The organism is Microbispora sp. H10836 (assembly GCF_012999525.1).
Classification (GTDB): domain Bacteria; phylum Actinomycetota; class Actinomycetes; order Streptosporangiales; family Streptosporangiaceae; genus Microbispora.
Genome location: NZ_JABBWU010000020.1, coordinates 1 through 57671, shown reverse-complemented (window position 1 = coordinate 57671; position 57671 = coordinate 1). Strand labels below are relative to the sequence as shown.

The window sequence follows — 57671 nt, the reverse complement described above, 5'->3', positions numbered from 1 at the left end:
TGCCGGTGGCGCCGCATCCCTTGTCGTACACCTCGGCGCGGTCGGCGCCGGTACCGGATTTGATCACGAGGTGGTCCGGCGTCGCCGTGACGGTGGCGGACATGACCCCCGGCAGCGTGGCGGTGACGGACCGGGGCGCCGCCTCGGCCCCGTCCAGCCACACCCAGGTCCCCAGGTTGACGTAGCTCTTGACGTCCGGACTCAGTTTGATCTTCGGCTCCGGCACGGTAAGCGCGGCCCGGGCGATCTGCATGAGCTGTTCCAGCGTGATGCCCCCGGCGGGGGTGGTGCCCTCGGGCACCCAGACGAGCGGCTCCAGCCCGGCGGCGCACGCCGGCCCGTCCGGGTTGCCGGCGTCGTAGGCGACGCCCCACCACTTACCCTTCTCTCCGATCTTGTCGCCGAACTTGTCCAGGTTCACGTCGTAGTCCAGCCCCGCCTCCACCGCCTGCTTCTTCTGCTGGGCCTGGAGGTTGCGCATGTCGTCGGCCGACGAGTTCGGCTCGTACCAGCAGGGGCGGGGCATCCGGTAGCCGTCGCTCTTGCCGCCGAGCCCGTTGCCGGACAGGCCGATCTTGGAGTTGGTCAGCCTGACCCCGGCGGTGTTGCCGTACTGGAACGCCTCGCCGTGCGGCTTCCCGTCCGGGTCGTCGGCGGCGGCCGGGGGCACGCACACCGCGAGCATGCCGCAGGCCAGCAGGGACGTCACCGCGATCGTCGTTCTGCTGCTCATCGCTGGCACTCCTTCGCGAGCTCGTCCGGGTAGTCCGCGTGGCGGTAGAGCCGGATCCGCCAGACGCCGTCGTCGCCGCGCCCCAGGCCGGCGGTCTGCAGGTAGACCGCGCGCGGGCGTTTCAGCCAGGCGGGCTGACGGGCCAGCGCGGTGCCCTCCTGGTCGGTCAGCCGCACGCCGGTCAGGTCGACGCAGCCGTAGGCCTCCGCTCCGCGTCCCATCAGCGCGGGCACCCGCAGGGCGTAGAGCTTGGCGACGCCCCGGGCGGACTGCCTGTCGTCGAGGAATTCGCGCACCCAGGTGACGGCGTCCTGGTAGGCGGACGACTCGGCATCGATGCCCTTCACGTACGAGCGGTCGCCGCCGGAGGTGCCGACGGCCCGCCACTGAGCCGTGAAGTCACGGGCGAACGCCTTGATCACGGCCGATCGCACCGGGTCGGGCTCGTCCGGCCACTCGATCTCGACGGTCAGCCCTGGCGCCGCCGTGATCGCCTCTGCCCCCGGCGGGCGGGCGGGCGTCCCGGGCGCCGTCGCCGCGGCCGGCTCGGCGCCGCCACCGGGGGTGAAGCCGCGGTCCGCGTCCGGCGGGGCGCACGCCGACAGAAGCAGCACGCAGGCCGGCACAAGCAGCACGGGGGCTGAGAGGAGCAGCGCGCGGGCCGGGGCGAGCAGCGCGGCCGCCGCCCTTACGAGTCCTGGACGCATCAACGCGGTCCTCCGCAGTACGCGATCCCCCGCCGCTGCCGCCCCCGTCGCTGCCACCCTAGAAAGGGCCGTCGGCGACGAGCCAGCGCTATGCGCCGATCGGCATGATTCGGAGGGTGACGTCCCGGGCATTGGGGCTCCGATCAGGCGAGACGTGAGGTTCTGAGGTCCGGGGAGACGGTGCGGCGCCAGTCGGGCAACAGCTCGTCGATGAGCGCCTCCGTCTCCGGCGCCATCCCGCCGCCGTACGGGTGCGAGGCGGCGCGGCGCAGCAGGCCGTCGACGACCGCCCGCAGCCGGACGGGCTCCCCCGTGGCGTGCGCTGCCCGGAGCAGGTCGCGCCACAGCCCCTCGTCGTCGGCCGCGAGCAGCAGCCCGGCCCGGGCCGCCGCCACCGCGCCGTGCGGGTCGTGGCGGGCCAGCCTGATCTCGCACAGCGCGTGGGCGGCGTCCGCCACCCAGGCCGTCACGTCGTACTCCAGGGGGTCGGCCGCCAGCCAGGCGTACCGGTCCGGCGGCCTGCCGTTCAGCAGCGGGCCGCGCACCAGCTTCAGCGCACGCTCCAGCAGGCCGGCCTCCACGTCACCGGCGCCGAGCGTGGCCGTGCCGGATCCGGCGCCGAGCGTGGCCGTGCCGGATCCGGCGCCGCCGGGTGCGGCGGTCTCGGCCCACTCGCCGGCCTGCCGTACGAGGTCCTGGAAGAGCCGCCAGTCCGTACGGATCTCCGGCCCGAGCCGCAACCGCCCGGACCGGTCGAGGAAGAGGTGAGGGCGGCCCTCGGAGTCGCGCCCGAGCCACTCGGCGACCCGCGCGATCGTGGCGTCGCGCACCGCGAGCTGCACGCCGCGCGGCCACAGCACGCCGGCCAGTACGGCCGGGTGGACCCCGTCCGGGTGGGTGGCCAGGTAGACGACGAGTTCGTGGGCGAGGGCCGCCCGGCCCTCTTCGAGCCGGTTCACCGGACTGATCTCGATCGGGCCGAGGACGCGGACCTCGATGGAGGGCGGCTCCTCGCTCAACCGCTCGGTGAGCGGGGTGAGCGGCTCGCCCTCCTGCTGCCGGGTCGTGTCGAACAGGCCGACCACGGCGTCGTAGTGCCGCCGCGGCAGCAGGTGGGCCTCGATGTCCAGGCTCAGCGCGTCCACCCGGGCCCGGCCGTCGTCGGTGACCTCCCACGTCCAGGTGGCGTGCGGCACCTCGCCCGCGATCACGAAGCCGCAGGCCGTACGCCTGCCCTTGCCGAGCAGCGCCAGGCGACGCGCCTCGTCCTCGTCGGGGCGGATGGCCGACAGGAGGTAGTGCGGGGTGTGCGCGGGGTCGGCCACCCGGCTGTGGACGCGGCCGGTCAGCACGTCGCCGTCGTACCGGGCACGCTCCTCGAACTCCGGCAGCACCGCGGCCAGGCTGCCCGCCGTCCTGATCCGCTCGGGCGCGAGCAGGGTCAGCTCCTCGCCGAAGCCGACGAGCGTGATGCGCATCTGGTCGGACCACCGGTTGGTCGCCAGTTCGACCGCGAGCGCCGACAGAGCGGCGACGGTGTGCGCCCCGGTGATCGCGATCACCCCGTGCGCGGCCTCCAGGTCGACCAGCACCCGGCCGCCCTGCCCGGTGCCGAGCGAGACCAGCCCGGGATAGGGCGCGGGCACCCCGGCCAGCGTGTGCTCGTCGATGCGGCGTCCCTCGTGGGCCGGAAGACGCCAGACCTGCCCGTCGTCGCAGGACTCCCACGGCTCGGGCGCGTCCTGCTCCGCCGGGTGGATCCACAGGTCGAGACCGCGGTTGGACAGGTGGACGGCGTAGATCGTCGGAGGGCGCCGGCCGGCGTCGGCCAGCAGGCGGCCGAGCAGGCGCAGGCCGATGTCGAGCATCCGGCTGCCGGGGGCGTCGGCACCCAGACGGATCGCGACCTCGGCCTCGGCGGCGTCCCCTCGTGGCCGGGCGATGCGCCGTCCGAAGGCCCGGCGCCACAGCTGCTCCCGCCGCCTGCGGCCGAGCAGGGCCAGCAGCCCCGCCGCCGCCAGCGACGACGCCGCCAGGTAGTCGGCGAGGACCGGCCCGCCCTGCCGCTCTCCGGGCTCCTCGCCGGCGGTCAGGTGACCGCCCGTGTCCGACGACGGCGCGGACGGCGCTACGGAGGGCCGCGTGGACGGCTGTGTGGACGGCTGCCCGGCGGCGTGGCCACCGGCCGCCCTGGCCTGGGCGGTGGCGGGCTCAGCGGACGGCTGCCCGGCGGCATGCCCACCCGAGGTCGTGGCCTCCGCCGTGGGCCGCCCGTGCGCCGGCGGCTGCGCCGTGGGAGGTGCCTCCCGCGCCGTCTCGGCCACCCCGGCGGGCTGGGCGGTGGTCGTGCCGACCGGACGCGGCGTCGGCGCCGACCGAGCGGTGGCGGGTGTGTCCGTCGCGTCGCCGGCCCGGCCGGCGCGCTCTGACGGGGTGTCCTGCGGCATCGCGGGCGGCGGCAGCACGATCCCCGGTTTGCTCGGCTCGGGCGTCGCCCTGCCCCGCTCGTGGCCCGCGTCCCCCGGCCGGGCGGTGGGGTCGCCCTGCCCCTGGTCGGGCCGTGTGGTGTCCGCGTCACCGCCCGCCTGGCCGTCCGCCGTGGCGTCCGTCGTGCTCCCGGTGTGCGAACCGGCGGTGGGACGCGAGTCCGGCGTCGTGCGCCGGTCCTCGGCCGCGCCCTGGTCGGCGTGGGCGCCGCCGCCGGTGGCCCCTCCCCCGGCGTACCGGGTGTCGCCGTCGAGCTCGGCCGGCGCGTGGCGGTGCTCCTTCAGGATCTCCGGCCGGTCGTCGTCGACCGGCACGATGTGGACGTTCCTGGCGTCGTCCGGCATGTCGAGCACCCAGCCGGGACGAATGAGGTCGGCCATGTGCAGCCGGCTGCCGTCGGGCTGCTCCTTGTGCTGGTTGAGGCGGTAGATCTCCGGATAGCGGCGCCCGTCGCCCAGGCACTTCTCCGCGATCTCCCACAGGCTCTCGTGGTGGCGTCCGTGCGGAGGCTGGACCACGTAGACCTTCTTGACCTCTCTCGCGTGCAGGGCCGGACGCTCCGCCTCGGCCTGCGGCACCGGCGCCGACAACGCCGCGACCTGCGGCCGGATCGGGGCCGGGGCGCCCGCGCGGGCGATGGGCACCGCCACGGCGGCCGCGGTGAACAGCAGCAGCACGGCGGAGACCAGGCGGTTCGCGAGCGCCTGGGTGCCCCCCGACAGCGGCACCCGGGCCGGCATGCCGACCCGCCGCAGCCCCGCGTAGACCTCGACGACCACGCACAGGAACAGCTGCAGCCAGGCCAGCCACACCAGGAGGATCAGGATCGCGATGATCGTATCGGGGCCGACCTGACTGGTGAACAGGTCCGCGTTCAGCAGGTCGCCGCTGATGGGCGGACCGGCCAGCCGGAGCAGCGCGTACGGCACGCCGCCCACCAGACCCACCAGCGCGACCAGGGCCCCGAGGCCGGCGAGGACGTCCCCGGCCGTACGCCGGGTGCGCAGCCGTACGGGCCGGTCGTCGTGCCAGTGCTCGGGCGCCCGCTGCGGCCCCAGCACGGACGGCAGGCCCTCCGGGCGCGGGCGGGGGCCCCGCCCGGGCGTGCCACCCGCCGGGGCCTCGGTGCCGGGACCCCGCTGCGCTTCGCGCTCGAACCCCCGCCGCGCCTCGCGTCCAGAAGGCCGTTGCGTTTCGCGCTCGAACCCTCGCCGCACGTCGCGCCCCTGACTCCGCTGTACCTCGCGCTCGGGCCCCCGCTGTACCTCGCGTTCGGGCCCCCGCTGGGTCTCGCGGAGGAACTCCTCCCGCCGCCCGCCCGGCGGCCGCGTCCCTGTCATGCCTCTCCCGGATCAGGGGCGGCCGTGGCCTCCGCCTCCATGTCCGAGCCGGCGAAACCCAGCGCGGCAAGGAAGAAGGCGTTCCAGTGGACCGACACCGCCACGGTGACGTCCGCCTGGCCGCCGCCCACGGTGCACTCGGTCATGCGTACGCCGTCGGCCTGCTGGTTGGCCGTGATCTCCTCGGCCGGGCCGCACACCGCGCTCTCGTCGGCGAGCAGCCGCACCTGACCGGTGGCCCGCAGGGTCTCGACGTCGATCTGGTCGGCGGCGGCGCGGGCGGCCTGCTCGGCGATGTCCGCGGCCTTCAGCCGGGCGTTCATGGCGGCCCCGCCGTCGACCAGCAGCCCGGCCAGCAGGAACACCACCCCCGAGAAGAGGACCACGAACACCGACATGGAGCCCCGCTCTCCCGGCCCCCCGCCTGCGGCGGCGCGCGTCGTACGCCTGCCCGCCACAGGCCCCACGGGGGTGCGCGGCGACGGCGCCGCGCCTCGGGCCCGACGCGGAGCGGTCCCGCGGTCGCGCGGACGCCGACCACACCGCGGGAAGACGGAAGCCGGAGAGCCGGGGCACGGACGCGGCGGGGTCACTGCACCCTCCGATACCGTTCGAGCGGCACGACCGAGGCGCCCGACATCTGCTTGGTGGCGCCGAAGCCGAGGAAGTCGAGGTTGAGCTCGCAGGTCACGGTCGCCCGCACGAAGCCGTCCATCTTCCACTCACTGCCGGACATGCTGACCTGCGGCGAGCAGTCGCCGGAGAGCGCGGCCTCGGCGGCCTCCTTCGCGGCCGACTCGGCCTCCGCCTCGGTGCGCTGCACGGAGGCCGCCCGGGCGGCGTCCCGCGCGGCACCGTTGACCTCGCCCTGGGCCTCCACGATCCGGCCCGCGCCGACGAGGAACAACAGGAAGAGCAGGAAGAGCGGGGCCAGCATGACCGTCTCGGCCGTCATCGACCCGCGTTCCCCCACGTTCGTTCCCCAGCCGACGCGCCCCCGGCCAACGGGGCCCCTGCCGCCGAACGGTCCGGACATGCCGAACCCGCCGGGCACACCGAACCCGCCGGGCGCACCGTGCGGCCCGAGCACGCCGGGCTCGCCGGGCTCGCCGGGCGGGGCGGGTTCGGGCGAGGTCCGGGTCATTCGCAGCCGTCCGAGCCGTCGTCGGGGCGGAAGCACTCGATGGGCCCGCCGAAGCGCGAGGTGATCGTGAAGGTCATCTCGGGCAGCAGCGGCACCACCTGGACGGCGCTGCCGGTGATCTCCACCCCGCGCTGGTCGCCCTGCTCCCAGGCCTTGGCCTGGGCGTTCTTCAGCAACTGCGGCCCGATGGCCTGCACGATCTGCCGCGCCTTGCCCTCGGCCGCCTCCTGCCAGCCGTCGGAGCCGCCCGCACGGGCGATGCGCGCGCCCTCCCGCGCGGCGGCGTCGGCGACCTGGCGGCCGTGGAACCAGAGCGTGACCTGGACGATCAGCAGCACGACGGCGAGCACGACCGGCATGAGCATGGCGAGCTCGATCACCGTGGCGCCCCGCTCGCTCCTCTGGCGTCCCGAAGCCCGCCCGCTTCGCTCGCCGCGCTCACTCGCACCGGCCCGCGTCATTCCCGCGACCCGCCCACTCGCCCCGGCCCACGTAATTCCCGCGACCCGCTCACTCGCCCCGGCCCGCTCACTCGCCCCGGCCCGCTCACTCGCCTCGGCCCGCCGCGGCCGGGACCCGTACGGCACCCGGGCCGCGTCCGCGGTCGCCCCGGCCCGCGCGCCGTGCACGACGGCCGCGGCGCCCACGGTGCCCACGACGGCCAGCACGCCCTCCGCACACCGCGCGGGGGTCGCGGCGCGCGCGTTCGTCACTCCCGGCATGGTCGCCATACCCGGGTCGCCACGCCCATGCCGGTCACTCGCCGCCACCGCCGCCGCCACCACCACCGCCGCCGCCACCACCGCCGAAGCTGTTCTGGAGGTCGGACTGCTTCTGTTCGACCAACTGCTTGATCAGCGTGGCCAGGCCGAGCGCGACTCCGGCGATGATGGCGGTGATGATCACCCATTCGACCGCGGAGGCTCCCCTGGACGGAGCGTTCCTGGCGCGGTCCAGCCGTACGTGGAGCACGGCGATCAAATAGTGGAACCAGAGCATCAGGCCCCCAACATCTTCATGGCTGCGGGAAAACTGAGGAAGATCACGAAACCCGCGCACAGCAGGAGCTGGGCGACGAGCATCGACTGGGACCGTTCGCCCGCCTTGCCCTCGACCTCCGCGAGTTCGCGGCGGCGCAGGGTGGCGGCGCGGGCGGTGAGCGAGGCGCGGACCTTGGCGCCGTCGTCGGCGACGAGCCCGAGCGCGGCCGACAGGTCCCGCAGCTCGTCCACGTTGATCTCGTCGCCGAGCTGGCCGAGGGCCTGCCAGGGGGTGATGCCGACGATCCGGGCGTTGGCCAGAGCCTCGCGGATGCGCTCCATCGCCCAGTTGGAGCCGGGGGCGGGCCCGGCCCCGTTGACGGACGCGGTGCCGTTCAGTGCCCCGGGCGTGGTGACGGGACTGCCGACGGCGACCGCCATCATCAGTGCCTCGGGCACGCCCCGCCCGCCCGCGAGGTTCATCGACACGAGGTCGAGGAAGGCGCCCACGGCGTGCCGGAAGTCCCGGCGCCGTACGGCGGCGTCCCGCCGGATCTGCGCGTCGGGCAGCAGGAAGAAGATCACGCAGACGACGAGGGCCGACCAGAGCGGCACCTGCACCGAGACGCCCCACCCCATCAGCGTGAGCCAGCCGACGAGGATCGGGAACGCCAGCAGGCCGGAGACACCGAGCAGCAGCTTGGTCGCGAGGAACCCCTCGAAGGACTTGCCGAGAAGCGCCAGGTCGGCCTTGACGGACCGCGCCTCCCACCCCCGCGCCGCGTAGAACCGGGCCAGCCGCAGGCCGAGCACGCGGCGGAACTCGCTGACGTCCTCCTCGGGCGCGATCAGCGGCGCCCGCGGCACGCCCTCGCCGTCACGGGCCTGGTCGAGCGCGGCGAGCCGGGCGGTCAGGCCGGGCCGGGGCGGGAACAGCGCCCGCAGCAGCAGGAAGAGCCCGAGGCCGAGCACGGCTCCGCAGAGCACTGTTTCGATCACGGCGCCCTCCGTCCGTCCGCGAGATCACGGATGGCATCGCGCCCGGTGGACGGCGGATGCGCGATTTCCCGCGTGATCACGAAGAGCGAAGCCGCCGGCCGAGGGCCGGCGCTGCGACGAACCGCACGATCACGGCTGGTCATGGAGCAGCTCACCACCCCTCCCCGCGACCTTCCGCACGATCACGTCCTTGTCTTTGGCGGGGGGTGGGGGGCGGTGGTAGGGGGCCAGGATCCGGGCCGGCGTGTCGAACCGGGCGAGCCGCCGCATCCAGGCGAATCCGGCGCCGAACAGGCCCGCCACCACGACCAGCACGGCCTGGCCGAGCACGGAGTTGTACTCCTCGACGTACGAGCGGTTGAAGACGACCAGCGCGGCGGCGAACGCGAGGGCGGTGCCGACCACGATCTGCACGCTCTTGCGGGTGGACCTGCGCTCGGCCTCCACGCGCCGGCGCATGTCCAGCTCCTCGCGCGCGGAGACCGCCAGGGCCGAAAGCACGTCGCGCAGACCGGGCCCGCGCAGCCGCGAGTTGAGGATCAGCGCCGCCACCACGAGATCGGCCGAGGGGTCGTCCAGCTCGTCGGCGAACATCCGCAGCGCGTCGGCGAGCGGCATCCGCGTGTGCAGCCGGTCGACCAGGGCCCGCAGGTGTGGTCGCAGCGTGGGGGCCGCGGCCCGGATCGACGAGGGGATGGCCTGTTCGAGCCCGGCCGCGCCGGCGATAGTGTCGCGCAGCGACTCCGTCCACGCCGCCAGGCCCTCCAGGCGCCGCATGGCGGCCCGCTCCTCCGCCGCGCCGCCGGTGAAGCCCCGCCAGGCGAGGACCAGCAGTACGGCTCCCGCCGCGATGACCGGCCAGCCGGTCACCACCAGCACCACGACACCGGTGACCGCCGCGATCGCCGAGCGCGTGGACAGGGCGCGCAGCAGGCGCATCCGCTCGGCCCTGCCGTCGGGACCGGCCGGCCGGGGGCGCAGGCCGTACAGCGCCAGGGCGAGCAGGAAGAGCCCGCCGCCCGCCGCGGCGCCGGCCAGCAGCACCAGGGGGTCGAGGACGCCGGGAGGCAGCAGGCCGCTCATCGCCACGCTCCCCGCGCCGGGTCGTACCCGTGGGCGGCCAGTTCGTCCGCGCAGGAGATCGGGGCGTGCGGCACCAGGTGGTCGCCCGCCATGGCGAACACCTCCGAGGACAGCACGCGCCCGTCGCAGCCCGTGACCTCCCGGACGCTGGACACGTAGCGGCGCAGGGTGCCTCCCCGGTGGTAGTCGTTGCGCTTCTCGATGAACACCACGAAGTCGATGGCCCCGGCGATGAGCATGTGGGTGGCCTCGATCGGCAGCCGTTCCTCGGCCTGCAGCGCGTACGTCGCGATGCGGTTGAACACCTCCATGCTGGAGTTGGCGTGGATCGTCGACAGCGACCCGTCGTTGCCCTGGGTCATCGCGTTGAGCATCGTGACGATCTCGTCGCCCAGCACCTCGCCGACGATCACCCGCGAGGGGTTCATGCGCAGCGACCGCCGGACCAGCTCGGCCATCGTGATCTCGCCCTGTCCCTCGGAGTTGGGCAGGCGGTGCTCGAAGGCGACGACGTTGGGGTGCAGCTCGGGGAACTGGTCGAGCCCCAGCTCCAGCGCGCGCTCCACCGTGATCAGCCGCTCGTGTGTCGGGATCTCGTTGGCCAGGGCCCGCAGCAGCGTGGTCTTCCCCGCGTTCGTCGATCCCGCGATCATGATGTTCTTCCGCGCGGCCACCGCGGCCGTGAGGAACCGGCCCAGCTCGGGGGTGAGCGTGCCGTTCCCGACGAGGTCGCTGAGGAACACCTTGCCGAGGCGGGCGCGGCGGATCGACAGCGCCGGCCGCACGGTGACGTCCATGACGGCCGACAGGCGGGAGCCGTCCGGCAGGCGCAGGTCGAGCTGCGGGTTGGCGGTGTCGAAGGGCCGCGACGACAGGCCCGAGTACGCCGCGAGGATCTGGATCAGCTCGACGAGCTCCTCGTCGGTCTCCGCGACGGGGTCGTGCATGAGCTCCTGGCCGTCGGCGTAACCGACGAAGACCCGGTCGCAGCCGTTGATGTCGATGTTCTCGACCTCGGGGTCGTCGAGCAGCGGCTGCAGGCGGCCGACGCCGAACAGCGCGGCGTGGATGCCCGCCGCCAGCGCCTCCTCCTCCTCGGCCGTGGGCGGGGTGCGGCCGACGCCGATCTCGCTCCGCGCGTGCTCCTCCAGCACCTGCGCGATCAGGGCCCGGGCGAACTGCCGCTCGTCCTCCCCCGACATCGGCGGCACGCCGCTCGCCTGGTCGAGCCGCCGCTGGTGCGCCAGCCGGTCGCCGACCTCCTGCCGGAACCGCTTCACCAGACCGTGGTCGATCGGCCGCCGCTGGGAGTTCACGACCGCACCTCCGGCTCCCTGTTCGCCGTGTTCGCCGTCCTGATGACGGGCGGCGCCGCCGCCGTGTCGCCGCCCGCGACCGGCTGCGCGGCCAGGCGCGTGGCCAGTTCCCTGGCCGTACGGATCAGAAGGCTGCGGTCGAGCCGCCCGCCCCACTGCCCGCGCAGCAGTTCGGCGCCCTTCGGGTCGTACGCGAGGCCGCCGACGAAGGCGACATCCCAGCCGGAGACGATGCGCCTGATCTCCTCCAGCGACGACCGGTACGACCGGGGGTCGGCGATCACCACGACCCCGACCTTGCGCCCGATGAGCGACAGCCGTTCGCGCAGGTGGGCGACGTGGTCGAGGCTGGCCCGGGTGAACAGCACCACCTGGTCGGCCTCGGCCACCAGGTCGCCGATCTGGGGGTGCAGCCCCAGCCGGCCGCAGTCGGCGAGCACGTCGGCCTGCGGCAGGGCGGCGAACGCCCGGCCGAGCGGGCCCCACAGCCAGGTGAGGCCGGCCGCCTGCTCGCCGTTGGTCAGGCCGGCCAGCACGTCGAGGCCGCCGACGAGCCGCTGTGTGTGCTCGTAGATCAGCTCCGCGTGGAGCCCGCGCCGCGCGACCGCGCCGAGGCTGAGCAGGCCGCGCCCGGGGTTGAGCACGCTCCCGTCGTCGCCGGGCAGCCGGTAGGCGAGGTCGCCGCCGGAGGGGTCGCACTCGGCCAGCAGCACCGGGCGTGGCCACACGGCGCCGAGGGCGGTCGCCGCGGTGGTCACGCCGGGCGCCCCCTTGTCGGCGGCGAGCACGATCAGCGCCACGTCACTTGACCCCCGGGAGCGTGATGAGGGCGATCTCCCCGCTGGAGGCGTACTGGGCGACGGCGGGCGCGATCGACGTGTCGACGACGACCGTGACCAGCCCGCCGCCCGAGCGCCCGGAGCCCACGCCGTGGACGCGGGCGGCGGTCGCCAGCACCTTCTGCTGGGCGGTGGCCGACCCGCGGCCGGCCGCCGGCACGTAGATCACCTGGACGACGTCGCCGCTCCTCAGGTCGGCCGGCATCTGTCCGGCCTTGAGCGACAGGCCCACCTTGGCCTTGCCCGGTCCGACCTGGTCGGTCGTCTTGGCGGTCATCGGCTCGGTGAGCAGTGTGCCCGGCAGCAGCGTCACCCGGGCGTACGTCGTGGCCACCTGGTCCTTGAACCGCCAGGGGACGTAGTCGACGCCGGTGTCGGCGATCTGCACCTCCTGCATCGCGGACAGCGGGATGAGCTGCCCGGCCCCCACCTGCTGGGTGATCCGCACGGCCGAGACGCGGTCGCCGCTGCGTATGACGAGCAGCGTGGTGGCCAGCGCGCCGCCCAGGATGAGGAGGACGGCGAGCGCGGCGAGCGCGGGCTTGCGCTCCCTCGGCGGGACGGGCAGCTTACGCACGGCCGGCCCGGACAGGCCGGGCCGTGCGGGTGCCCGGCCGTCCTGCGACGTCTTCTCGCTGATCCTCATGGGTGGGGGACTCCCAGGGATGAGGGCGCCCTTCTGTTTTCGGGCCGCTCGAATTTGTTTACGGTCTTGCCGTTTGTTGCGAATTCACTCCATTATGGCCAGCTTGCGCCGCCATAAGTGCCCTGATGCGCGACCCATGCTTATCCGTTAGGAATACGCCTGTCAACGGGAGTCGATCTATCGCCATATCGACACAAGGCTTTACTCTCACGATATTTCGTGATAGTACGTATGCACTTCTTTCCCAGTTGTCACAGCATTCACACTGTTCGTGCTATTGCGGACGGCACGCAAGCGGATCCGTACGCGGAAGGACTCTCCCGGCGGTGACGTCGAAGTGTGCCATGCCAGGCACCTTTACCTTTTCCGGAAAACGCCCAGATGAGCGCGGGTGGCCCGGCTACGGTGTCTCCGCAGGGCCGCACCCGGAGATCTTCACGGGAACGCGCCGGGATGAAACGCTTTCCGCGAGGCCGCCGTACAACCGCCTTCTGGGAGTTCGCGCATGCGGATAACGCTCACCGTGGTCGGCGAGGACGGCCGTCGCGACGTGCTGGTCGAGGGCGACGAGAGCACCACGGCCGCCGCCCTCGCCGCGGCGCTCGCCGGTCTGCTCGACGGCGCCACCTCCCGGCCGGCCAACGTCGTACGGCTCCCGCACGCCCGCGCGCCGTACGACCTGGACCTGGACCGGGACCGGCAGGCCCGGCCCCCGGGCGAGGTGAAGCTGTGGGTCGACGGCCGCCCGATCGACCCGGACGCGCCCGTGTTCGGCCTTCTCAGGGATGGCGACCTGGTCTCCGTGGACGGCCACGCCGCCGTGGCGACGGTGACCGAGGAGCCCGGCGGGCAGGCCGAGCTGCGCGTGGTGGGCGGGCCCGGCGCGGGAGCCGTCCACCGGATCGGGTTCGGCGCGCACACGATCGGCGCCGACCCCGCCTGTGCGATCTCCGTACCCGACCCGCGGATGCCGCCGGTCGCGCTGGTGGTGCGGCTGGCCCCCGGCACGGCCACCGTGGAGCCCGCGACACCCGCGACCTCCGGCGGCGACCCGGTGGCCCGGCTGGAGGGCGAGCCCCTCACGAAGGCCGTGCCGTGGCCGGCCTCGGGCATGCTCGCCTGCGGCGGCTCCGTTTTCGCTCTGGGCCCGGTCCTGCCGCCCGACACCCACCTCGACGCACTGCCGGACGGCGGGCTCGCCTACAACCGCCCACCGCGCCTGCAGCGGCCGGAGCGGCAGCGGCGGTTCACGGTCCCCGCAGAGCCGAAGCGGGGCGAGGGCATGCGGCTGCAGCTGCTGGCCGCGCTGCTGCCCGCCGTCCTCGGTGTGGTCATGGCCGCCGTCACCGGCACGTGGTACTACCTGCTGATCGCGTTCATGACGCCGCTCATCATGATCGGCCAGTGGGTGAGCGACCGCAGGCACGGCAGGAAGAAGCACCGCCGGGCGCTCAAGGCGTACCGCGAGCGGCTGGCCGCCTTCGAGGAGGAGGTGGCCCGCGCGGTGCGGCAGGACGAGGAGGCCAGGCGCGGCGGCGCGCCCGATCCGGCCGAGGTGCTGCTCACCGCGACCGGCCCGCGCCGCCGGCTCTGGGAGCGCCGGGTGCACGACCGCGACGCGCTGCGGCTGCGCGTGGGACTGGCCGACCTGCCCGCTGACCTGGAGTTCGAGCCCGAGAGCGGCACGCCCCAGGACGTCCCCCGCCGGGAGCCGCCCCCCTGCCACGACGTCCCGGTCGCGCTGGTCATGCGGCGTCTCGGCGTGGCCGGGCTCACCGGCCCGAGGGACGTGGCGCTCGGCTGCGCTCGCTGGCTCGTCGGCCAGGCCGCCGCCCTGCACAGCCCGCGCGACCTGGCCGTCGTGGTGCTGTCCGCCAACGCCGACGGCGCCGGGCAGTGGGGCTGGGTGCGCTGGCTGCCGCACTGCGCCCCGGACGCCGCCCGCGGAGGCGCCCTGTCGTCCGACTGCGCCGCGCTCGTCGGCGCCGACCCCGAGGCCGCCGCCCGCAGGGTCGCCGAGCTCGCCGCCCTGGTGACGGAACGGCTCGACGCCGAGAACGGCTCGGGGCCCTACCCGGGGGTGCCGCGCGGCGCCCGCCTGTCCGGCGGCCCGGCCGGCTGGGACGACCTGGGGCGCGCGAGCGGCAACCGGCCCGCCGAGCCGGCCTTCGCGACCTACGACGAGCGGCCGTTCGACGTGCTCGTCGTGCTCGACGGCGCCCAGGTGCTGCGCGGCCTGCCCGGCATGCCGCAGGTGCTGCGGCAGGGTCCGCGTGCCGGGGTCTACACGCTCGCGATCGACGACGACGAGCGACTGCTGCCCGAGGAGTGCGCGACGGTCGTGTCCTGCGACCGCGACGGCGGTGTACGCCTCCACGGTGGCGGGCTCGACCCGATCACCGGCATCCGCGCCGACCAGGTCTCGCCGTCCTGGGCCGAACGCCTGGCCCGCGCGCTGGCCCCGCTGCGCGACGTGAGCCGCGACGACCCCTCGGCCGCCCTGCCCGACGCGGTCCGCCTGCTCGACCTGCTGGAGGCGCCGCTCGACCCCGCCGCGCTCGCCGAGCGGCAGGGCCGTACGACCCGGGCCCTGATCGGTGTGGGACCGGACGGGCCGTTCGAGGTGGACCTGAGCAGAGACGGGCCGCACGCCCTGGTCGCGGGCACGACCGGCGCGGGCAAGTCGGAGCTGCTGCAGACGCTGATCTGCTCCCTCGCCGTGGCCAACCGGCCGGACGAGATGACGTTCGTGCTCATCGACTACAAGGGCGGGGCGGCCTTCAAGGAGTGCGTACGGCTCCCGCACACGGTCGGCATGGTGAGCGACCTCGACGGCCACCTGACCCAGCGGGCCCTGTCGTCGCTGGCCGCCGAGATCCGGCGCAGGGAACGCCTGCTGCTGGACGCGGGGGCCAAGGACATCGAGGACTACCAGCGGGCCCGGGGCGCCACCTGGGTGCTCGGCGCGGGCGGCGTCCTGCGGGCGCGCGGCGGCGGCATCTTCGCCGCGCCGGTGCCGGAGACGGCCGGGACCAGGGAACTGCCGCCGCTGCCCCGGCTCGTGCTGATCATCGACGAGTTCGCCGCCCTGGTCACGGAGCTGCCCGACTTCGTCGAGGGGCTGGTCGACATCGCGCGCAGGGGCCGCTCGCTCGGCATCCACCTGATCCTCGCCACCCAGCGGCCCGGCGGCGTGGTGACCGCCGACATCCAGGCCAACACCTCGCTCAGGATCGCGCTGCGGGTCACCGACGCCACCGAGTCCGCCGACGTCATCGACGTGCCGGACGCCGCGCACATCTCACGTACGACGCCGGGCCGCTGCTACGTGCGGGCGGGCTCCGCAGCGCCCGTGGCGGTGCAGACCGCCAGGATCGGCGGCCGCACACCCCAGCCGCGAAGTGCGGGAGCGGCCGACGCCGGGGAGACCGTGCGGGTGCTCGATCTGCCCTGGCAGGCGCTCGGACACCCGCTGCCCGCCCCGCCCGCCCAGGCCGCGGACGGCACCGATCTGGCCCTGCTCGTGGACGCGCTGCGGGAGGCCGGGAGCGACATGCCCCGTCAGCCGAGCCCGTGGCTGCCGCCGCTGCCCGGCCAGGTCGTCCTCGACACCGGGACCGCGGACTCCCCGGGGGGCCTGCTCGCGGGCGCCGCGCCGTACCGGCCGGGGTTGGAGGAGGTGCCGCCGCTTCCGTTCGGCGTGACCGACCTGCCGTGGGAGCAGGGCCGCCGCCCGCTCGCGCTGGACATGCGGCACGGCGGCCACCTGCTGATCGCGGGCGGGGCGCGCAGCGGCCGCTCCAGCGCGCTGCGGACGATCGCGGGCTCGATCGCGGCCGGCGCCTCCCCCGAGGACGTGCACGTCCACGCCGTCGACTGCGGGTCGGGCGCGCTGCTGCCGCTCGTCGCGCTGCCGCACTGCGGCGCGGTGGTCACCCGCGACCAGCTCGACCGGGTGGAGCGCCTGCTGACCCGCCTGCGCGCGGAGGTCGGGCGCCGTCAGCACCTGCTGGCCGAGGCCGGGTACGCCTCGCTGGCCGAGGCGCGTGCCGCCGCCCGCTCGCGGGCCACCCGCGACCGTACGGGCGTGGGGGCCCTGCCCTGGATGGTGCTGCTCGTGGACCGCTGGGAGGGGTACGTCGCCGCGTTCGAGAACTACGACTACGGGCGACTGGTCGACGCCCTGCTGCAACTGCTGCGGGAGGGACCGGCCGTGGGCCTGCGGGCCGTGGTCACCGCCGACCGGTCGGGCCTGCTCGGGCAGATCTCCACGGTCTTCGAGGACCGGCTCGTGCTGCGACTCGCCGACCCCGCCGACTACGGGCTCGCCGGGCTGCCCCTGCGCGACCTGCCGAGCTCCATGCCCCCCGGCAGGGCCCTCGCCGTCGGCGAGCACGGCCTGGCGGAGAGCCAGCTCGCGCTGCTGTGCGACGACCCCTCGGGCCCCGCGCAGGTGGCCGTCCTGCAGGAGCTCTCCCGTACGGCGGCGGCCCGGTTCGGCGGCTCTGACCTGCCGGGGAAGTGGGCCTGGCCGTCGGAGCCGCCGCTGCGGGTGGACGCGCTGCCGATGCGGATCACGGCGCGGCAGGCGCTCGACCTGGCGCCCGCGCATCGGCCGCCCTCGGCCCTGTGGGCGCTGCTCGGCGCGGGCGGCGACGCCCTCGCCCCGATGGGCGTGGACCTGCAGGGCCAGGGCCCGGCCGCGGTGATCGCCGGGCCGCCGCGATCGGGAAGGTCGTCCGCGCTGGTCACGGCGGCGCGCTCACTGCTCGACCGGGGCACGCCCGTGCTCGTCGTGACCCCGCGCCGCAGCCCGCTGCGCGACCTCGCCGGGGCGCCGGGGGTGCTCGCCGTGCTGGACGGCAACGCCAGAAGCGTGACCGGCGGCGGCGCGGACGACTTCGGCGGCCTGCCCGGCGCGCTCGACCCGCTCGCGCTGGTCGCCGGGCACGAGCGCTACGTGGTGGCCGTGGACGACGCGGAGCTCATCTCGCCCGACTCCGCGCTCGGCCTGGCCCTGGACGAGATCCTGCGCACCGGGCGGGACGGCGAGCACGGCCTGCTCATCGCCGGGGCCACCGGCGACCTGGCGACGGCCTACCGGGGGTTCGCGGCGGAGGCGCGCAAGGGCAGGACCGGCCTGCTGCTCAACGTGCAGAGCCCGGCCGACGGGGACCTGTTCGCCGTACGGCTGCCGCGCGGCGCCGTCGGCGGGCCTCCCGGGCGCGGCCTGCTCGTCGTCTCGGGCACCGCGACCCCGATCCAGGCCGCGGCGCCGGACTGAGACCCGGCGGACCCGGCGGACCCGGCGGACCCGGCGGACCCGGCGCTCCCGCCCGGGGCCGGGAGAGGCGTTTTTGCGCACCGCCACTATTCGGGCCGCTCGACGGAAACACCGCGTTGAATACGGAAACCGCCGGACCTCCATGGCATTCCATGGTGGTCCGGCGGCCGGCTGTCAGCGAGTCGCGGACTCGATGTTGCCGCGGTAGGTGGTGATGACCCGGGAGGCCTCGTTGAGCTCTTCCGCCATGCGCTGGAACGCCGCTCGGTAGCTCTGCCAGGCGTCGTGGAAGCGCTGCGCGCCGGGGCCGGTCCAGGCGGTGCCGACCTTGGCCGCCTCACGGTCGAGGTTGGCCATCGTGGCGCGAACCTGGTCCGCCTGCTGGCTGAACTGCGCGGCCATGCCCTGCATCTCCGCGGGGTCGCCGCCGAGCAAGCTGTTACTCATCCAGTCACTCCTTCATCGACAAAGGGGCCGCCCTCACCGTAAATCGTTTGTCAATCTTGTGAACCCCTTATGCCGAGCGGCTATATCCGCGGCCTGGGAAATCTGGCTTTTCCACCACTCCATTCCCTTTTTTCCGCACGCCCGGAAAGGCGTCCACTGCCCGTCGGTGGCTTCGCCCCGGATCCCCCGGGACATCACGGCCTCCACCGGAGCAGGCGAGGCCCGCCCGAACGCCGCACCGGTTCCCCGGCGATCCGAAGCCGTGATCACAAGGACGCCGCCGGATCAATATGCTGGCGGTCATGCCCTCTGACAGGGAGAGGTGACGTGCAGACCCGGAAGGACCTCTATCAGGCATACCGGCTGATGCAGCAGCGCCTGGGTCAGGCCCTGCTGCAGGGAGAGCCGGACGTGGCGGAGTCGCCGATGCGGCGGCACAACCTGGCCACGTTCTGCGGAGTCCTGCTGTCGGTGCTCCTGCTCGCCGTCTTCGGCATCTGGGGGGTGATCAAGCCGGGCGGCGCCACCAAGCTCACCGAGCCCGGCCAGCTCCTCGTCGAGCAGGACACCGGCGCGACCTACGTCTACAGCCGGCAGGAGCGCGTGCTGCTTCCGGTGGCGAACTACGTCTCCGCCCGGCTGCTGCTCGACACCGCCGACGTGACGGTGCGCGACGTCTCCGCCGCCTCGCTGGCCGAGCTGCCGCGCGGGCCGCTCGTCGGCATCCCCGGCGCGCCCGACTCGCTGCCGGCCAAGGACAAGCTGGTGCACGGCCCGTGGTCGGTGTGCGTGGTGGACGGCCCCGACGCCACCGGGGCGCCACGGCCGTACGTCACGCTGGTCGGCGGCCTGGACGTCGGCGGCAGACCCCTCGGCGGCGGCGCCATGGTCGTGGACGACGGCCGGCAGAAGTGGGTCGTCTGGGGCGACCGGCGGATGCGGGCGAGCTCCAGCGCGGTGAGCGCCCTGAACGCCCAGCCCAGGAAGGTGCCCGCCGCCTGGCTCAACGCCGTGCCCGAGGGCCCCGACTTCGGCGGCCCGAAGGTGCGCGACCTGGGCAAGAAGGTGCGAGGGCCCGGCGGGGGCACGGCGGCGGTCGGGCAGGTCTTCACCGTGCCCGGCATCGCGGGGGCCCCGGCCCGCTGGTACGTCCTGCTGTCCGACGGCCTCGCGCCGATCACCCTCACCCAGGCCACACTCATGCTGGCCGACCCGGGCATCAAGGCGGCGTACGGCAGGCGTCCCCCGCGGGCCGTCACGATCGACGCGGCCACGGCCAACGCCGCGCCGTCCAAGCAGAGCGTGACGGGCGGCGGGCTGCCCGAGACGATGCCCGCCGTTGTCTCCCCCGCCTCCACCTCGCCGCTGTGCGCGGTCTACGCCGGCGCCCGCGGCGGCTCGACCCGGGCGACCCTGACGGTCGGCGCCTCGATCGCGATCCCCACGCCCCGGACCCCCGGCGGCCAGGAGAGCTTCGACCAGGTGCTGCTCCCGCCCGGATCGGCGGCGGTCGCCGGGATGCTGCCGGGCGAGGGACAGGTGGCGTCGATCACGAACTACTACCTGGTCACCGACCAGGGCCGCAGGTTCGCCGTCGCCTCGGCCGACCTGCTGCCGAAGCTCGGCTACGACGCCTCCGACGCCACGCCGGTGCCCGCGCACCTGCTGCACCTCATCCCCGAGGGCCCGGCGCTCGATCCCGCCGCCGCCCGCGTGCCCGTGCCGGCGGGCAGGTAGGTCAGCCGCCGAGGCGGCGGAAGTCGTCCAGGTTATGCTGGTAGAACGCGATGTCCTCGGCCAGCCGGTCGCGCAGGAAGCTCTCGGGCTCCGCCTCGCGGGCGGCCAGGCCCGTCTCGGTCCAGAAGGCCTCGGCGGGCACCTCCCGCTCGCCCGGCGGGATGAACTTGAGCACCTCTGCGAGCGCGTCCCTGGCCGCCTCCCAGCCGCTCACCACCCGCAGGAAGAGGCTCTCGTCTCCCGGCTCCTCGGCGTACTCGAGGTCGTCGGCGAGCGCCCGGCGCGCGTACCCCGCACCCGCGAGCCGCCACTGGCCGGGGTCGAGCAGCGCGGACAGTCCGACGCCGAACGGCTCTCCCTCGTCCCGGGCCTCCGCCTCGCTCGCGTACGGCACGAGCACCTCGACGCCGCCGGACCGCAGCGTCCACCCCTCGGGACCCTCGACCGGCGGCTCCTCCCGGCCGGCCTCGTCCACCGTCAGCGCGAGATACAGCCGGGCCTCCGCGAGCGTCCGCGCGTGCGGGATCGGCACTGCCTCCTCCATCAGAACCTCGGCAGGGGGAGCGTCGCCTTCGGGCAACGGGGGAATGCCGTCCCTGACTGGTTTCTCTCGGGGCTCATCGCGGATTCCTTTCCTCAGGCGCATTAGATGTACGGCGCTGTAATGATGATCGCGTGACTCGTCAGGTGCGCACCTCCCCCGGCGCGGCGTACGACCTCGGATACCACGTCGTGTGGTGTCCGAAGTACCGCCGCCCGGTCCTCGGCGGGCGGGTCAAGACACGCCTGGAGGAGCTGATCCGCGCCAAGGCCGACGAACACCGCCGGGAAATCGTGGCGCTTGAGGTGATGCCCGACCACGTACACCTGTTCGTCAAGCCGCACCCGAAGAACTCGCCGTCGTATGTGGCCAACCAGTTCAAGGGATTCACCTCCCACCACTTGCGCGCCGAGTTTCCGCACCTGCGCTCGCAGTTGCCCACGCTGTGGTCACGGTCGTACTTCGTGGCCACCGTCGGCGCGGTCTCCGCGCAGACCGTGCAGCGCTATATCGAGACGCGGTACGAGCGGCCCAGGGCAGGCCGCCGTGCGTAGGTCGTACAAGTTCCTGCTGCGCCCCACCTCCAAGCAGTCCGCCGCGCTCGTGGCGTTCCTTGAGGATCACCGGCAGCTCTACAACGCCGCCCTTGAGCACCGGCGCACCGCCTCCCGCAAGGCCGGTGTGACGGTGCGGTACGGCGACCAGTCCGGGGAGTTGAAGCACATCCGCGCCGACGACCCAGAAGGTCAGGGCCGGTGGTCGTTCTCCTCCCAGCAGGCCACGCTGCGGCGATTGGACAAGGCGTTCGCCGCGTTCTTCAAGCGAGTCCGCGAGGGCCGCACGCCGGGATACCCCCGTTTCAAGGCGCGGGGCTGGTTCGACACCGTCGAATGGCCCAAAGACGGCGACGGCTGCCGGTGGGACTGCCAGCCCGAACACCCGGCCGCGACGTACGTGCGGTTGCAGGGCATCGGGCATGTACGTGTACACCAGCACCGCCCGGTGCGCGGCAGGGCGAAGACGATCAGCGTGAAGCGGGAAGGCGATCGCTGGTATTTGATCCTGTCGTGCGACGATGTGCCCGCGCAGCCCCAGCCCGCGACGGGCCCGGTCGTCGGGCTGGACATGGGCGTGGCCTCGCTCGTCACCACCAGCCACGGGGAGCATCTGGCCAACCCGCGCCACCTGGAAGCGTCGGCCGATCGCCTCGCGGCGGCACAGCAGGGGCTCGCCCGCAAGAAACGCGGGTCCAAGCGCCGCCGTAATGCCGTGGCCCGTGTCGCGGCGCTGCACGCCAAGGTGCGGCGGCAACGTTTGGACAGCGCACACAAGGCCGCGCTCGCCGTGGTGCGCGGCTACGACGTGATCGTGCATGAGGACCTGCGTATCGCGAATATGACCCGCAGCGCGTCCGGCACGATCGAGCGGCCTGGCCGGAACGTGGCGCAAAAGTCTGGCCTCAACCGGAGCATCCTGGACGCGGGTTGGGGGGTGTTCCTGCGTGTGCTCGCGCACAAGGCTGAAAGCGCCGGTCGAGAGCTGATCGCGGTGAACCCTGCCAACACCTCCCGAACGTGTGCCCGCTGCGGGCACTGCGCTGCGGAGAACCGCCTCACCCAAGCCGAGTTCGCCTGTACGGCGTGCGGGCATACCGCGCACGCCGACGTGAACGCGGCCAAGAACATTCTCAGGGCAGGGCTTGCCCTTCGCGACGCCGCGGAAGCGGCCTAGCGAGAAGCCGCTCCCTTCAGGGAGCGGAGGAGTCACTCCAGCCACCTTAGGCCCCGGCCAGCTCGCGGTAGGTGTCGCGGACGACGAGCAGCCGGTCGAGGCGGAACCGCCCCGGCTCGGCGGCGCGTACGGCCCGGCCGCGCTCCGACCAGAACGCCTCCTCGGGCACCTCGTCCTGCCCGGGCGGGACGAACTTGATCACTTCTTCGACCGCCGCCCGCGCGATGGACAGCGCCTGCCGCCGTTCTCCTCCCTCCGGGAGAGGGCCCTCCGGGACGTTGCCCGCCGTCAGGTCGGCCACCCACATCCACTCGCCGGGGTCCAGCAGCTCGGACGGCTCCGCGCCGCCGAACGTCGGGTAGCCGGTGGGCGTCACCTCGCGCTCGGGAAGACCGAACAGGTACTCCCGCTCGGCGCCGCACGCCGCGCACCGCCCCTCGTAGCAGGTGACCAGCTCCCCCTCGGCACTCGCCAGGCCGCTGTCCCAGTCGGTGCCGGCCGAGCCGCAGGCGCAGGGGTTCAGGTCGAGGTAGAGGTGCGCCTCGTCCCTGCTCCTCGCGATCGAGTACGGCATCAGATCACCTGTCCCTGTCCGGTCTCCTTCTCGAGGGCGTCGTCGTCCTCGTCGTCGGGCGGTTCCCCGCCCGAGGGGTTGCTGAGCCTGCGCATCCGCTCCCAGACGTCGAGGACCGGCGCGGGAGGCGGCGCGGTGACCCACGGCGGCGGGGGCGCCGCCTGACCCCGCGCGCCGAGGTCCCGGGCGACCGCCTCGATCTCGTGCCGCAGTCGCGCCCGTTCCTCGTCCGAGGACGCCGCCAGCCACTTGCGGGACAGGTACGCGTGCTCGTTGCGGCGGGCGGCGGCGCACGCGTCGTAGCCGGGATCGAGGGCGTTCAGGAAGGCGCGCACCACGCCCTGCTCCGCCGCGGCGCGCTTCTGCAGGGTGTCGCTGATCTCGTGCAGCAGCACCCGGGCCACCACGTCGGGGGCCAGTCTCGGCGCGAGCCGGGTCACGTGCGGGTCCGTGCCCGTGTGGACCTCCGTACGGCCCGGGCGTCCGCCGCCGGGGTCCTCGGGCAGCACGGCGAAGCGCTGTGTGCCGAACCGGGTGGTCTCGACGGTGACGACCGTGCCGTCCGGCGTCACGGTCACGGCCTGGACGCCCCTGCCGAAGTCCGACGGGCGCAGGTCGGCGACGGCCGTGGGGATCTCGTCGTTCGACAGGTCGGGCAGGTGCGGGGCCCGGCCGTCGGCCACGAAAGCGGTCCTCTCCATGGCCTCGGCCGTCACGCTGCCGCCGGGAGGGCCGGTGACGAGGGGGTTGCCGCCCCAGGTGCCGTCCGCGGCGGTCTCGGGCACCGGCCAGCCCGGGTCGGCCGGTGTGTCCCTGGACACGCCGAGGGCGCCGAGCCGTTCGGCGATCCGGTCGGCGAACCCGCCGGGCCGCCCGTCGTACAGGTCGCGCAGGTCGAGGTCGTGCCGCCCGGCCAGCGCCACCAGGTCGGGCGGCACCCTGCCGAGCGCCTCGGCGAAGGAGTCGCCGGTCAGCTCGCCCACCGGCGTGGCGCGGTAGCGCTCGACGGTGCCGTCGGGCCGCCTGAGGTGGAGGTGGACGTCGGCGCCGAGGTCGCGGGCGAGCAGCCTGGCCTCCTCCACGAGCGCCGTGGGATGCGCGTGGCCGAGGTCGGCCACGATGCCCACCGGCAGCGTTCCCGTCCGTCCTCTGAGCGCCTCGGCCATCGCCCTGGTCGGCGCCGCCGGGTCGTACGACGGGTGCCTCGCGGCCATCCCGCGCACGGCGTCGTGGGAGAAGAAGACGCCGGGCGCGGCCGGCCGCTGCCGCCGGAAGTCCCACAGCGGCCGGGCGGGAGCGGCGTCGCGACGGGCCAGCATCTCCTCGAACGCGTGCTGGAACATGATCAGGTGGGCCCTGCCGGTGGCACCGTGGGGGATCTCCACCGTCCGCTGCAGCGTCTCCGCGCCGTTCGGCGCCACCCGGCGCACCTCGAACCGGAGGTCGAAGTCGACCCGGAAGCGCACCAGGGCCCCGGTGCCCTTCTCGAACACGCTGGTCTCGTCGCGGACGCCGCCGCTGCCCGAGCTCGACTGCGCGGTCTGGTCGCCGGCGCCGAGATCGGTGCCGGCGCCCGCGGCGAGCCCCCCGCTGTACGTCCGGCCGAGCGGCAGCATCTGCCCCCGGTCGGTGGACGTGCCCGCGACGTTCTGCTCGCGGTCCACCTGTCCCAGTTCGGTGTCCTGCAGGTTCAGGGCCACCGGGTCGGGCTCGGAGAGGTCCGCGTGCACCCGGACGTCCACCACCTGGCCGGGGCTGCCCGGCATCGGCAGCCGGATGAGCCGGTGACCGTCGGGGCCGGTCATCCGCTCCAGCCGGGTCGCCAGCCCGTTGCCGGTGAAGGCCTTGGCCAGCTCGGCGTAGTGCTCCATGGCGGCGGTCCCGCCGAGGAGGTCCGCCCGGGCGAGCCGGCCGAACACCGCGCGCAGCAGCCCGTCGGCCTTGATCCCCTCCGTCGCGAAGACCTCCGGCGGCGCGACCCGCCGTACGTCGGGCCGGGCGGGCCGCCTCGGGGGAACCGTGCCCTCCTTCGCCACCATGCCGTCCGGCAGCACCCGGGTCATGGTGCCGTGCAGCGTGACGTGGCTGGTCCGGGGGACGCCGGTGGTCCTGGCGACGGCGCCGCGCAGGCGGCCCGGCGACCGCTCGACCTCGATCCTGATGGTCACCGGATGCTCGACGAGCTGCCCGCCGCGGAACGCCGAATGACGCTGGATGCGGGTCCGCTGGGTGCCGACGGAGGCCGTGCCGGTGTGCGAGCGGTCGGTGGCCGCCGCTCGGCCGCCGCTGCCGACGTCCTGTCCCGCTCCGGCGTTCGCGCTGCCGCCGAACGTCCTGCCGGACGACTCGGCGGCGTCCTGCTGGCCGTAGGTGTAGTCCTGCAGGATCTGGCCGAAGTTGTGGACGCTCCCGCCGTACGTCGCCTGGTCACCGTGGAGTTCCGCCGTGATCCTGAGCGTCACGTCCTCGGTGAGGTGCGGGCCGATCCTGAGCGAGTACGTCTTGACGAAGCCGGCCGGTCCGGTCATGTCGTCGAGCTTGCCCCACCAGCGTCTGCCGGCGAAGTCGCCGAACAGGCTGCGCAGCAGGACCGGGTCGCGCTTCAGCGCGCCGGGCGCCACCGTGCCGATCTGGCCGAGCACCTGGTCGAGCAGCCGGGTCCGCGTGCCGTCCGGAGCCGTGAGCCGGACCGACTTCACGGTGCTCTCGCCGAGGGAGTCCTCGTACAGGTCGGGGACGTCCACACGGGTGGCGAGATCCGGCAGCCTGTCCTGCATCTGCTTGAGCCCGGCCGCCCGGCCCAGGGGGAAGTCCTTGACGAGCCGTTCGAAGAGCACGGCGCGGGGGTGCTTCTTCTCCAGGTCGGGCCGGGGATGACCGGCCCTTCGCGCCAGCGCCCGGTCGGCCAGGTATCTGCGGACCATCGGCACCGCCGTACGCGGGTCGAGCTGGAGGGTGCCGTCGAGCAGCCGCGTCACCGCGTCGGCCACCTGCCCGAGCGGGAGCTTGACCTCGCCCTTGCCGTACAGGGCGAGGGCGTCGCGCTCGGGGAGGGAGTAGACGACCGTTCTGCCCGGCAGCTCGGCGTTGGCCCGGCGGTTTCCCGGCTCGTCCCCGGAGACCGTGATGTCCGTCTTCATCGCGAACACGTAGTGCTTGCCGGTGTCGATGGCCAGCCGTTCCCTGCCCCAGATCGCCGTGTCGGTGGTCGAGGACGCCCTGCTCCCCGCCCCGGACACGCCGGCCCCCTGCGTGCCGCCCAACGGGCCGGGCAGATCCTCGTTCGCGCCGGTCGAGACGTCGGCGGACCGTCCGCCCCGCGTCTCCATCCGCGTGGAGTGCGCGCCCATCGTGAAGTTGATGTCACCGATCACCAGGTCGGCCGCGGTGACGAACGTCGACTCGCCCGGCTCGGCCGTTATCCACGCCGACGCGCGGTGCGTACGCAGGCCGCGCGGGCGCACGGCCATCGCGGTGCCGTACGTGCCGGCCGGCCGGCCGGGGTCGGCGGCCAGCCATTCCGGGTGGGAGATGAGGCTGCGCACGTTGAACGCCTCGGCGAGGTGGTGGTACGACATCGAGCCCGGCCGCATCGCCCTCGGCAGCACCGAGCCGAGGGCGTCGAGCACGCCGCTCCCGTCCACGTGCAGCAGGGTGGCGAGGCTCAACGCCTCCCTGGACGTCGGGTGGGCGGGCGAGGGCTCCGTCCGCCGCTCCGGCAGCAGGTCGGCGGGCAGCAGCACCCGCATCCACACGTCGTCGCTCTCGGCCAGCGTCCTGGTCTTCCCGTCGGCCTCGACGAGTTCCACGGTGAGCGTGTGCGGGACCTCGAAGACCGCCGCCGGAGAGGTGGCCTCGATCAACGTGACGTGGTTGACCGTGTCGTTGAGGGTCGTGCCGGCCGTGCGCCCCTTGCTGCCGTGGAAGCCCGGCCCGCCGCCGGTCGAGCCGTCCTCGCCCGGCTTCGTCTCCAGGCCGAGGCCCGGGCCGAGGTCGCCGGACCGGCCGCCCGACCTGCTGACCGACCGGCCGGAGGTCTCCGACGAGATGTCGAGGTCGGCCACGATGTCGGCGGCGCTGGTGCCCTGGAACTCCTCACTGCCCGACTGCTTCAACCGGATGCGCATCGTGTGGTGCCGGGTGGGCCGGCCGATGCCCTGGCTCACCAGGTCGAGGACGATCCCGTCCTGCCTGGCCTGGTCGTATCCGGTCTGCAGCCGGGCCGGGGAGAACTGCTCGGCCACCTCGATCATGTTGGCGATCTGGCTCGCCCGGGTCAGCGGGTCGCGGGACAGGCCGCCCTTCTCGTCCGGCAGCAGGCCCTGCTTGCGCAGCGCCGCCACGACCTTCGCACGCACGTCGTCGAAGTTCCGGACGCTGTCCTGCCGGTCGCTCACCTGGACGAGCGCGGGCCCGGCCCCGGACTCGCGCGACCAGCCGGGCAGCTCGGGCAGGCGGCCCTTCGGCGTGCCGGGCTTCGGGTCGTCCCTCAGCCGGCCGTCCTTCCGCAGAGCCGAACGGTCGACGGGGAGGCCGTAACGGTAGGCCTGCGACTCGGGCATGCGGAACAGGCCCGTGCTCCGGCCTTCGACGGCGGCGCGAGGAGCGTCGTCGCTGTTCAGATGCACGGTGACCGTGTGTTCGAGCTCCAGCGCGTACGCCTGGGTGTGGCCCGCCCAGCGCTGCACGCTCGGCCTGATGGCGGTCCCGCCCGCGCTCATCGACCGCGACCGCGACCAGGAACGGCCGAGCCCCATGGTGAACCGCGGGGTGGCGGTCTTGTATCCGTCGAGACCGACGTCGCCGAGCATGCCCTGGTCGTCGATGGGGAGCTTGACGCCCGCGGTGCCCTTCACCTCTCTGGACCGGCCGGCCGAGCGCGAGCCCGACGCGCCCGAGAATCCCACGCGCAGCCGTTCCAGGCGGTGCTTGACGCTCGGCGTGCCGACCGGCCGTGCCGTCTTCATCAGGACCTCGGTCTTGATCCGCACGTAGCCGATCACCCGCCCGTTCGCGGTGATCGGGCGGCGCAGACCGTCGGGATCGTTGATCGCCTCGCCGAGCCGGGCCGGCAGCTCCTTCGTCAGGATCGTGAAGATCTGGTCGCGCGTCATGCCGCCGATCTCGGGCCGGCCGGCCCGCGCCGCGGTGCGCTCGGCGAGGTCCGCGAGTCCGGTCAGCCCGGTGACGGAATGCTCGGGGAACGGCGTGCGCCGCCACTGCTTCACCGGCAGCCGGGTGACCTCGGCCGGTCCCCGCTGCGCGTGCGTGTGCGGCAGATAGATCCGCAGGCTCAGCGCGTCGCCGGGTGTGCCGCTGTCCACGCGCGCCCGCTCGGTGCCGGTCGCGGTGCGCAGCTCCACCTCCGCCGAGGCGAGCCCGTCGAGCACCAGCGCCTCGCCCGCGTTGTCCTGCACCGCGCCGGCCAGCGCGAACTCCGACGCGTTGCCGTTGAACGACTCGCTCCGGCCGAAGGTGAAGCCGCCGTTGAACAGGCCGAACCTCATCAGCGTCCCGAGCCAGTGGATGTCCTGCAACGGGGCGCTCAGTGCGTTCAGGTCGAACTTCGGCGCCAGGCTGAGGGCGCGGTTGGCGGTGGCGGAGGCCGAGCGGCCGCCCTGCGGCAACTGGCCGAGCATCGACTGCGAGTGACGCACCGGATGGCCGAAGACCTCGACCAGGTCCGTGACCTTCAGCCGCAGCCGCAGCTCGCCCCGCGTGCCGCGGCCCACCCGCAGCAGCGCGCCGTCCGGCGACACCAGCCACCTGAAGTTCGAGCGCAACACGTGCGACAGCTCGTCCGGCGAGTAGCGCTGGTCGACTCCCGCGCGTTCGAGCATGTCGTTGACGACCTGCGTGAGCCGTTCGAGGTGGGGCAGCCGGCCCGCCGGTGTGGCCTCGGACAGAACCTCGGATAGGGCCTTCGATGACGGCACGGCGTCCGCGAACGCCTCCGTGTACGCGGTGTGGGCGGCCTCCGCGTCCCGGGCCGACTGGGCGACCTTCGCCGGCAGTGGGCCTGTCCGGCCCGCGGGCAGGGCGTTCAGCGCGTTCTCGAGCTCCTCGTACGCCCTGCGCGCCTCGGCCGCCCGCGACGCCGCCCGCTCGTAGGCCTCCTTGCTCCGCTGTGCGCGCTCGGCCGTCCTGCGGTGGTCGTCGCGGTCCGCCAGCGCCTTGCGGCGGCGTTCCCCGGCGGTGTGGTCCTTCTGGCGTGCCGCCTTGCGGGCGTCCTTGTCCGCCTTGTGCGCGTCGAGCAGGGCCGCCCTGAGGCTCTTGTCCTTCTCCTGGACGGCCTCGCTCAGTTCGTCGGCCGCGTCCGCCAGCGTCTCCCGCTGGGTGCGGACCCGCGCGAGCAGATCCGCCACCGGATCGGGCGCGCTCTGGGTTGCCGTGCTCGGGGCCTTCTGGCTCTGCGCTGCCTGGCTCTGCGCTGCCTGGCTCCGGGCCGCCGTCCACGGGGGCGCCGGGGCGACGTGCCCGAGTCGCTCGATCTCACGCGCCAGCTGCTCGATCTCGTGCGCGATGGCGGGCCGTTCCGCTGCCGGTACCGCCCGCCACGTCCGGTCCAGCAGGGCGTGCTCCCGGTAGCGGGCCGTCACGCAGGCCGCGGCGTCCGGCTCTGCCGTACGGCTCAGGAAGGAGCGGATCACCCCCTGCCGGGGGCCGGAAAGCCGCTGGAAGACGTCGCTGATCTCGTGCAGCCAGACCCGGGGCAGGATGTCGTTCGCCAGGCGCGGCGACAGCCGTACGACGTGGGGGGCGCGGGCCGTGCCCGCCCGGACCCTGGTCCTGGCGAGACGGCCGCCGCGCACCCGGCCGATCTCGAACCGGAAGTGCTGGGCGCCCAACCGGCCCGTGTCCACGACGACCGTCCGCTCGCCGGCCCGGCTCAGCCCCGTCGCGTCAGGGCCGACGTCGGACGCCTGAAGTGCCAGAAAGCCCTGCTCCGCCTCCCGCGGCGACAGGTCGGCCAGGTGCGGCGACCTGCCGTCGGCCACGAAGAGGCTTCTCGCGATATCCGGGGCCGTCACCTTGCCACGCCCACGGGTCGTACGAGGTCCGGGCCGGGTGGTGGATCGCGGGCCGGCCGATGCCGTGGACGGCGCCGCGGACGGTGCTGCGGACGGTGCTGCGGACGGTGCTGCGGACGGTGCTGCGGACGGTGCCGCGGACGATGCCGTGGACGGCCCCGGCCCTCGCGCCGCCGGGTTGGCCGTCCCGGCGGGATCCGGCGCGACCGGACCCGCGGCGAGGCTCTCGGCGCGGCGGACGATCTCCGCGGCGGCGCCGGCGGAACGGCCGACGCGAAGAGCATGGTCGGGCCCGTGCGGCCGGACCGCCGCCGCCTCCTCCACCAGCCCGGCCCCCGCGTCGCTCAGCCGGTCGGGCCGCCAGCCGCGTGGGTTGTCCGCCAGCACCTCGCCCGCCACCTCCACGGCGGCGGCGCGGCTGTCCGGCGTCGTGCCGGACAGCCGGGCGAGCGCGTCGAGGGCTCCCTCCACCGGGTGGCCCCGGCTCTCCTCCGCGATCCTGGCCCCCAGCAGGGCGGCCGCCTCCGCGCGCAGCCGGGGCGCGTCCACGCCCTCGGCGGCACGCGCCGCGAGCCGATCGGCGAGGGCCTCCATGTCCTCACCCGAGAGCTGGATCGGCCTTCCGTCAGGACCGGTCAGCCTGGCGCCCCGGCCGTCGCGCAGGAGAAGCACATCGGGCGCGATCGTGAACAGCGCGTCGGAGACCGCCGTACGAGCCGACGCGTGCGCCGGGGCGGGGGATGCCGCCGTCGCACTCGACGCGCTCGCCGCGCCGGGAGCGGCGGCCGAGGCACCCGGCGTCGCGGTGTTCGCCGTGCCGGAGACCGATACGGCACCGGCAGCACCGGGATTGGCACCACCCGCGTTGCCCGGGTTCGCCGAACCGCCCGCGGCGGACGCGCCTGTCGCCGTGCTGCCCGCGCCAGTCGCACCGACCGCGCCGGCGGCGCCGGCCGCGTTGGCCGCGTTGGCCGCGTTCGCCGCGTTGCTTGGACCGGCCGCTCCGGGGTCGGCCCCCGGTGCCGAACCGGCGGCGGCCGGCTGGCTGGACGCGCTCTGCGCTCCGGCCGGCGCCTGACCGCTGCTCGCGGCGGACGCACCCGCCGCGTTCGCGGTGCCCGCGCTGACCGGGTTGGCCGCGTTGCCCACGTTGGACGTGCTCGCGGAACCGGCCGCACCGGGATGCGCGGTGCTCGCGCCGGATTGCGCGGGGGACGACGCGGTGGGGGCCGGCTGGCCTGGCCCACCCGACGCGGCGCTCGCCGAACCAGCTCCGCCGGGTGCGGCGGCCGACGCCTGACCGGAGCCGTTGGCCGGGGCGCTCGACACCGGCCCAGCCCCACCGGGTGCGGCGGCCGACGCCTGACTCGCACCGGACGGCGCGGCGGCCGGGCCGGCGGCGGGGTGCGCTGCGACGGACGCGGTGCTCGTGCCGCCCGCGCCCGTTTGCCCGCCATTGCTCGCGGTCTGGCCGCCACCGGCCGTACCCGTCTCGCCGGAACCCGGAGCGCCGCCGGAAGGCTGTCCGGCCGCGGGATCGGAGAAGGCACGGATCAGGTCGGTGCGCACGCTCGTGTCGTACGCCGAGGCCAGGGCCGTACGCGGGCTGACGACCGCCTGGACGACGTCGGGGTTGAACGGGCTGATCGTGTTCGTACGGCCGGCCCCGCCGAGAGCGGCCCCCAGCAGCGACTCCCCGTCGGGCATCTCCCACTGGCCGTACACGAGCCCGTTGCCCAGGACGCTTCCGGCCGGGGAGGCGATGACGTTGGTCAGGCCGGTCGTCAGCGCCCTGCCGGGGAAGCGCCTGAACGCGTTGCCGACACCCGGCGCGTCGGTGTTCAGCCTCCTGAGCAGGGGCGTCCTGTTGACGAGGTTGCTCACGGGGTGCGCGGCCCGCAGGCCGATGGCCGCGCCGCCCGCCGCGCCCACGGCGACGGCGCCGGTCTTCCTCCAGTCCCAGCCGTCGCGGGTGCCCATCCTCTGCTGCCGGCGCTGGGCGATGCCGTCGCCGGCGACCTCCTCGCCGATCTCCTCGACGAGCTCCCTGCCCAGGGGATTGGCGAGGATCCGGCCGAGCAGGCCGGCCCTGACCGAGGCCAGCGCGGTCCCCCGCGCGAGCGCCTGGGCGGCGGCGGGGCGTCCGGCGGCGACGGCGAGCCGTTCGAGGATCTTCAGCGTCTCGGCCCTGGCGCGGGCGGCGATGGGCCCGATGAACCTGGTGGAGGCACCGGCCGAGTAGAAGGCGGCGACGAGTGCGATGAACGTGGCGACCAGCGCGATCCAGAACACCACGTTGACCGACAGCTTCGAATACTGCGTCTCACGGGCGAACGCGTCGGCCTGCGCGGCGTAGGCGAAGTGGTTGTTCGCCACGCCGAGCAGGCCGGACTGCTCCGAGTAGTGCTCGCCGAGCCGGTTCAGGAACGCCTGCATCGACGGGCCCTGCATTCCGCTGAGCACGGAGACGGCCGCGGTTCCCACCGGATCGACGGACCGCACCAGGCTCACGGTCGCGGCCCGGTGCGCCCTGGCCAGCTCCCACAGCAGGCTCTCGCTCGCCTCCGGCCACGTCTGGCCCGCCGTGAGCAGGGCGATGAGGTCGTCGGCCCAGTCGGGCAGCGACTCGCCCCAGGCGGGCGTGACGTCGACGACCGAGCCGCCGCCGTCGGCGAACGTGGGCAGCCCGTCCCCCGCGGTCGAATTGACCTGGTTGTTCGCCGTGCCCGGGCTCGTTCCCGATGTGGCGGAGTGAGTCATCCGTCAGACCCTTCTCAGGATCTCGTGCACCTCCCTGGCCCGCGCGGCGTCCATGCCGCGGGCGTTCTCCGCGCTCCGCCGTACGGTCGGGCCGAGCTCGACCACCTTGGCGGTGAGCTCCGCACCCCGGTCCATCACCTTCTCCGGCCCGTCGCCCTCGGTGTACGCGGAGTGGAAGGCCGAGCCCGCCGTGTCGTGTCCCCACGGCTCGGCGGCGTTGAGCCGCCGGATCTCGCGCAGGCCGGCGAGGTAGCCGCTTTCCGCCTCGGACGACGCGGCGTGCCACTGGGACAGGCCCTTCGCGAGCTGCTGCGGGCGGATGTCGACATAGTTCACTTCGAAAAGCTCGCTCATCTCTCCCCCGGCGGCTTCGGCAACCGCGTCGACATCTGCTCCAGCACGGCGTCGAGATCGCCTTCGATGTGCGCCCTCATCTGGTCGGCGGGGATGATCGGCGCGAAGATCTCGACGACCCGCTCCTGAGCCTTGGCCACGGCGGCGTGGATGGTCCCTGTGATGGCGTCGGCCAGGCCGCGCGCGTCCTGCCGCCGGTAGATGCGCGGGTCGAGGTCCAGCCTGATCAGCTCGCCGTTCGCGCCGACCGTGGCCGCCACCAGCCCGTCACGCGACTTCTCCGTCACCTGCACGGCACGCGCCCTCTCGTGCAGCGCGGGCGCCTCCTCCTGCAGGCGCAGGAACGTGGCCCGCAGCTCCTCGGCGTACGCCCGCATCCCGGCGGCGTCCTGCGCCTGTCCCCCGGTCGTGTTCACCACCCCGTTCGACCGCGTTCACACCGATGATGATCTATGTCCAATATCCGGGATTATCACACCGCGATCGGACATCCGGCTAGTGAAGTGCGTCAGACGGCGGCGGGTTACGCGCCGGAGAACCTCTTCGCGAGGTCCCGGGCCCACCGCGCGGCCTTGGCGGCCTGGTCGCCGGTGACGGGCGCGCCGGGCATCCGGCTCAGGCGCTCCACCTGCTCGGCGTAGCGCAGATGCTCACGATGGGCGTGTTCCCGGCAGGCGAGGCAGGTGACGCTCTCCGGGCGGATCGAGGTCATCGCATAGGGCACCTGGAGCCCGCAACCGGTGGTGACGACATCGGGCGCGTCGGGTGCGCGGCCCAGCGACGACGCGACCAGATTGCGGTAGTCGGCACCGGCCTGCAGCACCTTCGACCCGACGTGGATGTGCGGATCGGTCTCGCTCACCTGCGTCCGTCCCTCCGGTCCGGGGCCGTCCCGGGCCTCAGGTTATTGCGTGAGTCCCAGGTCGAGCAGTTCGGCGTGCTCGCGCGGTTCGCCGGCCTCGGCGCGGGCCACCCACCGCCGGTGGACGCCCCGCTCGATACGCTCCATGCCCAGCGCCCGCGCGACCGGCAGCCGCCCGCCGGTGTATTCGAGCAGCAGCTCGCCCGCGCGCTCGTCGCGTACGAGACAGGGGGCGCCGCGCCACTCGCACCGCCGGGTGACGTGGAGGACGGCCTCGCACTCCTCGGCGGGCACGGGCCGCACGAAGCGGCCCGGGGCACGCTCCTCGAACCCCTCGGCCGGCTCGTCGCGCAGCAGCCGGATCAGCAGCCCGTCGTGCCCGGGATCGGGGTTGGCCGGGTGATCGGCCCCCCGCCAGCGCGCCCGATAGGAGCTCGGGGAGGCGGCGGCCGGCTCTCCGGGCCCCCAGCGGCCGAGGTCGCCGTCGTAGACCGCGCGCACGATCTCGGTCCCCGCCGTGGTCAGCTCGACGATCTCCGAGCCGTGCGGCAGCCGTACGGCGTCCACCCTGTACTCGCGGACCGGATAGTCGGCGTTCGGCGCGAGGCCCATGCCGGCGAACGGCGGCTCCTCGACGACCCAGCCGGCCACCGCCGCCATGCCCGCCTCGTCGGTCCCGCCGTACGGCGTGCGGTAGAGGTTGAGCCCGACCGTACGCCAGCGCAGGAGGAGCACCGAGCCGTCGCCGGTGAGCAGCCCCTCGTCGGCCCGGCGGCCCAGCATGTCGACGAGCACGACGGGCGTCGCCACGTGCGCCACGTCGAGCGCGTGGTGGCAGTAGCCGGAGACGCGCGACTCCCCCTCGCCGAGGTAGCTGTGCAGTTCCCCCGGCGTCAGCGGTTTCTGCACGACCGGCAGCGCCGGCTCGGGCTCCGCCACGCGGTCCTGCGCGAGTGTGGGGACCGCCAGCCTGGCGACGGTCCCCGGTTCGAGCAGGAAGCGCACCGGCAGGCCGGGGTTGACGGCGAGGCCCCAGCGCGGGTCGGGCCAGCCCGCGGCCAGCTCGACCAGCGAGGTGACCCGGGCGCGTGACAGGCCCGTGGCCGCCGTCATGGCCTCGAAGGAGGTGTAGGCGGGCAGCCACACCCGGTCGGGCGCGGTGATCTTCACCCATGCGGGGTCGCCCTCCGGCGGCATGGGCAGCGCCAGCTCGGTGTCCCTGAGCATGCTCAGGCAGACCGCGAGGTCGCCCGCGTCGTGCGCCGCCCCGAGCCGCCGCTCGAACGCGCTGGCCGCCCACTCCATCAGATGCCGATCGGTGGCATGAAGGACGGTGTCTTCGGAATGTCATCGGGGTCCGGAAGGGGATCGGTGAGACCTCCGTTGACCGGGTTGAAGGCCACCGCGGCCTTGGTGAAGTCGGGCGCCTTCATCGTGACGGCCTGCATGCCGGGGAACTTCTGCTGGGCGCCGCCGGCGAGGTAGGCGACCCCCGTGAAGATGGCGGCGACCTTCAGGTTCAACCTGGCCAGGACCGCGAACACCCTCTGCGCGGTCCTGGACATGGTGACCATGATGCCGGTGACAGTGGGCTGGATCGCGGCCATCGAGAGGGGGTTGGCCCTGGCCGCGGCGCTGATGTGCGCCAACGTCAACGCCGCCCCGCCCATCGCCAGCGAGATGAAACTCGCCGCCGTGTAGAGCTGGGACGCGGAGTCGAGGCTGGCGCCGACCCCCTTCATGCCCTGGTCCAGTCCGTCGAGCTGGCTGTCCAGCTCGGCGAACTTCTCCTTGACCGTGGTCAGCATCCGCCCCTTCAGATGCCCGTTCGACTCGAGCGCGGTGAGCTGCCCTTTGAGATCCTCACGCAGTCGCCCGATGTCGACGGGCGCCTGGCCGCCCTCGCCTCCGTCGTTGCGCCACTCGCGCGCGCCCCGCGACATGGAGTCGGGGTCGGCGATCATCGTGGCCAGCAGTCCCGCCAGCGGCAGCGCGCTCGGCTCCAGGTATGAGGCCATGGCGGCCAGGCCGGCGCCGGTGATGAAGTTGTTGCGCGCGTCCCAGATCTCGACGTTCCCGATGCTCACCATGACCTAGTCCTCCTGCATCCCGAGGACGGGAGGCGCCACGTCCTCGTCGCCGAACCAGGTGCTCTCGTCCTCCGGCACCGCGGCGCCCCGCTCACGTTCCTTGTCGTGGTCGCCGCTCCCCGCGCCCCCCATCGGCGCGTACGGCATGGCGGGTATCCCGCCGGCACCGGCACGCCCGGCGCCCGCGGCGCCCAGACCGGCGCCCGGGCCGTACACCGCAGGACCGTAGCCGCCCGCGCCGTAGCCGCCGGTGCCGGACCGCGCCCCCGTGGGGTAGTCGCCCGGCCCGTAGCCTGTCGTGCCGAGGCCGGGCGTCGTCGGCAGGGTCGGCACGGACGGCGGGCTCGGGTTGTGCGCCGAAAGGGAGGTGTCGCCCGGGGCGTTCAGCTTGGGCGTCTCCAGCGGGTTCACACCGCTTTGGCCGAGCCCGTCGAGGCTCGTACGGCCGAGGCCGTCCTTCCCGAGCCCACTGCCGTCCGGGCCGAGGCCGCCGCCGCCGAGACCGCCGCCGTCAGGGTCACCGGCGCCGGGCAGGGCGCCCGCGCCGGGCAGGTCCGGATGCTTCAGGCCGGTGTCGACGTCGGTGCCCAGCATGTCCTTCGGCGGCTTCCAGCCGTCGCCGAGGCCGGCTCCGCCCTTCGGGAGGCCGCCGCCGCCGAGCCCCAGGCCCTTGGGGTCGATCCCGGCCCCCTTCGGACCGCCCGTCAGGCCGTTCGGGTCCTTCCCGGTGCCGCCCGAGCTCTGCTTCTCGGCTTCCTTGGCGTTCTCGACCGCCTGGTCGAGGGCCGCCTTCCAGGACTCCAGCACGTCCTTGCCCTTCGCCACGGCGTCGGCCGCCTGGTTCCGGACCTGACTGTGCACGCCGTTCAGGGCGCCGCCGATCACGCCGAAGGTCAACGGCGGGAGGTGGATCTGCTTGATCCGGCCGCTCGTGTCCGCCAGGACCTGGCCCCGGCCGGCCACGTCGTTGCCGAACTTCGCGACCTCGCCGTAGTCCATCTTGAACTCGGGGTCCGCCAGGCGCGGGTTCACCGCGCCGCCCGATCCCATCGTGGTCGCGAGTCCGGCGAAAGGACTCGTCCCGCCCCCGCTCGTATCCGCCACAACATCCTCCGGCCGATTGATTGCGTTTTCACCTATATGCGGCCCGAGTCACCCCAAAGCTCGCAAAACGTACAAATCCCCTAACCGGCTGTCTGACAAAAACACAAGAGACGTGACAGAATCTTAATCTCGGACAGTCCCGGCAAGGCGTCCACTGATCCATTACTGTGACTTTTGGGTCATCACCCGACCCGCCTGGTCGGGGGTAATTGACAGGATCAGTGGAGGTGGCCATGTCGCACTCTGGCGCAAGCCAGGCTCAAGTCAGCCGGCACGACCTGGACGAGGCGATCACCTGGATCGGCGACGCGGCCGAGAACATCCGCGGCATCCAGCGTTACCTGGACAGCGCCGGCGAGAACCTCAGGACCCACTGGCAGGGCGAGTCGCACCACGCGTTCAACAAGGTGCACCTGCTGTGGCACGAGCGCATGGACGTCATCCTGGGCAGCCTGCAGACCCTCGCGGAGAGCATCCGGGCGAACAACAAGAACTACGCCGAGTTCAACGCGCAGGCGACCGCCGAGATCAACAAGATCGAGGCGCTCATCAACCAGGCCCCGCCCGCCTCGTACAGCCGCTGAGCCCGAGACGACCACCAGGAACGGACGGAGAGCGCGATGGTGGACTTCGACATCACCAAGGTCAACTTCAGCGGTCTCGACTCAGGCGAGACCGAGTTCCAGAACGCCTTCAACCGGCTGGTCACCGAGTTGGAGAACCTGGAGAACAAGCTCAACACCAAGACCGCCATCTGGCAGGGCGGCGCCAAGGACGCCTACGACCAGACCCGGCGGATCTGGCAGCAGGAGGCCAAGGGCCTGGCGGACATCGTCTCGCTGCTTGCGAAGAACATCAACATCACCAACATGAACATGCAGGACGTGGAGCGGATCAACGCGGCCATGTTCGACGGCAAGTGAGCGGACGTCCAACGGTACGGCCGGAGGCGCCGGCGCTCCTTCGCCGGTGCCCGTCACGGCGTTGACGGAGGGTGACGCATGGCTCGCGACGGTGGCGTGGAGGTCAGCCGGACCGCGCTCAGGAACGCGCGCAAGGACTTCGAGGAGGTGCTCGAGGTGCTGGCGCCGGGCGCGTCCAAGGGCACGATGACACCGGCCGCCTTCCACGAGGGCGGCGCGGTGAAGCGCCTGCTCATGCGGCGTGAGGCGATCGGCGGCTTCTGGGAGGCCGCCACGGGGTTCCACGCGAGCCTGACCGGTGCGGAGGTCGCGGTCACCGCCATCTACGCGGAGATCGCCTCGACCCTCGGCATCGCCGCCGAACGCCTGGAGCTGGCGGTCAGGAACCTCGACGCCGGAGAGCAGGCGGGCGCGCGGCACGTCGGTGTGGCGGACGTCTAGTCGTACGCGGAGTGGTTGAGGAGGCGCCGTGGCGGAGCGGAGAATGCCGATCAGGGCGGCGATCGACGCGTCCGATCCGGGCGTCGTCATGCTGGAGACGCTGCGCACCTCGCTCGAGAAGACCGACCCCGAGCTCATCAGGGCGGCCTCGGGCGAGTTCAAGGGCGTGCACGACAAGCTCAAGTCCGTGGTCGAGACGCTCGACAGGCACCTGGACTCGCTCGACAAGCACTGGACGACGGGTGAGGACGCCAAACAGGTCAAGGAGCAGCTCCGCCGGCTCAGGGCCTCCACGGTCGCGGTGATGACCGCGATCGTGGACACCTCCGCTCCGGCGGGACAGGCGGGGTCGCCCTCGGCGCGCGGCGTGGTGCCCGCGCTGGACGTCTACGCCAGTTCCCTCAACCAGTTCCGGGGCGAGAACGTCCCCGAGCCCACGAAGAGCGACATCGACTGGTACGACGCGGCCGTGGAGGCGGGGGCGGTCGGCGCGGCCGGCGGCGCCGTCGTCGGCTCTCCCTTCGCGGGCGTCGGAGCCATCCCCGGCGCGGTCATCGGCGGCGTCGGCGGGTTCATCGTCGGCGGCCTGGCCGGCGCCATCGGCTCGGCCTTCGGCGACGGTCCCTTCCTCAACCTCTTCGGGGAGTCGAAGGAGGAGAAGGACATGAAGGCGGCCGAGGAGCACCTCAAGAAGCTCACGCAGGCGACGCAGGCCGCCAACGCCCTCTTCCCCGAGTCGCTCGACACCGACGTGCCGAAGTTCGACATGACGCCCCCGACGTACGACCCGCTGTCCGGCCCGGGAACGACCCTCCCGAGCGGATCGGTCCCCACGGACCTGCGGGGCTGGCAGAACCCCGCCTCGCTCGGCGACCTCGGCACGGGCTCCGGCCCGGACGGCCTCGGCGACGGCGGCTTCCCCGGCTGGAACGGCACGGGCGACCCGTACGGCCCGGGCGGCCCGGGCGGCGGGATCGGCACGGGACTGGACGGCACGGGACCGGGCAGCGGCCTCAACGGCGGGCTGAACGGCGGCGTCGGCGCCCTTGGATCGAACGGCTCCGTACCGGCCGGAGCGGGCGCGAACGGTACCCGGCTGGACGACGCCGGGCTCGGCGGCACCAGCCTTTCCGGCCACACCCCGCAGACCGCCGTCCCCAACGACCTGACCGGCGCCACCGGCTCGGGCCCCGGCACCGGGTACAGCGGGTACGGCGCGGGCGGCGGTTCCGGCGCGGGCCCGGGGATCGGCGCCGGGGGTGTGGGCGTCAACGGAGCGGCGTCACGCGCCGCCGCGGGCAACGGCATGGTCCCGATGGCCCCGCACGGCGCGGGCGGGGGCGGCGAGCGCCAGGAGCGCGAGCGCACCACCTGGCTGCTCGAAGACGAGGACTTCTTCGTCAGCGACCAGCAGACCACGTCCGCGCGCATCGACAAGGCCTAAGGCGAGGGAGGCGAAATGAGCTACGCACCCGACGGCGGATCGCCGCCGCCGAAGCTGAGGATGCCGGAAAACTGGCCGGGTCTCGGCGGGGGGCCGGCCGATGTGTACATCGACCACACGCGGGTCCGGCAGATCCTCAAGGGGCTGCGGGACGAGCTCGGCACGCTGCGCGGGCGCGCCCCCGCCACCATGAGCGCCACCTGGAGCGGCCCGGGAACCGCGGGCGAGGTCCAGGGACTGACCAACGTCGGCCCCGCGGAGACCGGCCCGTGGGAGGCGGCGAAGTATTTCGGGTTGAACGCCGAGCAGGCCCACGAGGTGCTCAGCGGCAAGTATCAGCTGCTGATCGACCGCATCGAGGCGATGGTGAGCGCGGTGGAGCAAGCCGTCGTGAACTACGAGAAGGGCCACACGAGCAGCAGCGCGTGAGCCGCCGAGGGCAAGGGGAAAGATCGCGATGGGGGCCGAAGCCGGCTGGGAGCCGATCAAGGTGTACGCGAGCCTCGACGGGCTCGACCCGGAGAACCTCTCCCGGGAGCAGATCAAGCAGAAGCTGGACGCCTCGAGTCCCGACGCGGTCCGCCGTGCCGGTCGGGCGTTCACCGACGCCGCCGACCTGGTGGGCGGGAAGGTCGGCGGCAACGGGCCGTCCGAGATCGGCATCCAGGCGGCCCTGAGCAGGACCGCCAAGGAACTGTCCGCCGTCTGGCGCGGTCCCGCCGCCGAGCAGGTGCAGTCCGCCCTCCGCGCGCTCTACGCCACGGCGGGCGCGCTCGGCGACGCCATGACCGCGAGCGGGGCGGCGATGTCCTGGTACGCGGACGTGGTCAGCGACGCGAAGACGAACTTCCCCGCCGCCCCGGGCGGTTCGGACGAGGGCGCGGGCGGCGGCACGAGCGGGAGACCCTCCCCCATCCCTTCCCCTTCGTCTTTCTCCTCCGCCTCGCCCCGGAGCCTCCCTTCGCCGGCCCCCTCTCCCGGCCCCGCGCCCTACCTCAACGAGGACGAGGCGGCGAGGGCCCACTTCCGCAAGCTCAACGAGCAGATCCAGGAGGCGAACAACGCCTTCGCCGAGGGGCTGGCCTTCGAGCTGCCCGCCGTCGAGCCGCTGCACATCGACCTCGCCGACTCTCCGCGCATCCGCGTGGGCGGGACGGGCGCGCCCACCACGACCTCCGACGGCGTGTGGCACGGCGGCTCGTACGGTGACGGCTCGACCGGCTCGGGCTCGGCGGACTCGGGTTCCAACGGGTCCGGGTCCGGCGGCTCGGGATCCGGCGGAGGCGGCCACTCGGGCGGCGGCTCCGGTGGCGCGGACGGCTCCGGCGGCACGGGCTCCGGGGGCGGCGGTGCGGACGGGTCCGGCGGCACGGGCGACCCCGGTACGGGTGGCCTCCCCGGCACCGGCGGCGCACCGGGACAGCCCGGCACAGGACAGCCGGGCGGCTCCGGCGACGGTTCGGGCACGGCTCCGGCCGTGATCGGGGGCGGTTCGACGGACCTGGCGACCACCCATCCCCTGCCCGGCGCCACGGCCCCCGCGGGCACCACCCCCAACGCGCTCACCGGCTATCCGGACCCGCGGATCCCCCTGCCCACGGCCGGGCCGACCGGCACGCTGCCGCCGGGCGGCGTGATCGGCGTGTACGGCGGGGCGCGCACCGGCTACGGGGCCGGCGTCGCCGGGGAGGCCGGTGGCCTCCTGGGCGGCTACCGGACCGGCCAGAGCGGTGCGGGCTCGTCCTTCCTCCCCTACGCGCCGGCGGGCGGCGCCGGGACGGGCGGGCAGGACGAGCGCGAGCGGGAAATCTACGACCCCGAGCCGGACGTCTGGCGGGTGACGAGCACGATCAGCCCCGACCGCATCGGCTAGTGCCGCGACCGCCAAGTTTTGCCCGGGGCAAAGGTTGGCGGGAGGGGCACGGGTTCCAGCGCGGGCTCGGGGAAATCGCGCCCGTTCGCGTGGTCTCCGCCGGACGGGCGGGGCCGCCGGTCAGAGGTTCAGCCTGCGACTGATCCGGTCGAGCTCGCCCAGCACGTCCTCCGCGGTGCGGTCGAAGGCGGACTCCGCCTCTCTGACCTGGGTGAGCACCGCCTCGGGGTCGTTGAGGAACCTCGTCTGGTCGCCTTCCTGTCCGAGGACCTCGGCCATGGCCCGGTTCATCTGCCGGTACAGGTCGTCGGACGCGGCGCGCACCGTCTCCTTGATCCGCTCGGCCAGTTCGCCCGAGCTCAGCCGCATCGCCTTGGGGTGAAGCTCCAACTCGCTCAGCCCCCGGCCGGTGAACTCCACCTCGACCAGGCCGTCCTCGTCCCGGGCCCGGCCGACGAGCGAGGACAGGGTGCCCTGGAGTCGTTCGACGGCCGCGATCCTGGCGTCGGCGCTCCGGCTGAACCGCTCCACGTCGAAGTCGTCGAATGCGCTGCCGGCCATACGAGCCCCCTTTTTGCCGCGATTTCCGGAACATCGGCACGCTAACGCATCAAAGGCGGGCGTACGGGGGTTTGCGGGCTCGCCGTTACACGCCAGTGAACAAGCCCCGAATTTCCGCTTTCCACCTGCGGAAACGTCACCCCCGCGCATGGCGGGGGCGCGGAGCGCGGTGATAGGGAAGATCACGTGTCGTACGGCGCATCCTCCTCCAGCGGGCCATCCGGGCCGTCCGCCCTCCCGGCCTCCTCCGTCTCCGCGATGGTGAGCCCCTGCCCGCACACGCCTCCGTGCCCGGCCGGTCCGTGCCTGCCGGACTCGATACGCGGGCAGCGCCAGGGAAGCGCCTCCGTGGTCCCGGCGAGGGTGCCGGCGCCGGACGGCGGCTCGTCCGGCCTGCCCGGCTACGAGGTGGCCGCGGGCTTCATCAGGAAGTTCGCCGGCACGGTGGGCGGCTCCGCGGAGGGCGTCCGGCGGATGAAGGACGCGACGCCCCGTTTCGAGGGCTGGAACCTCGCTCCGCTCGCCGGGGTCCCCATCGTCGGGCTCGCCTTCGTCCACCGGTTCAACACCGTCTCCGACACCTGGTCGGGCGCGGCCGGCATCCTCGGCGACGCCCTGCGCAGGGACGGCGAGACGCTGGTCAGGGCCGCCGACAACTACGTGGCCGCGGAGAAGGCCGGCACGGCGGCCGTCCGGAACACGCGTCCCTGAGAGGAGCCGCATGTCGACCTCACCCGGCGAGCCCGGCAGGTTGTTCGTCCCCGGCCGGCCCGCCCCGGGCCCCGGGGAGCTCTACATCACGGACTCGAGCGGCAACGTCCAGCGGGCCGTACGCGTGGCGCCGGCCGACGGAGCCGCCGCCTCCGCCGCCACCCGCACCGATCCGGGTTTCTTCCGCAACCTGGTCAAGGGCCTGAACCCGCTGCGGCAGCAGACGCGTACGGCGATGGCCATGTCCGGGCTGGGTGGCGCGGCGCTCGCCCTGGACGTGGCGGCCACGATGAACCTCGGCAACCCCTTCCTCTTCTATGACCGGCGGGAGCTGTGGAAGGAGATGGGGAGCCGGCTGGAGAGCGGCCGGTCCGACATCTGGTTCTCCTACTTCCAGGACGTCAGCCCGAACTGGAAGGGCCACGCGGCCGACCTGCTCGGGCGGCGGGTCCGCTTCAACACCACGGTCCTGTACGAGAAGCTCCACGGGGTTACCGGCGAGATGAGCGGTGCGATGCACAGCCAGTTCAAGGAGGTCCTGGAGTACGACCTGTCGGTGTTCGGCCTCTACGCGGCCTCGGCGCCGATCCTCCGCACGCTGGCGGCGATGAGCGCGCACCCGGCCGGGCGGGTCGCGCTGATATCGCAGGTGGGCGTGTTCGCCAGTGCGCTGGGCAACCTCGTCAAGCAGTTCGCCGACATCTACATGGCCTGCGAGGGCGACCTCAACAAGGTGGAGCAGAAGCTCAACGACGTACGGGCCGCCTTCTTCGAGGAGGGCGACCCGGCGCGGGGCCGCCGCGACCTCACGCTCACCCCCGCGGTGGCCGACCGCGCGCACATCCACGACTACTGGCAGCCCGCGAGCGAGGAGCCCCGGTGAGGAACACGGCCGCGTTCAACGAGGGCGGGGAAGGCGACGTCGCCGGTCTGGTGCGGGAGGTCCAGGGCCGCGTCGGCGCGCTCGCCGACCTGCTCCACGGGCTGAGCGAGGAGGTGGTCGAGGGGACCGATGCCACGGGCGCCGTGGTGGCCAGGGTCTCCGGAGCCGGCCGCCTGCTCGGGCTGACCGTCGATCCGCGGGCGATGCGCGACCTCGACCACGTCGCGATGTCGGCCGCGATCCAGGGCGCGATCGGCGCCGCGCGGAGCGAGGTGGGCGAGCGGCTGGGGAAGGCCATGGAGGACTTCGCGCAATCGCCTCCGCACGGCGACCCGCTCGCCCCGTACGTCCGGGCGCTGCTCCGGGAGGAGTGAGCGTGACCGAGATGCGCGAGCTCCGGGCGCGCATGGAACGGCTGTCGGCGGCGGCCGTGAGGATGGACGAGCTCGCGGCCGAATGGAGCACACGCGAGTACGCCGGGAGTGCCGACGGGGGGCGGATCACCGCGACCGTCGACGCCGTCGGCACGCTGCGCGCCCTCGACATCCACCCGCTGAGCATGCGCGGGCTCGACAGCCGCTCGCTCGCGGAGGCCGTCCTGAAGGCCGTACGGCGGGCCGAGGCGGCCGCGGAGGCCGCGAAGGAGGAGGTGCTGCGCGGCGGGCTCGACGCCGCGGGCCTGTCCCACGTGGCCGGTCTCCTCGACGAGGCCCGCCGCGCGTTCGGCGATCGGGCGTCGCCCGAAGGCGCCCCCGAAGGCGCCGACCGGCTCTAACCCATATACCGCTGCTGCTCAATTCGTTGAATAGTCATATCCTTGACTATAAGAGCGAAGGGAGCGGTTCCATGGCCCTACGGCACGCCGTCCTCGCGGCGCTGCTCGACGGGGAGCTCAGCGGCTACCAGCTGGCCAAGGCGTTCGACGTCGGTGTGGCGAACTTCTGGCACGCCCTGCCCCAGCAGCTGTACGCGGAGCTGGCCAAGCTGGAGCAGGAAGGGCTGGTCGCGGGACGGCGGGTGGTCCAGGAGACCCGGCCCACCAAGCGCCTCTTCCACGTGACGGACGCCGGGCTCACCGAGCTGGAGCGATTCGCGGCGGCCGCGTCGAAGCCGTCGTTCATCCGCGACGACCTGCTCGTCAAGGTGCAGGCGGCCGACCACGTCGACGCCGGGCCGCTGATCCGTCAGATCGAGGAGAGGGCCGCCATGGCCGAGGCCAAGATCGATCTGTTCCGGCGGATCCTGCGCAAGATGCGCGGCGGCCTGGGCGAAGAGGAGTTCCTCCGCGCGGGCCGGCGCGTGGGGCCGTACCTGACCTGTCTGCGCGGTCTGGCCTTCGAGGAGGGCAACCGCGACTGGTGCCTGCGGACCGCGGCGATCCTGCGGGAAAGGAGCGCGGCCGCGCCAGGCGAAGGGAGCCCGGCCGCGCCAGACGAAGGGAGCCCGGCCGCGCCAGACGAAAGGACGGCGGCCGTGCCCAACGAAGGAATCGCGGCCATGCCACGAGAGGGGACCGCGCCGGCCCCACGGAATCCGGAGGTGGCCCATGCCGAGCGGTGAGCCCCTGCGTTACGTCGCCGTCGGCGACAGCCAGACCGAAGGGCTCGGCGACGGCGACCCCGCCCACCCGCGCGGCTGGGCCGACCGGCTCGCCGAGCGGCTCACGACCGTGGACCCGGAGGTCACGTACGCCAACCTCGCGGTGCGCGGGCGGCTCGCCGGGGAGGTACGGGCCGGGCAGCTCGCGCCGGCCCTGGCCCTGCGCCCCCATCTGGTCACCGTCGTCGCGGGCGTCAACGACCTGATCAGGCCCCGCTTCGACGCCGCCGAGGTGGCCGGGCACCTGGAGGCGATGTTCGCCGGTCTCACGGCCGCCGGCGCCCGCGTCGCGACCCTCACGTTCCCGGACGTCGGGAAGATCGCGCCGATCGCCCGGCCGCTCCGGTCGCGGGTGTTCGACCTCAACGACCGCATCCGGGCGGCGGCGGCGCGGCACGGGGTGGTGGTCGCGGAGACGGCGTACCACGCCGTCGCCACCGACCCCCGGCTGTGGAGCGCCGACCGGCTCCACGCGAGTCCGCTCGGCCACGAGCGGATCGCCGCGGCCGTGGCCCACGCCCTCGGCGTGCCCGGCAGCGACGACGCCTGGACGCTGCCCCTGCATCCCCCGGTGGGTCCGGCCGGGTGGCGGGCTCTGGGCGCCGAGTTGCGCTGGGCGGGCACGTTCCTCGGCCCGTGGCTGGTGCGGCGTCTCCTCGGCAGATCGTCCGGCGACGGTCGCACCGCCAAACGTCCCGCACTGCTGCCCGTACGGCCGGCGGTGTGACCTCCGGCGGCCGTCGCCCCCCTCCCCGCGAGGTGCCCGTGACACGACCTGGGACGGTCAGCCCGACAGGCCGCGCACCCAGGCGTACAGGTCGAGCACGCCCAGCGTGAGCGGGATCAGCGCGACGACCAGCAGCGCGTCGAGGATGTCCGCCGCCCGTCCCCAGAACGGCGACGGCCTGCCCGTGGGCAACCAGAGGCCGAGGCCGAGCACGAGCAGGGCCGTCCACAGCACCCCGACCGTCACGGCCACCTCGGCGACCGCGTCGGCGCCCGTGCCCAGCGCGAACGCCAGCGCGACGGCCCCGGCCACGGCCACGAGGACCATCCACAGCCGCTGGGCGACCCCCGCGAAGACCCGCGCCCGCATCGCGAGCGCCAGCGCCAGCGTCGCCGCCGTCGCGCGGGCGACCCAGCCGCCCTGCTGGACGAGCAGCAGCTCGGCCGCGCCGCCGGCGAGCGCGATCGCGATGACCATGCCGGTGGCGTACCGGTGGGCCTGCGCGGTCCGCTGCAGCACCAGGGGGCCGTCGATCCGCTGGTTGTCGCTGCGCAACTCCTCCGCGCTGGTGGGCAGCGGCGGCAGCGGCACCCTGGCCATCCGGAACGACAGCGTGGGGATCAGCGGGCTCAGCGCCAGCAGGACCGTCGCGACCACGGCCGCCGCCCCGGCGCCCGGTCCCCCGAACACCATCACGCACGCGGCGCCCACGGCCCCGGCGACGGACGCGACCGCGACGCCGAGGAAACCCGCCACGCCGTCGGCGACCAGCACGCCGCCGACGGTGGCCACCAGCGCGGTGTACGCGAGCGCGGCCACCAGGTTCGGCGCGCCGAGCACCAGTACGGCGCCCGAGGCGCCGGGGGTGAACAGCCCGGCGAGGAAGGCGTGTGGCAGGGCCGCGTAGCCGGTCAGGGCGCCGGCGGTGGGCTGGCCGACGGCCCTGGACACCACGGTCCCGGCGGCGAGCAGCAGCACCGCGACGGCTCCGGCCACTCCGGCGGTCAGCCTCGGCGGGGCCGCCGCGAGCGCGAGGACGACGGCGCCGAGCGCGAGCAGACCGGCCGCCACGCCCATGCCGAGCAGCCGCGTGTGCCGCGGCTCCCACCTGCCGCCGCCCTCCTTGGTGCCGGTGGCGACCACGTCGGCCACGTCGTCGTACACGGCGGGCGGCAGCGCCGCGTCGCGCGGGCGCAGGTACAGGATCTCCCCGTCCAGGACGCCCAGCGCGCCCAGGCTCTGGCCGAGGTCGAGCGGCGGGCCGCCGAGACGCTGCAGCACCCAGCCGGGGGCCGCGGCCGCGTCGCCGCCCACCTCGCCGACCGCACGCAGCAGCCCGGGGAGAACGTGGGGCAGCGGGATGTCGGCCGGCAGCGCGAGGTCCGCCTTCCTGCGTGGAGCGACCACGGTGACGTGGCACAGAGGTGGCAGCGGCGCGGCCGCCTGCGGCAGCGCGCCCTGCTGGGCATGACCCTGCTGGATCTGGCCGTGCTGAACCTGAATGGGGGCCGGCGATGACACGGCGGGAATCCTCTCCCGAAGATCTCTCTGACAGCCCGAAAATATCGGCAAACCTGGTAGAAAAGTCAGTCAGATGAGCATTGTCGTCGTCTCGCGCCCCGAGCGCCGCCCGGGCCCCAAACCGCCCCGCGGTGAGATTCTCCTGGAATCCCCACCGGAGATTCCCGAGGTCCAGCCGCAGGGCCTGATGTCCATGCTCACGTACGTGCCGATGCTCGCCGGCGGCGCCGCGATGGCGCTGATGTTCACGGCGGGCGGCACCGGCAACCCCCTGATGTACGTGGCCAGCGGGCTGTTCGCCGTCTCCATGGTCGGCATGAGCATGGGCCAGCTCGGGCGCAACGCCGGTGAGCGCAGGAACCGCCTCAACGGGCTGCGCCGCGACTACTTCCGCTACCTGTCGCAGATCCGCAGGAAGGTCCGCAGGGCGGCCGTGCAGCAGCGGGAGGCGCTGGAGTGGAGCGGGCCGCCGCCCGAGTCGCTGTGGTGGATCGCGATGGGGCCGCGTCTGTGGGAGCGCAGGCCGCGCGACGACGACTTCGCGACCGTACGGCTCGGCACCGGCGTGCAGAAGCTGGCCATCCAGCTCGTCCCGCCGGACACCAAGCCGGTGGAGGACCTCGACGCGCTGTCGGCGGGCGCGCTGCGCCGGTTCGTCCGGGCGCACGCCACGGTGTCGGGGCTACCCGTGGCGGTCGCCCTGCACTCCTTCGCCCGCATCCACCTCACCGGCGACTCCGCGGCGATGCGCGAGCTGGTGCGGGCGGTGATCGCGCAGCTCGTCGTCTTCCACTCCCCCGACGACATGCGGATCATGATCTGCGCCGGCAAGGAGTGGATGCCCCACTGGGAGTGGGTCAAGTGGCTGCCGCACGCCCTGCACCCCGACCAGACCGACGCGGCGGGCCAGGTCAGGCTCATGGCGGAGAACCTCGCCCACCTCGACTCGCTGGTCGGGGAGGAGCTCAGGGAACGGGCCCGGTTCCGTCCCGGCGCCTCCGCGGACGCCCTGCCGTACCACGTGGTGATCGTGGACGGCGGGCACGTGCCGCACGACAGCCAGCTCGGCTCGGACGCCATTCAAGGCGTGACGGTGATCGACCTGTCCGGTTCGACCGGGCCGGCGCCCGAGGCGATCACGCTCCGGCTGGACGTGCAACCCGACGGCTTCCACATGGTGAAGATCGACCACGCGGGGCGGCGGTCGGGCAACCGGCTCGGCGACCCCGACCGCCTCGGCTATCCCCAGGCGGAGGGGCTGGCCCGGCAGCTCGCGCCGCTGCGCGCCTCCGCCGGGGCCCAGGGCGAGGCGCAGGACGTGCTCGGCGTCAACACCTCGCTCACCGACCTGCTCGGCGTGGGCGACCCCGTCCACCTCGATCCCGCGGTGATCTGGCAGCCCCGCGCGGGGCGCAACCGGCTGCGGGTGCCGATCGGCCTGGGCGCGGACGGGCGGGTCGTCGAGCTCGACATCAAGGAGTCCGCGCAGGGCGGCATGGGGCCGCACGGCCTGGTCATCGGGGCGACCGGCTCCGGCAAGAGCGAGCTGCTGCGCACCCTGGTGCTCGGCCTGGCCATCACGCACTCCTCCGAGATCCTCAACTTCGTGCTGGTGGACTTCAAGGGCGGCGCCACGTTCCTCGGCCTGGACTCCCTGTCGCACGTGTCGGCGGTCATCACCAACCTGGAGGACGAGCTGCCGCTCGTCGACCGCATGCACGACGCGCTGCACGGCGAGATGGTGCGCCGCCAGGAGCTGCTGCGCGCCGCGGGCAACTACGCCTCGCTGCGCGACTACGAGCGGGCCAGGGAGCAGGGCGCGGATCTCAAGCCGATGCCGACCCTGTTCGTCGTGATCGACGAGTTCAGCGAGCTGCTCACCGCCAAGCCGGAGTTCATCGACCTGTTCGTGATGATCGGGCGGCTCGGCCGCTCCCTCGGCGTGCACCTCCTGCTGGCCTCCCAGCGCCTGGAGGAGGGCCGGCTGCGGGGCCTCGACACCCACCTGTCGTACCGGATCGGCCTGCGCACGTTCTCGGCGATGGAGAGCCGGGTCGTCCTCGGCGTCGCCGACGCCTACGAGCTGCCGCCCGCGCCGGGCAACGGCTACCTGAAGTACGACACCACGGGGATGACCCGGTTCAAGGCCGCCTACGTGTCCGGCCCTCACCACGCCGACCCCGGGCGGTCCGCCCCCGGCGAGGCCGGGCGGCCGGTACGCGAGGTGGTCGAGTACGGCCCCGCCTTCGCGCCCGTGGAGGTGACCGAGCCGTCCAGGGAGCTGGCGCCCGCGGAGGAGCCCGGCGGGCCGCGGCACAGCCTGCTCGACGTCGTGGTCGGCCGGCTCACCGGCCACGGCCCGCCGGCGCACCCGATCTGGCTGCCCCCGCTGGCCGAGCCGCCGACGCTGGCCCACCTGCTGCCGCCGCTGTCCGTCACCCCCGAGCACGGCCTGACCACCGCGGGCTGGGGCGGGCGGGGGATGCTCCACGCGGTCGTCGGCATCGTCGACCGGCCGTTCGAGCAGCGCCGCGACCCCTACTGGCTCGACCTGTCGGGAGGCGCGGGTCACGTCGGCGTCGCGGGCGGCACGCAGAGCGGCAAGAGCACGGTGCTGCGGACCCTGGTCACGAGCATGGCCCTGATGCACACGCCACGCGAGGTGCAGTTCTACTGCCTGGACTTCGGCGGCGGCTCCCTGGCCTCGCTGGAGGCGCTGCCGCACGTCGGCGGCGTCGCGAGCCGTCTCGACGCCGACCGCGTCCGCCGTACGGTCGCCGAGATCTCCACCATCCTGGAGCGGCGCGAGGCGGACTTCGCCGAGCACGGCATCGAGTCGGTCGCGGCGTACCGGCGGATGCGGGCCGAGTCCGGCCGCGACGGCGACGGCTGGGGCGACGTGTTCCTGGTCGTGGACGGCTGGCTCACGCTCAGGCAGGAGTTCGAGTCGCTCGAACCGGTCATAACCGACATCGCCGCCCGTGGCCTCGGGTACGGCATCCACGTGGTCGCGGCCACCAACAAGTGGTCGGAGTTCCGGGCGAGCATCCGCGACCTGTTCGGCACCAGGGTCGAGCTCAAGCTCGGCGACGCCTACGAGTCCGAGGTCAACAGGAAGGCGTCGCTGGCGGTCCCCGAGGGAGTGCCGGGACGCGGCCTCACCAAGGAGGGGCTGCACTTCCTGTCCGCGCTGCCGCGGATCGACGGCGTGCAGAGCTCCGAGGACCTCGCCGCAGGCGTCCGCGGGCTGGTGCACGCGGTCAGGGACGCCTGGCAGGGGCCGCCCGCGCCGGCGATCCGGCTGCTGCCGCCGGTGCTGCCCGCCGCCTCCCTGCCCGGCCCCGAGGAGACGGGACCGAAGATCGCCATCGGCATCGACGAGGCGACGCTCTCGCCCGTGCTGCTCGACTTCGACGCCGACCCGCACTTCGTCGTCCTGGGCGACACCGAGAGCGGCAAGTCGAACCTGCTGCGGCTCGTCGCGGAGGGACTGGTGGCCAGGCGGCAGCCGCACGAGGCGATGATGATCGTCGTCGACTACCGCAGGTCGCTGCTCGACTCGGCCGCGACCGCCCACCGCATCGGCTACGCGGCGTCGAGCACCGCCGCCCAGGAGCTGGTCAACGACGTGCGCGGGGCCCTGCTCAAGCGGCTGCCGCCGGCCGACCTCACCCCCGAGCAGCTGCGGACGAGGAGCTGGTGGCAGGGCTCGGACGTCTACATCGTCGTGGACGACTACGACCTGGTCGCCACCTCGTCCAACCCGCTGCTGCCCCTGGTGGACCTGTTGCCGCAGGCGCGGGACATCGGGCTCCACCTGGTGTTGTCGCGCCAGATGGGCGGCGCCGGCCGGGCCATGTACGACCCGGTCATCCAGAAGCTGAAGGACATGGCCAGCCCCGCCGTCATCCTGTCGGGCAACAAGGACGAGGGCTACCTGTTCGGCAACGTCCGGGCGCACCCGCTGCCGCCCGGCCGGGGCTACCACGTCGACAGGAGGTTCGGCGCGCGGCTCGCCCAGACCGCGTTCCTGCCTCCCGCGGACAGCGAGTGACGGCGGAAAGGAGCGGCACGTGGCCGGTTTCGACATCCACTTCCAGGCGCTCGAGAGCTGCCGTACGGCGGTGAGCAAGGCCTGGGGCCAGTACGAGAGCCTGCACGGCGGTCTTCCCGAGACGCCCGGCACCCGGGCGGCCGCCTTCGGGCACGTGGACGGCGCCGCGGCGCTGGCAGAGGCGGTCGACGCCGCCTACGCCGCGCTGACCGCGGAGGCGGGCGACGCGAGGACCAAGCTGAAGGGCGTGGAGCGGGCGCTGGAGACCGTGCAGGACAACGTCCGGACCGCCCACAAGGCCACGTCGACCTCGATGAAGGTATGAGCGAGCGGAGCGAGCGAATCAGTAAGCACAGTGCGTCTCGCTCATGCGACCCCGAGCCGCAAGGCGAGGGGGTGGCATGAGCGGCGTCGGGGATCTGCCGGGCGGCGCCGAGCTGTCCGCCATGGCGGAGAAGGTGAAGGGCGATCCCGGCGGGATTCGCGACATCGCCGGGAAGTGGCGCGGCGCGGCCCGCGACGCGCAGGACTACGCGGGCGGCGTGGGCCGGGCCGTACGCACGGTGGACGCCGCCTGGCAGGGCCGGTCCGCCGATGCCTTCGTGGGCTACATGAACAGGTACGGCAAGGCGGCGGACGGCCTCCACGACGCCCTGGTCGCGTGCGCGGGCGCGCTGGAGAAGGTCGCCACCGCGCTGGAGAGCGCCAAGTCGAAGATCGACGGCATCTGCGCCGGCGTGGTCGCCGACGCGGCGACCTACCGCGCCCGCAACAAGGACGTGACGGACGAGGAGCTGGACAAGGGACTGCGGGCCATCGTCTCCCGGGGCGTCGAGGACGCCCGGCCGCACCTGGAGCAGGTGACCACGGCCGTCGGCGACGCCACGAAGACGCTGGGCGGGCAGCTGGGCGGCGACTACCGCGACGGCGCGCTCACCTTCGCCAAAATTCCGGACCCGGGCAAACAGGACTTCGTGCCCCGCCAGGGACACACCATCGACTGGCGCCGCGACCCGGGCTACACCGGCTCTACGGGGGCCCCCGGCGACAAGGCGCACCCGACGTACGCGTCGTACGGCCAGACGAGCCTGAGCGGCGGTATGGGCGGCGCGGGCGGTGGCGGCGGCTACGGCCCCAGCGGCCCGCCTCCACCCGGCGGCGGGCCGGCGCCCACGGGCCAGGTCAAGGAGTGGATCGAGCAGGCCGTCGCGATCCTCAGGGCCCAGGGCTACCCGGCCGAGAAGATGAACCGGGACGACATCTGGATGATCATCAGGCACGAGTCGGGCGGGAACCCGCACGCGATCAACAACTGGGACTCGAACGCCGCCGCGGGAACGCCGTCGAAGGGGCTGATGCAGACCATCGACCCGACGTTCAACCGCTGGTCCCTGCCGGGGCACAAGGACATCTGGAACCCGGTCGACAACATCGTGGCGGGCGTCCGGTACGCCATCGAGCGCTACGGCTCGGTCTCGGCCGTGCCCGGCGTGGTGGGCATGAAGACCGGCACCGGATACCGGGGATACTGAGCCACCCGCCCGGCGCGGGCCGCGTCGGGCACCGGGAACCGCCCGCCGTCGCCCGCCACGCGGCGGTGGCCGGCGAGAGGCACGGGGAAGACCGGGCGCGGCCAGCCGAGAGCCGAGCGCGGCACGCGGGGCACGGGGAAGACCGGGGCACGAACGCGGAAGGCCGGGCGGCTGCCCGCCCGGCCTTCCTGATCAGCGGCTACCCGATGCCGGACCTGCCGGTCCGGCCTCCCGGCGTTCGTCAGCCGCAGTTGCCCCAGTCGGCGCTGGCGCCGGCCCCGCCGATACGGCCGAGGTACCTGACGCACTTGCCCTTGGCCTGCAGCTTCACCGGGCCGGCGTAGTACTCGTAGCTACCGCTGTCGGTCTTGCTCACGCCGCCCTGGACCTCCAGGGTCGCGGAGACGGGCGTCGCCTTGCCGACGTCGGCCGTCTTGATGGTGACGACGCAGTTCTCCCCCGTGCTCGCGTTGTAGAGCTGGTAGATGGCGCCACCCGCCAGAGTGCTGCTGCGCTGCACGTAGAAGCCCGCCCCGCAGACCTGCTCAGGGGCGTAGGGGTTCCTGACCGGAGCGGCCGTGCGGGTCGGCTTCGGCGCCTCGGTCGTCGGCTTCAGCGTGACCGTCGGCCTGGCCGTGACCGTCGGCTTCGCCGTGACCGTGGGCTTCGGCGGGGTCGCCGTCCTCGTGACCGTCGGCCGTGCCGTCGGCTGCACGGTCGGGCGGGAGGTCGCGGTCGGGCGCGGGGCCGTGGCGGTCGGGCGCGGCGTCGCCGGTTGCGTCACCGTCCGCGTCGGCGCGACCGTCGGGCCGGGCGACGGCGCGGCCGGGCTCGGGGACGGCTCGGCGGTGGTCGGCGACGGCGACGCGTGCGGATTCCGCCGGCCGGGCCATCTCGGCTCCTCCGGGCTCGGCACCGGCTCCTGCGTCTCGGTGGCCGCCGGGCTCGGCGACTGCGAGGGCGGGGGCTCCGGAGTCGGCTCGGTCGGCACCGGGCTGGGCGTCGCGATGACCGTGGTGGTGGTCGTCACCCGGGCCGTCGGCCGCGTCTGGTCGATCGGCTGCTGCGGCGGCGGGACCACCGGCTGGGTCGGCACCGGCACGATCGGGCCCGGGGTCGGGACCGAGGTGAGCTCCGGCGTCACCGGGCCGTCCGTCGGCCACTCGCTCGGCAAGACCAGCGGCTGCACCGGGGAGTCCGGGTCGTTGGACGACAGCGCCCACGGCACCGTCACCTGCGGCGCCGCCGTCGGGTTCTGCCCGCCGCCTCCGGCCCCGCCGCCTCCGGCCCCGCCGCCCGCGCCCCCGCCACCGGCGTCCGTGAGATCCGCGGCCACCCTGCCGCCGGAGCCCTGCTGCCCCGCGGCGCGCTCCGCGGCCGCCGGCGACAGCTGGACCTCGGCGTACCGGCCCGCGCCCCACAGACCCACTCCGGAGAGCAGGACCACGGCGCCGACCGCCGCCGCCAGGCCGACGGGGAAAGGCCTGCGCCTGGCCGGCTCGACCTGGCCCTGGGCGGTCGGCGGCCCCCACGTCTGCTGCGGAGGCTGCTCCTGCGGCATGGCGGGCGGCTGCCAGGAAGCGGCCGGCGCCTGCTGGGGCTGCTGAGGCACGGACGGTGGGCCCCACGTCTGCTGCGGAGCCGGCGGAACGGGGACTCCCCCGAGCGGCGGCTGCGCGGGCTGGGGAGGCTGCGGCACCTGCGGGGACAGCACCACTCCCGAGGCCGGGCTCGCCGCCGGGCTCTCCCCGGCGTCACCGCCGAGCAGCCGCAGCATCGCGGCGTAGGCGGTGGGGCGCTGCCCCGGCTCCTTGGCCAGCGCGGGCAGCACGACTTGGCGCAGCCGCTCCTCCAGGCCGCCGAGGTCGGGCGGCGCGTTCAGCACCGCCTGCGGATCCTGCGGGAACGGCGGCCGCCCGGTCGCGGCGAAGACGACCGTGGCGGCCCAGGCGAACATGTCCGCGTACGCGTCGTACCGCCCGCCCCTGATCTGCTCGGGGGCGTGGTAGGCCGGCTCGCCCACCGGCGGCCCGACGGCGACGTCGGTCAGCTTGACCCCGTCGTCGGCGACGATGACGTTGTGCGGGGTGAGCGCGCCGTGCGCGAGATCGGCGAGGTGCACCGCGGTCAGCGCGGTGAGCAGGCCCACCGCGACCCGTTCGAGCGCCTCGCCGGAGAGCGGGCCCCCGGCCGCGACGGCGGCGGCCAGACTGCGCCCCTCGACGTGTTCCCTGACGATGTAGGGCCGATCGCCGAGCAGGCCCGCCGCGATCGTGCGGGCCACATATGAGCTGGACACACGTGTGGCCACAGTGAGCCGGTCGAGGACGGCCTGCCCCGAACCCGGCTCGGCGGCCAACAGCTTGATCACCCGCACAGGGGCGTCGTCGCCGGACTCCTTGCCGACATAGACGTCGCCGCGGGGCCCCTCGTCCAGCCGTCCCAGGATGGCGTACTCGCCTATCTGCTCGGGATCACCCGGCCGTAAAGGGTGCATCTCAGTCCTTTCTGAAAAAGCGACCTGATCAGGATCATTCAACCAAGAGCACCCGACACAAAGCAGCAGTTTTCGCCAGCCCAAAACATTGAAGCGTCAATTACCTGATGCCGGCGTGTCAACTCTCGCGGCCGGGGCGCCACCCCCTGCGCCGCCCCATCGGCACGAACACCCGCACGGCCACGATCAGGCCCACGGCGCACAGCGCCGCCACCGCGATCGTGAGCGCCAGGTCAACCGCCTCCTGGTCGACCGGAGCCGCCTTGCTCACCGCGCCCGGCGGCAGCGGGGCCGGCGCCGGCGGCGCGATGACCGGGGCGTCGACGGCCTCGAGCGGCAGGATCGCGGTGACGGCGAGCAGCGGGTTCACCATCCCGGCACCCGTGCCCGCCCCCACGCCGCCGTCCGCCGTGGCGGTGATGCGCCACCGCACCCGTTCCTGGTTCAGCCCCGGATGGCGGGCACGCACCAGCGCCGCCACCCCCGCGACGTACGGCGCGGCGAAGCTGGTGCCTTCGAGCCCGCCCATGTACGACCGTCCGGGCCAGGTGGAGGTGATGTTCTGGCCCGGCCCCAGCACCGCGACGGGGGTGGCCGTGTTGGAGAAGTCGGCGCGCCTGCCGTCCGGGGTGGCCGACCCGACGGCGAGCACGCCCGGGTACGCCGCGGGGTAGGCGGGCTCCGGCGTGCCGTCCTCCGCGGTCGTGTTGCCGGCCGCCGCCACGATCACCGCGTCCTTGTCCAGCGCGTACGCCACGGCCTGCCGGAGTTTGGGATCGTCCTGGGCCTGGATCGACACGTTGATCACGTCGGCGCCGTAGTCGGCCGCGTTCACGATGGCCCTCGCCAGCGTGTCCACCTCGCCGTTCTCCTCGTTCGTCTGCTTGAGCGAGATCAGCCGCACGCCCGGCGCGACGCCGTGGAAGGGGACGCCCTTCAGATACTGGGCGGCGATGATCCCGGCCCCCGCCGTGCCGTGCCCGACGCAGTCGCGGTGTCCCGTCCCGGTGTAGTCCACCGACTTGGCCACGTGGATCTGCGGGTGCGTCAGGTCCACTCCGCTGTCGATGATCGCGACGGTGACCCCCTCACCCGTGGTAAGCGGCCACACGCGCTTCGGGTCGAGTCTCCGCTGCCCCCACGGCTCGGCCACCTGCATGCTGCCCTTGCGCGGCGCGCACCGCACCGGCGCGGCGTGCGCCTGTGCGGGAGGCGCGGGCGGTGCCACGAGAAGCAGCGCCAGCACGGTCGCCAGAAGGCCGGGTCCCCGCATGAGTGATCAGCCTAACCTGTCGGACTTGACCGGCGATGCCGGTTCGAAACAGGCATACCGGCGATGAGAACCGGGAGCGGCGAAAACAGTTCTGACAGCGGTCCCACTCAGCAAGGGGGCGGACGCCGTCGGGCCGCGGCAGGTGCTTAAAATCCAGCAAGGCTCGTAACCAGGGGCCCTAGGGAAGGATGGACACGGTGCACAAGGTCCTGATCGCCAACCGCGGTGAGATCGCCGTACGGATCGCCCGGGCGTGCGGGGACGCCGGCCTCGCCAGTGTGGCGGTCTACGCCGACCAGGACCTGGACGCGCTGCACGTGCGGGTGGCCGACGAGGCCCACGCGCTCGGCGGGCAGAGCCCGGCCGAGACCTACCTGCACATCGACAAGCTCCTCGCGGTGGCCGAGCAGACCGGCGCCGACGCCGTCCACCCCGGCTACGGCTTCCTCGCCGAGAACGCCGGCTTCGCCCAGGCCGTCATCGACGCCGGGCTGATCTGGATCGGCCCGCCGCCCGCGGCCATCACCGCCCTGGGCGACAAGGTCCAGGCGCGGCACATCGCCCAGCGCGTGGGCGCCCCCCTGGTCGCCGGCACCCCCGACCCCGTCTCCGGCGTGCAGGAGGTCGTCGCCTTCGCGCAGCAGCACGGCCTGCCCATCGCGATCAAAGCGGCCTTCGGCGGCGGCGGCCGCGGCCTGAAAGTGGCCCGCACCCTCGAAGAGATCCCCGACCTGTACGAATCGGCCGTCCGCGAGGCCGTCACCGCCTTCGGCCGCGGCGAATGCTTCGTCGAGCGCTACCTGGACCGGCCCCGGCACGTGGAAACCCAGTGCCTGGCCGACA

46 protein-coding genes (1 of these 46 running past the window's edge) are annotated in these 57671 nt (G+C 73.8%); 20 read left to right on the top strand and 26 right to left on the bottom strand.

Features of this window, described 5'->3' with window-relative positions:
* The 12 genes from HHX30_RS30545 to HHX30_RS30485 form a co-directional block, all read right to left on the bottom strand.
* Positions 1-733, bottom strand: the 5' portion of a protein-coding gene (locus HHX30_RS30545; RefSeq protein ID WP_169986135.1) for a hypothetical protein. It extends 242 nt beyond the left edge of the window; 733 of the gene's 975 nt are visible here — the first part of the coding sequence; the start codon lies at positions 731-733; the stop codon falls past the left edge of the window.
* Positions 730-1440, bottom strand: a complete 711-nt coding sequence (locus tag HHX30_RS30540) for a hypothetical protein (protein ID WP_169986133.1) — start codon at positions 1438-1440, stop codon at positions 730-732. Before HHX30_RS30540 ends, HHX30_RS30545 begins: the two co-directional genes overlap by 4 nt.
* 143 nt (positions 1441-1583) lie before the next feature.
* Positions 1584-5267, bottom strand: coding sequence for a hypothetical protein (locus HHX30_RS40910; protein WP_211592780.1), 3684 nt, complete (start codon positions 5265-5267; stop codon positions 1584-1586).
* The gene (locus HHX30_RS30525; protein WP_169986131.1) at positions 5264-5665 is read right to left on the bottom strand and encodes a pilus assembly protein TadG-related protein; all 402 of its coding nucleotides are present in this window, start codon (positions 5663-5665) and stop codon (positions 5264-5266) included. Before HHX30_RS30525 ends, HHX30_RS40910 begins: the two co-directional genes overlap by 4 nt.
* 191 nt (positions 5666-5856) lie before the next feature.
* A complete protein-coding gene (locus HHX30_RS30520) occupies positions 5857-6411 on the bottom strand; it encodes a TadE/TadG family type IV pilus assembly protein (protein ID WP_169986129.1) in 555 nt (184 codons plus the stop codon).
* The gene (locus tag HHX30_RS43490; protein ID WP_311922931.1) at positions 6408-7124 is read right to left on the bottom strand and encodes a TadE/TadG family type IV pilus assembly protein; all 717 of its coding nucleotides are present in this window, start codon (positions 7122-7124) and stop codon (positions 6408-6410) included. The genes HHX30_RS30520 and HHX30_RS43490 overlap by 4 nt, the downstream gene beginning before the upstream one ends.
* Before the next feature lie 43 nt (positions 7125-7167).
* Complete coding sequence (locus HHX30_RS30510) at positions 7168-7410, bottom strand: hypothetical protein (protein WP_169986128.1); 243 nt, start codon at positions 7408-7410, stop codon at positions 7168-7170.
* Entirely contained in the window at positions 7410-8390 is a 981-nt protein-coding gene (locus HHX30_RS30505; protein WP_169986126.1) for a type II secretion system protein, read from the bottom strand. The genes HHX30_RS30510 and HHX30_RS30505 overlap by 1 nt, the downstream gene beginning before the upstream one ends.
* A 129-nt stretch (positions 8391-8519) precedes the next feature.
* The gene (locus HHX30_RS30500; RefSeq protein ID WP_169986124.1) at positions 8520-9473 is read right to left on the bottom strand and encodes a type II secretion system F family protein; all 954 of its coding nucleotides are present in this window, start codon (positions 9471-9473) and stop codon (positions 8520-8522) included.
* Positions 9470-10789, bottom strand: coding sequence for an ATPase, T2SS/T4P/T4SS family (locus HHX30_RS30495; RefSeq protein ID WP_311922930.1), 1320 nt, complete (start codon positions 10787-10789; stop codon positions 9470-9472). The genes HHX30_RS30500 and HHX30_RS30495 overlap by 4 nt, the downstream gene beginning before the upstream one ends.
* The gene (locus HHX30_RS30490; protein ID WP_169986119.1) at positions 10786-11589 is read right to left on the bottom strand and encodes a hypothetical protein; all 804 of its coding nucleotides are present in this window, start codon (positions 11587-11589) and stop codon (positions 10786-10788) included. Before HHX30_RS30490 ends, HHX30_RS30495 begins: the two co-directional genes overlap by 4 nt.
* Position 11590: 1 nt before the next feature.
* On the bottom strand, positions 11591-12274 hold the full coding sequence (locus HHX30_RS30485) for a hypothetical protein (RefSeq protein ID WP_169986117.1): 684 nt from the start codon (positions 12272-12274) through the stop codon (positions 11591-11593).
* Positions 12275-12779: 505 nt separating this feature from the next.
* Here HHX30_RS30485 and HHX30_RS30480 point away from each other — a divergent pair.
* Positions 12780-17558, top strand: coding sequence for an FtsK/SpoIIIE domain-containing protein (locus HHX30_RS30480; RefSeq protein WP_169986115.1), 4779 nt, complete (start codon positions 12780-12782; stop codon positions 17556-17558).
* Between the two features lie 174 nt (positions 17559-17732).
* Here the strand turns inward: HHX30_RS30480 and HHX30_RS30475 are convergent, their stop codons facing one another.
* Positions 17733-18005, bottom strand: coding sequence for a WXG100 family type VII secretion target (locus HHX30_RS30475; protein ID WP_169986113.1), 273 nt, complete (start codon positions 18003-18005; stop codon positions 17733-17735).
* A gap of 327 nt (positions 18006-18332) precedes the next feature.
* On the opposite strand from HHX30_RS30475, the gene eccB reads away from it, so the two are divergent.
* Positions 18333-19742: a type VII secretion protein EccB gene (gene eccB / locus HHX30_RS30470; protein WP_311922929.1), complete on the top strand. Its 1410-nt coding sequence runs from the start codon at positions 18333-18335 to the stop codon at positions 19740-19742.
* 1 nt (position 19743) lies between these two features.
* Here the strand turns inward: eccB and HHX30_RS30465 are convergent, their stop codons facing one another.
* Complete coding sequence (locus HHX30_RS30465; RefSeq protein WP_211592779.1) at positions 19744-20274, bottom strand: hypothetical protein; 531 nt, start codon at positions 20272-20274, stop codon at positions 19744-19746.
* 143 nt (positions 20275-20417) lie between these two features.
* Between HHX30_RS30465 and tnpA the strand changes: the two genes are divergently transcribed.
* The gene (gene tnpA / locus HHX30_RS30460) at positions 20418-20837 is read left to right on the top strand and encodes an IS200/IS605 family transposase (protein WP_169986109.1); all 420 of its coding nucleotides are present in this window, start codon (positions 20418-20420) and stop codon (positions 20835-20837) included.
* The gene (locus tag HHX30_RS30455) at positions 20830-22014 is read left to right on the top strand and encodes an RNA-guided endonuclease TnpB family protein (RefSeq protein WP_169986107.1); all 1185 of its coding nucleotides are present in this window, start codon (positions 20830-20832) and stop codon (positions 22012-22014) included. Before tnpA ends, HHX30_RS30455 begins: the two co-directional genes overlap by 8 nt.
* Positions 22015-22060: 46 nt before the next feature.
* Here the strand turns inward: HHX30_RS30455 and HHX30_RS30450 are convergent, their stop codons facing one another.
* The 8 genes from HHX30_RS30450 to HHX30_RS30415 form a co-directional block, all read right to left on the bottom strand.
* Positions 22061-22588 (bottom strand): hypothetical protein, encoded by a 528-nt coding sequence (locus HHX30_RS30450; protein WP_169986105.1) that lies wholly within the window; start codon positions 22586-22588, stop codon positions 22061-22063.
* Entirely contained in the window at positions 22588-32379 is a 9792-nt protein-coding gene (locus HHX30_RS30445) for a hypothetical protein (protein ID WP_169986103.1), read from the bottom strand. Before HHX30_RS30445 ends, HHX30_RS30450 begins: the two co-directional genes overlap by 1 nt.
* Before the next feature lie 3 nt (positions 32380-32382).
* Positions 32383-32733 carry a hypothetical protein gene (locus tag HHX30_RS30440; protein WP_169986101.1) on the bottom strand — a complete coding sequence of 117 codons (351 nt, stop codon included), beginning with the start codon at positions 32731-32733 and terminating at the stop codon, positions 32383-32385.
* Positions 32730-33149, bottom strand: coding sequence for a YbaB/EbfC family nucleoid-associated protein (locus HHX30_RS30435; protein ID WP_311922928.1), 420 nt, complete (start codon positions 33147-33149; stop codon positions 32730-32732). Before HHX30_RS30435 ends, HHX30_RS30440 begins: the two co-directional genes overlap by 4 nt.
* A gap of 107 nt (positions 33150-33256) precedes the next feature.
* Positions 33257-33595, bottom strand: a complete 339-nt coding sequence (locus HHX30_RS30430) for a hypothetical protein (RefSeq protein WP_169986099.1) — start codon at positions 33593-33595, stop codon at positions 33257-33259.
* A gap of 42 nt (positions 33596-33637) precedes the next feature.
* Complete coding sequence (locus tag HHX30_RS30425) at positions 33638-34900, bottom strand: SseB family protein (protein WP_211592778.1); 1263 nt, start codon at positions 34898-34900, stop codon at positions 33638-33640.
* Positions 34900-35685 carry a hypothetical protein gene (locus HHX30_RS30420; RefSeq protein ID WP_169986098.1) on the bottom strand — a complete coding sequence of 262 codons (786 nt, stop codon included), beginning with the start codon at positions 35683-35685 and terminating at the stop codon, positions 34900-34902. The genes HHX30_RS30425 and HHX30_RS30420 overlap by 1 nt, the downstream gene beginning before the upstream one ends.
* A gap of 3 nt (positions 35686-35688) precedes the next feature.
* Positions 35689-36789, bottom strand: coding sequence for a hypothetical protein (locus tag HHX30_RS30415; RefSeq protein ID WP_169986096.1), 1101 nt, complete (start codon positions 36787-36789; stop codon positions 35689-35691).
* A 233-nt stretch (positions 36790-37022) separates the two neighbouring features.
* Here HHX30_RS30415 and HHX30_RS30410 point away from each other — a divergent pair, with 233 nt between their 5' ends.
* From HHX30_RS30410 to HHX30_RS30385, 6 genes are all read left to right on the top strand, one after another.
* Positions 37023-37373, top strand: a complete 351-nt coding sequence (locus tag HHX30_RS30410; protein ID WP_169986094.1) for a WXG100 family type VII secretion target — start codon at positions 37023-37025, stop codon at positions 37371-37373.
* Positions 37374-37409: 36 nt separating this feature from the next.
* Complete coding sequence (locus HHX30_RS30405; protein ID WP_142569316.1) at positions 37410-37712, top strand: WXG100 family type VII secretion target; 303 nt, start codon at positions 37410-37412, stop codon at positions 37710-37712.
* 78 nt (positions 37713-37790) lie between these two features.
* Positions 37791-38153 carry a hypothetical protein gene (locus HHX30_RS30400; protein ID WP_169986093.1) on the top strand — a complete coding sequence of 121 codons (363 nt, stop codon included), beginning with the start codon at positions 37791-37793 and terminating at the stop codon, positions 38151-38153.
* Positions 38154-38181: 28 nt separating this feature from the next.
* The gene (locus HHX30_RS30395; protein WP_169986091.1) at positions 38182-39597 is read left to right on the top strand and encodes a WXG100 family type VII secretion target; all 1416 of its coding nucleotides are present in this window, start codon (positions 38182-38184) and stop codon (positions 39595-39597) included.
* A 15-nt stretch (positions 39598-39612) separates the two neighbouring features.
* Positions 39613-40026 carry a hypothetical protein gene (locus HHX30_RS30390; RefSeq protein ID WP_169986089.1) on the top strand — a complete coding sequence of 138 codons (414 nt, stop codon included), beginning with the start codon at positions 39613-39615 and terminating at the stop codon, positions 40024-40026.
* Between the two features lie 28 nt (positions 40027-40054).
* Positions 40055-41470 carry a WXG100 family type VII secretion target gene (locus tag HHX30_RS30385; RefSeq protein WP_169986088.1) on the top strand — a complete coding sequence of 472 codons (1416 nt, stop codon included), beginning with the start codon at positions 40055-40057 and terminating at the stop codon, positions 41468-41470.
* Between the two features lie 120 nt (positions 41471-41590).
* Here HHX30_RS30385 and HHX30_RS30380 read toward each other — a convergent pair whose 3' ends face one another.
* On the bottom strand, positions 41591-42031 hold the full coding sequence (locus HHX30_RS30380) for a YbaB/EbfC family nucleoid-associated protein (RefSeq protein ID WP_169986086.1): 441 nt from the start codon (positions 42029-42031) through the stop codon (positions 41591-41593).
* 348 nt (positions 42032-42379) lie between these two features.
* Between HHX30_RS30380 and HHX30_RS30375 the strand changes: the two genes are divergently transcribed.
* From HHX30_RS30375 to HHX30_RS30350, 6 genes are all read left to right on the top strand, one after another.
* Positions 42380-42742, top strand: a complete 363-nt coding sequence (locus HHX30_RS30375) for a hypothetical protein (protein ID WP_169986084.1) — start codon at positions 42380-42382, stop codon at positions 42740-42742.
* A 10-nt stretch (positions 42743-42752) separates the two neighbouring features.
* Positions 42753-43625 carry a hypothetical protein gene (locus HHX30_RS30370; RefSeq protein WP_169986083.1) on the top strand — a complete coding sequence of 291 codons (873 nt, stop codon included), beginning with the start codon at positions 42753-42755 and terminating at the stop codon, positions 43623-43625.
* Positions 43622-43999: a YbaB/EbfC family nucleoid-associated protein gene (locus tag HHX30_RS30365; protein WP_169986081.1), complete on the top strand. Its 378-nt coding sequence runs from the start codon at positions 43622-43624 to the stop codon at positions 43997-43999. The genes HHX30_RS30370 and HHX30_RS30365 overlap by 4 nt, the downstream gene beginning before the upstream one ends.
* An 11-nt stretch (positions 44000-44010) precedes the next feature.
* Entirely contained in the window at positions 44011-44400 is a 390-nt protein-coding gene (locus tag HHX30_RS30360) for a YbaB/EbfC family nucleoid-associated protein (protein ID WP_249350621.1), read from the top strand.
* Positions 44401-44471: 71 nt separating this feature from the next.
* A complete protein-coding gene (locus HHX30_RS30355; protein ID WP_169986078.1) occupies positions 44472-45185 on the top strand; it encodes a PadR family transcriptional regulator in 714 nt (237 codons plus the stop codon).
* On the top strand, positions 45172-45951 hold the full coding sequence (locus HHX30_RS30350; protein ID WP_169986076.1) for an SGNH/GDSL hydrolase family protein: 780 nt from the start codon (positions 45172-45174) through the stop codon (positions 45949-45951). Before HHX30_RS30355 ends, HHX30_RS30350 begins: the two co-directional genes overlap by 14 nt.
* A 57-nt stretch (positions 45952-46008) precedes the next feature.
* Here HHX30_RS30350 and eccD read toward each other — a convergent pair whose 3' ends face one another.
* The gene (gene eccD, locus HHX30_RS30345) at positions 46009-47472 is read right to left on the bottom strand and encodes a type VII secretion integral membrane protein EccD (protein WP_311922927.1); all 1464 of its coding nucleotides are present in this window, start codon (positions 47470-47472) and stop codon (positions 46009-46011) included.
* A 73-nt stretch (positions 47473-47545) separates the two neighbouring features.
* On the opposite strand from eccD, the gene eccCa reads away from it, so the two are divergent.
* The 3 genes from eccCa (at position 47546) to HHX30_RS30330 (ending at position 53058) form a co-directional block, all read left to right on the top strand.
* On the top strand, positions 47546-51526 hold the full coding sequence (gene eccCa / locus HHX30_RS30340; protein ID WP_169986074.1) for a type VII secretion protein EccCa: 3981 nt from the start codon (positions 47546-47548) through the stop codon (positions 51524-51526).
* Positions 51527-51545: 19 nt separating this feature from the next.
* Entirely contained in the window at positions 51546-51851 is a 306-nt protein-coding gene (locus HHX30_RS30335) for a hypothetical protein (RefSeq protein WP_169986073.1), read from the top strand.
* A gap of 76 nt (positions 51852-51927) precedes the next feature.
* Positions 51928-53058, top strand: coding sequence for a WXG100 family type VII secretion target (locus HHX30_RS30330; protein WP_169986071.1), 1131 nt, complete (start codon positions 51928-51930; stop codon positions 53056-53058).
* A 241-nt stretch (positions 53059-53299) separates the two neighbouring features.
* Here the strand turns inward: HHX30_RS30330 and HHX30_RS30325 are convergent, their stop codons facing one another.
* The gene (locus HHX30_RS30325) at positions 53300-55555 is read right to left on the bottom strand and encodes a serine/threonine-protein kinase (RefSeq protein ID WP_169986069.1); all 2256 of its coding nucleotides are present in this window, start codon (positions 55553-55555) and stop codon (positions 53300-53302) included.
* Between the two features lie 118 nt (positions 55556-55673).
* The gene (locus tag HHX30_RS30320) at positions 55674-56828 is read right to left on the bottom strand and encodes a S8 family serine peptidase (protein WP_169986068.1); all 1155 of its coding nucleotides are present in this window, start codon (positions 56826-56828) and stop codon (positions 55674-55676) included.
* A gap of 197 nt (positions 56829-57025) precedes the next feature.
* Between HHX30_RS30320 and HHX30_RS30315 the strand changes: the two genes are divergently transcribed.
* Positions 57026-57671 (top strand): biotin carboxylase N-terminal domain-containing protein (locus HHX30_RS30315; protein WP_311922926.1); only part of this gene is annotated, 646 nt, incomplete at its 3' end.

Bases quoted from the DNA above. Each gene is read 5' to 3' on its own strand.
- HHX30_RS30350 (WP_169986076.1), top strand. From the start codon at position 45,172: ATGCCGAGCGGTGAGCCCCTGCGTTACGTCGCCGTCGGCGACAGCCAG.
- HHX30_RS30405 (WP_142569316.1), top strand. From the start codon at position 37,410: ATGGTGGACTTCGACATCACCAAGGTCAACTTCAGCGGTCTCGACTCA.
- HHX30_RS30440 (WP_169986101.1), bottom strand. From the start codon at position 32,733: ATGAGCGAGCTTTTCGAAGTGAACTATGTCGACATCCGCCCGCAGCAG.
- HHX30_RS30325 (WP_169986069.1), bottom strand. From the start codon at position 55,555: ATGCACCCTTTACGGCCGGGTGATCCCGAGCAGATAGGCGAGTACGCC.
- HHX30_RS30390 (WP_169986089.1), top strand. From the start codon at position 39,613: ATGAGCTACGCACCCGACGGCGGATCGCCGCCGCCGAAGCTGAGGATG.
- HHX30_RS30355 (WP_169986078.1), top strand. From the start codon at position 44,472: ATGGCCCTACGGCACGCCGTCCTCGCGGCGCTGCTCGACGGGGAGCTC.
- HHX30_RS30450 (WP_169986105.1), bottom strand. From the start codon at position 22,588: ATGCCGTACTCGATCGCGAGGAGCAGGGACGAGGCGCACCTCTACCTC.
- HHX30_RS30320 (WP_169986068.1), bottom strand. From the start codon at position 56,828: ATGCGGGGACCCGGCCTTCTGGCGACCGTGCTGGCGCTGCTTCTCGTG.
- HHX30_RS30400 (WP_169986093.1), top strand. From the start codon at position 37,791: ATGGCTCGCGACGGTGGCGTGGAGGTCAGCCGGACCGCGCTCAGGAAC.
- HHX30_RS30360 (WP_249350621.1), top strand. From the start codon at position 44,011: ATGCGCGAGCTCCGGGCGCGCATGGAACGGCTGTCGGCGGCGGCCGTG.
- HHX30_RS40910 (WP_211592780.1), bottom strand. From the start codon at position 5,267: ATGACAGGGACGCGGCCGCCGGGCGGGCGGCGGGAGGAGTTCCTCCGC.
- HHX30_RS30480 (WP_169986115.1), top strand. From the start codon at position 12,780: ATGCGGATAACGCTCACCGTGGTCGGCGAGGACGGCCGTCGCGACGTG.
- HHX30_RS30485 (WP_169986117.1), bottom strand. From the start codon at position 12,274: ATGAGGATCAGCGAGAAGACGTCGCAGGACGGCCGGGCACCCGCACGG.
- HHX30_RS30380 (WP_169986086.1), bottom strand. From the start codon at position 42,031: ATGGCCGGCAGCGCATTCGACGACTTCGACGTGGAGCGGTTCAGCCGG.
- HHX30_RS30425 (WP_211592778.1), bottom strand. From the start codon at position 34,900: ATGGAGTGGGCGGCCAGCGCGTTCGAGCGGCGGCTCGGGGCGGCGCAC.
- HHX30_RS30370 (WP_169986083.1), top strand. From the start codon at position 42,753: ATGTCGACCTCACCCGGCGAGCCCGGCAGGTTGTTCGTCCCCGGCCGG.
- HHX30_RS30410 (WP_169986094.1), top strand. From the start codon at position 37,023: ATGTCGCACTCTGGCGCAAGCCAGGCTCAAGTCAGCCGGCACGACCTG.
- HHX30_RS30510 (WP_169986128.1), bottom strand. From the start codon at position 7,410: ATGCTCTGGTTCCACTATTTGATCGCCGTGCTCCACGTACGGCTGGAC.
- HHX30_RS30475 (WP_169986113.1), bottom strand. From the start codon at position 18,005: ATGAGTAACAGCTTGCTCGGCGGCGACCCCGCGGAGATGCAGGGCATG.
- HHX30_RS30385 (WP_169986088.1), top strand. From the start codon at position 40,055: ATGGGGGCCGAAGCCGGCTGGGAGCCGATCAAGGTGTACGCGAGCCTC.
- HHX30_RS30420 (WP_169986098.1), bottom strand. From the start codon at position 35,685: ATGGTGAGCATCGGGAACGTCGAGATCTGGGACGCGCGCAACAACTTC.
- HHX30_RS30540 (WP_169986133.1), bottom strand. From the start codon at position 1,440: ATGCGTCCAGGACTCGTAAGGGCGGCGGCCGCGCTGCTCGCCCCGGCC.
- HHX30_RS30520 (WP_169986129.1), bottom strand. From the start codon at position 6,411: ATGACCCGGACCTCGCCCGAACCCGCCCCGCCCGGCGAGCCCGGCGAG.
- HHX30_RS30525 (WP_169986131.1), bottom strand. From the start codon at position 5,665: ATGTCGGTGTTCGTGGTCCTCTTCTCGGGGGTGGTGTTCCTGCTGGCC.
- HHX30_RS30330 (WP_169986071.1), top strand. From the start codon at position 51,928: ATGAGCGGCGTCGGGGATCTGCCGGGCGGCGCCGAGCTGTCCGCCATG.
- HHX30_RS30500 (WP_169986124.1), bottom strand. From the start codon at position 9,473: ATGAGCGGCCTGCTGCCTCCCGGCGTCCTCGACCCCCTGGTGCTGCTG.
- HHX30_RS30445 (WP_169986103.1), bottom strand. From the start codon at position 32,379: ATGACTCACTCCGCCACATCGGGAACGAGCCCGGGCACGGCGAACAAC.
- eccCa (WP_169986074.1), top strand. From the start codon at position 47,546: ATGAGCATTGTCGTCGTCTCGCGCCCCGAGCGCCGCCCGGGCCCCAAA.